Raw genomic sequence first — 57,671 nt, 5'->3', positions numbered from 1 at the left:
TTCCCCGGCATAATCCGTATCGCCGATACGCACGGGCGCGGATATCACCGACGTGTCGTACCCTCTCCCTTTCCAGTTGCTTTGCCGGTCAAACACCGTTCCTTTTCTGATGATATCCGGCACCGCAGCGAACGCGGCCGACTTTTCCCTACCTATACCGTGCCCCATCGAATCTTTGACGCCTTCAAGGTCAAGGATCACGTCTCCAAGCTCCGGGCTTCGCACCGCCCCTCGGAACATCTCGTCATACCATGCCGGAACTTTTTCCGTCAGCGGCACTCCATCCTTCTGAAATTCTTTTCCGGTCAACGTCACTACCGGTCTCCCGGATACGGCTTCATGATAGGCTTTTGCAGCAGGCCAGTTTCCAAACCAGGCCTTGAAAAACGGGCTTTCCGTGCCCATATCGCGGTACAGCTCCCCGGCCGCTTCAACTATCTCAGGATTATCCGCCCATCCTTTGGGTAAATCATTGTAGTCGAGGCTGTCGGCAAACTTTCCGAGCAGTCCCATGAACTTCTGGGGTATCTTCGCCATCACACACTCTCCAGCGTCGTGCGGAAGGCACGGTTGTCCGGGTCGTTCAGAAATTTCCGCATGGCCTCCGGGTCGTTCAGAATATCAAGCCCCTGCGCGGCCGCGATATCCACCACCGCCACGGGGATGGAGGCCACGCGCCGGAAGGTGGGCGCTTTCTGAAAGCCGCATTTCTGCGCGTTCTGCGCTTCTTTGTTCTGCCTTATGATTTCCGTCACATCCTGAAGGCGGGAAAGAACGCCCTCCTCCGTCACATAATCCCACACGCCGCCCGCACCGCCCAGGCACGCGCCGCGCACCCCCTGCGAAAGTTCAAGCATCACTTCACCTCTTTTTTCCCCGAGTCTAGCAGGGCAAGGGCCCGCGGCACAGGAAGGGCGTCTCCGGGCGTCTTTGCCGCATCCCTTCCGGCCGCAGACCACGCTGCACGACGAAGCCCTCAGCCCGCGCGGCACCTGCCGCAGGAGCCGGCCGGGATAAAAACACATGCTCTCTTCCCTGTCCCTGCGGCCGAGGCAGTCGCGGCCCGCGTTTTCGCCGCCCCCCTCCGGCAAGGGAACCTTCCTCAAGGCTCCGTTTACAAAGGTACATGGCGAGGGAACGCCCCTCCGCCCGGAGCGTCTTCCCTTTTCGGGCCCGCCGACGACGGGAACAGCCCTCAAAAAACTCCGGCGAAAACAAAAACGCCGGGCAGAACGCCCGGCGCACATGCTCCGCAGAAAAAACGCCCGCCGGGCCGCCTGCGCTTTCCCCGGGAAAAACACGTCCCGCCTGCACAGCGCATCCCCTTGGAAAACACGTCCATATCGGAAAGACGAAAATCACGAAAACAATCATGAGAAAGGCCGTCAGCCGGAAGGCACCGCCGCCAAAGAGCATCGGAACGGCTTCCGCAGCCCCGCCTTCCAGAAACGCCATTCTCTTTTCCAGATCCGTTTCAGGAACAGGAAGGCCGAAAAAGTCCGATATCGTCTTTCCCGGATCGGAAAGGCCCGGCGTCGCCCCGCGGCCCAGGCCCTCAAGCACGTTGCGCGTGCCGAGACCGAGGCCGCGCGTTATCTCATCCATGACGTTCCGCCACGGTGCACCGTCACCGGATTCACCCTTCTGCGCCGCCTGCGCCTCGCCCGGGGCAAGCGCCGCAGCCCCGGCCCCGCCCGCAAAAAGCGGCGGCAGGCCCTTGCGGAGCGCGTCCATTGCGGGTATATTGGAGTCATCAGAAACGCCGTCAGCAGAGAACGCTCGCTGCGTGGCCCCTCCCTCAGGGGAGTGTGAGGTATCAGGATGGAAGGCGGAACCATCCGGCGTTTCCCAGGCACGGCTCTTCATGTTGAGGAGCCGTTTGTTACTTAATGGGTTCACCTGATGCAGATAGGTAAACTCTTCAGAAGGTCGTAAAGCACCTCTTCCCCCTGTGCTACTCCCTAAAACGCCAACACTTTCAGCATAGGGTTTATTGGCACGCACATAAAATCTGTTCTGTCCTGTAGTCAGAGACTCTACCAGATCTTCTATTTCTTCATTGGACATATGCCCATGTCGGACATTCCAGTAATGCTGGATATCATTTCTATCAGCAGCTAACTTGCGAGTATGGAACGCTCCATTATCTTCCCTTGCTGCCTTGAACATGTCTTTCGGCAATCGTTCCTGAAACTCGAACACCGGCTCCGTCATCGGCAGGGCCCCCTTTGACGCCTTATCGAGAAGATTCAGCAGGAGCCGACCATCTTTGGAATAGACCGCCGCTTCCGCCTCGTCCGGCGTTACGGCTGCCGCTCCGGTCATAAGTCCCAGAATCCCGCCAGGCTTCTTCACATCCATCCTTACACACTCTCCGGCCTCGCGCGGAAGGCGCGGTTGTCCGGGTCATTCAGGAATTTCCGCATGGCCTCCGGGGCGTTCAGAATATCAAGCCCCTGCGCGGCCGCGATATCCGCCACCGCCACGGGGATGGAGGCCACGCGCCGGAAGGTGGACGCTTTCTGAAAACCGCATTTCTGCGCGTTCTGCGCTTCTTTGTTCTGCCTTATGATTTCCGTCACATCCTGAAGAGGGAGCTTTTGCGCGACACGATGCCGGAACTTGACGAAGCCCCCGTTCTGCCGCACAATTCTCGCTGAGGCCCGGGGTGCGCTTCCTTCAGTGGGAGTCTTGAACGCATCTTCGGGCTTCTTTTTTTGCCCGGACAACGTGCCCGGAACGGCTCTGCCCGGCCCCATGAGGGCCTTCCCACGACTTTTCCTGAGCCCCGCCCCCTGCCGGGCAGAAGAGCGACGTTCTTTTTAGCCCCTGCCCGCACGGCAACAGATGTCACGGCTCTCCGGGAGGCGTTACGGTGCCGCTCCGATCGGCCCCCAAAAGCCCGACAGGCCTCTTCACGTCCAGCAGCACACGCTCTCCGGCGTCGTGCGGAAGGCACGCTGTCCACACGTCCAGCATCTCCGGCCCTGCGCGGCGGCAAAGTTCCCCGCCCTGCGTTTTCTCTGCCGAAGGAGACGCTTCGGAAGAAGCGGCATCCCTCACGCCCCGCACGGAAAAAAACGGCCTTACAGTCCGGCTGCCGCTTCCGCAAAAAGTTCGCGGAAGCAGCGCAGGGCCGGACCTTCTTCGCGGTTTCGGTGATGCACGCAGAGAATATCCGCCCCCTTCTCCGCCATGGGCACGGCAATTTCCACAAGCGAGCCCTGCGCAATATCCCGCTCCACGGTAAAACGCGGCAGAAACGAAACGCCCATGCCTTCCGCCACGCAGCGCCGTATGGATTCGATGTTCCAGATTTCCACGGTGCTCGACAGCCGTATGTCCCGCACGCGCAGGTATGCTTCCATCCGTTCCCGGAACACGCTGCGCGGTTCGTTGATGATGAAGGCCACGTCTTTTTCCTGATGGAACGAGGTAAAGTCCCTGAGACTGTCCGGCATGGAAGGAGCGGCCACCAGCGCCCCTTCCGCCCGGCCCAGTCTTTCCAGAGAAAGGCTGCTCGTATGCCCGCCCACATCGTAGTACAGCCCCATGTCGTACTCGCCGGAAAGCACGCCGTTGCGTATGTCGTGGCAGTTGGCGCAATGCAGTTCCAGCCGCACACGGGGCGCCTTCTGCGTGAAACGGCCCAGCATACGGGGTATCAGGCAGGAAAGCAGCGATTCCGCCACGCCTATGCGCGCCTGCCCCGCAGGTTCCACGCCTTCGCCGCCGTACTGCAATATGTTCCGCATCCCCGAAAGCACGGCCTCCAGATGCGGCAGAATATCCTTCCCTGCACGGCTGAGCACCATGCGCCTGCCCACACGCTCGAAAAGCCGCAGGGAAAGCTCGTTTTCCAGCCGCCGCACCTGAAAGGTCACGGTGGACTGCGAACAGTGAAGGCGCTGCGCGGCCTTCTGATAGCTTCCCTCGGCAAGAATGGCCTGCACCACGCTGAGACTCCGTATATCCATGCGCCGTCTCCTTATTCCCCAACATCCGGGACGCCCGGTATCCGGCACCATCCAGTCCGCCCGGACGCAACATGCTCCGTCATGCTCCGACAGGACCGATGCCTGTTCCGCCGGGGAAAGGCGGAAATCCCCGTGCCCCGCAGAACGTTCTTCCCGCAGGGAACATCCCCACAGAACCCGCATTTCCCGAATGCCCGGCAAGGCCGCCTTCATGTTCCGCCCCCGGATGCGGCAGGAAGATCCTCAATGCCGCACGGATGCGCCGCCCTCACGGCCTGCCCGGAACCTTTCCGCACCGTCCCCTGTCGGCGGACACGGTTCTCCCCGGGACTTCCGGGAATCTGTTCTCCGGCGCCTGTTGCGCTCCCTGAATGCGGCCCCGGCAGGCCTTCCACCGCGTCCCGCAAAAAACAGAAGCCGCCGACACGGCCCTTTTCCGGGAACCTGTCGAATCACGCACGCCTCTGTACCGGAGGCGCTTCCGCACAAACGCGCTCCCCTGTTGCCGTCTGCGTCAGCCTTTTCATCGATAACATAAAACTTCATTATCTATATTATTCGCTTTTCCGATATCAGTTTTTACCCTATGGTCGGAACTGCGGCAAGACCCGTCCGTGTTCCGGCGGCCCCGCCTGTGGAAAAGCAGCGAAGGGAATTTCCGGCAGCACGAAAAAACGTCCGTCGGCACGGGTCTTTCCACGCTTTACGCCTGTCTTCGTGCTCCCCGTCTTCAAGGAGAAGTGTCATGTCCCTGCTGCCCGCATTCCTGGCCTTTACCTTCATCACCGCCTTCACCCCCGGCCCCAACAACATTCTTGCCCTGAGCACGGGCGTGCGGCGCGGCTTCCGGGGGGCCCTGCCGGTCGTTTTCGGCATCTGTGCCGGATTCTTGAGCGTGATGTTCCTGTGCGGCCTGCTGGTTTTCTCGCTCTCTTCCCTCTCGGCAACCTTCATGACGGCCATGAAGTACGCCGGGTGCCTCTATATTCTGTGGCTGGCATGGCATATCGCCGTCTCCAAGGACGACGGAACAGAAAACGCCAGACCCGGGGCAGACTTCATGACCGGCTTCATCCTGCAGTTCGTCAATGTTAAAATCATGATTTACGGCATGACCGCCTATTCGGGCTTCATCTTCCCCTGGAATCACTCCTTGGTATCTCTGCTGGTCGGCATGGGCGTGCTCACCTTCATCGGGGCCGCGGGCGTCGTCGCCTGGGCGCTTGCCGGAGCCGTGCTGCAGCGCTTCTTCCGCGACCATGCAACCCTCATGAACGCCGTCATGGCCCTTCTGCTCCTTGCCTGCCTCATTCCCATGCTGGGCTGAACGCCCCCCTGCACACGCCGGAACCCCGAAGGACAGGCGCCGGGTACTGAACCCGCACGACCCGGGCCATCCGCAACGCAGAACCATGCCGTCCCTATCCTGTGAGAAGGCCCCGGCATGAAGCAGAAAAGAGGAGCCCTCATTTCTCCCCGGGCTCAAAGTCGCCCAGTCCCGACGCGGCAAAGGAAACAGCCTCCGCTCTGTGCGCCTTTCTCTGTTCGCCGGGGTCTGTGCCCTGGGCGAAAAGCTCCCGGTCCTGGTCTCCGGCCTGCCGGGCAAGCTTCAGGGAAACATCCGGGTACACGCCGAGGGCAAGGGTTTTCTGCTTTCCGGCAAAGCGACAGGAGAACCGCCAGTATTTCCCGCCTTGCAGGTTCAGCCCGCCGCCGTCGGCTTCCTTGCCAACCTTCTCCCCTTTCCGGGCGCGACCGTACAGCGCTTTTACCTTGGAATCTGTCAACGGCATGGAAACTTCCTGTTGGTATCTCGACTTTTCATCCCCGGCAGACGGGAACAGATACCAACAAAAGTACCAACAAAAAATGGCGTCGTCCATGTACTACCGCGATTCACGCCAGTTCATGACAGACGAACAAAAAAGAAAAAAGAAAGTCCCCGCAGACGTTTACAGACTACGGGGAACTTTTATGGATTTTTTTCTGGCGGAGGGAGAGGGATTTGCCCCCCGGAGGGCCTCAACGGTTTTCAAGCCCGCCGCAATCAGCCGCTCTGCCATCCTTCCTAAAAATGTGTTTCGTGGTGCTCCGTCCCGTCTGCGCAGGACACGCTGTACGGGCGCGGAACCTGCACGACTCGGGCCTTGCCTGCGGCGGAAATGAATTCCGCCTGCGCGGCCCTCGCGGCCCGGCCGCCTGATGGCTGGCCGGGGGCCCCCGCGCGTTGAACGACCTCTCCGTTGCCATCCCGGAGCATGTCGTCCCGTCTGCGCAGGACACGCTGTGCGGGCGCGGAACCTGCACGACCCGGGCCTTGCGGCCCCGGAATCAGGTTCCTGCGCCGTGCCTCTCAGGCAAGAGGCGCACGACAGCGGCAGACAGCATACGGCCAAAGAAACGGAGCTGTCAAGGTGCGCCGCGCTACAGGTAGGCGGGCATATGGAACGTGCCGTCCTTCTCGGGAGAAAGTTCGGCGTAGCTTTCGGAAGTACCGGCCACAATGGGCATACGCTGCCCCTTGAGCTTGTTGTACTCGGCCGCAAGTTCGCGCATTCTGGCAAATTCCGGCATGTTCACCACGCCGTGTTCCAGAGCCGTGCCCACGCAGGAAACAAGCAGCATACCCGCGGACCCGCTCTTCACCTCCAGACGGATGCCGGAAATGACGTTGGCGCCCATTTCCAGAGCCTGCATCTTGGCCACGTTGATGGCGCGCTGTTCGGCCATGCGTATTTTCTTGAGATATTCCTCGGATTCGCCGCCGAAGAAGTCGGAAAGCACGTTGGAAATACCCGTGAACGCCCCCACGCCGATGACCGCGTAGCCGGAAACCACGCCCTTCACGCCGCTCGTCCAGGTTTCGGGGTGCGGGGTGGTGAATACCTCTATCTCCTTGAGGATCTGTTCCTGATACTGACCGAGTTCCGCCTTGAGGTCGCCCAGGCGTTCTTCGCGCGCAAGGGAAAGTTCCTTTACCTTGTCCATGGCGCAGGACATGCACATATCATGCGCGTCAATATCAAACCGGGCAAAATCGGCGATGCTCTCCGCGCACAGGTGACGGATGCCGCCCCGTTTGCTGAATTTCCTGCCGCAGATACGGCAATCCAGTGCATTCTGCATAGTGTTACCCGCCTTTACGTTTGTCCCGCAGCCTCCGGGCGACGCTTCGGGAACGTGCAAAAGAAAAAACAGAACAGGCGAAAGAAAAGTATAAGTGCGGAACGGCACTTAGGCAAGAGCCGCGCTCCGGCCCCTCCCGGAGGGCAGCTTCGGCCCTTTTGACAAATGAAAAAAATAACATAGCTTTTTTTTCCCGGCGCAAAACCGGCCTTCCGGCGCGTTTTTTTTCTTCGCGTTCAGGAAAGCTTCATATATTCTCCACGGTTATGCAGGGAAAAGTTTCTCCCGCCCCATAACGGGGGCCCCCGGGGCATGTACAGGGAGTGAAACGAAAGGCGTTTTCACCGTTGCAAGACGCCTCTTTTTAAACTAATATAACAAAGTTCACTGGAACCGCCGCAATAATGGCATGGAATTTCAGGTGGTTCCGACATGCCTCCCTTCCGGCCCGGCCGGAGGATGCGCACTGTCTTTTTTATCACCTCAACCAGCACGAGGCATCGGGATGGAGGAGAGGAACAACACAACCACACCGGCGAATGCGGCGAAGAAATGCTGCTGCGGCTGGGGCGCGTTTGTCGTGGGGCTGGTCGTGGCCCTTATTCTGGGATGGTGGGTTCTGCCCAACCTTATGAAGGAAACCAAAAGGCAGCCCATCGCCTTCAGCCACGTCGAACATGTACAGAATCAGGGCATGACCTGTGAGCAGTGCCATTTTGTACGCGCCGACGGCACATTCAGCGGAACGCCCACCACCGCCCAGTGCGCCGAATGTCATTCGACGATTCTGGGGTCCGACCCCGAGGAAGCGCGTTTCGTCCGCGAGTACGTCCAGACCGGCCGGGAGATCAAGTCCGAATGGCTGATCTACCAGAAGCAGCCCGACAACGTGTTCTTCAGCCACGCTCTGCACTTCGGTCCTCTGGCCGAACTGAAGGGGCCGAAGGAAATCGCCGGGTTCTGCTCGCGCTGCCACCTGAACGTGGCCGAAACGGACGTTCCCCCCGTTTACCGGGAAAACAGGCTTTCGGGCTATTCCGAAAACACCATGCTGATGTGGGGGTGCGAACGCTGCCATGCCGAACATATGGCCATGGGCAACACCAACGCCAGCAACGCCTGCTTCACCTGCCACAAGTAAGGCAAAAGCGAGGAAATCATGGACAGACGAGGATTTCTTAAATTTGCCGCCGGCGGGACCGTGGGCCTCGTGGCGTCTCCCATCATCTGGAACACTCTTTACGACGCCGTGTACTGGACGCAGAACTGGGGCTGGCTTCCGCGCCTGAAGAAGGGCGCGAGCGAGTACCTGCCCACGGCGAGCAAGCTCTGCCCTTCCGGCACGGGCTTTCTGGTCCGCACCGTGGCGGGCACGCCCGTGCGTACCATCGGCGATAAGAACAACCCCGTGACCCACGGGGCCATCACGGCGCTGGCCGCCGCCGAAGCCGAGCTTCGCGTCAGCCCCGCGCGCCTCAGAACCCCGCTGCGCCGCTCCGCCGACGGCGCGTACATCGCCGTCACCTGGGCCGAGGCCGAACGCCTCATCAAGGAAAAGATGCAGGGCGCGGGTTCCTCCGTGGCCGCCGTTTCCGGCGACCCGACCTCCAGCATCAACGAAGTGCTCTCCTCGATTCTGAATCAGAAGGGTTCTTCCGACTTCTACTTCATGCCCGGCGATGAACAGCCCGCCGCTCTGGCCTGGGAGGCCATGGGCGGTCAGGGACGCCTCGGCTACGACATGGAAGGCAGCGACTGCATCCTTGCCGTGGGCGCTCCCGTGCTGGAAAGCTGGGGCGTGGTGGCCGCCAACCGCAGCCTGTTCAACCGCACGCACCCCGTGGCCGGAGAAGCCACGCAGAAATTCCTGTATGCGGGCGCGGTGCAGAACAACACCGCTGCGGGCGCGGATCTGTGGCTGCCCATGAAGAGCGGCACCGACATGGCGCTCATGCTGGGCCTTGCCCACCTGCTCATCAAGGCGGGCAAAAAGGGCTTTGCCGCCGGGCTTTCCAACTTCGCGGCCTTTGCCGAAGCCTACACGCCCGAAAAGGTTGCCTCCATCACCGGCGTGCCCGTGGCTCGCCTTGAGGAAGCGGCCAGGATGCTCGCCGCCGCCAAACGCCCGCTGGTCATCGCGGGTTCCGCTCTCGGTTCCGGCGGCGCCGCAGGCCCCGTCATGGCGGCCGTTGCCCTGAACATGCTGCTCGGCAGCGTGAACAGACAGGGCGGCATGGTGGACATGCCCTTCCCCGTTTCCGTGGTGGACAACGCCACCGAATACCGCGCCACCCTCAAGAAGAGCTTCGTGGACTACACGCAGGCCGTGGCCTCCGGCAAGACCAAGGCTCCCGCCGTGCTGCTCGTGTATGCGGCGAACCCCGTCTACGCCCTGCCCTCCGACGCAGGCGTGAAGGAAACGCTGTCCAAGGCCGGCTTCACCGTGGCCGTGGCGAGCTTCATGAGCGAAACCTGCGCGCAGTGCGACCTGGTGCTGCCCGCCGCCCTGGGCATGGAAGCCTTCGACGACGTGCAGACGCCCTACGGTTCCGGCCGCGTGACCTATGCGCTGGCGCGCCCCGTGGCCAAGCCCTTCGAGAACGCGCGCGGCGCGGGTGAATTCTTCATCGCCCTTGCGCAGGAACTGGGCCTGGAACTCGGCGTGAAGGACATGCCCGAACTTCTTTACAAACATGCCTATGCTCTGGGCGCCCCCTTCCGTTCCATGCTGGAGGAAGGCAAGGTGCATGTGGCCGGCTTCGAGCTGCCCGCCTCCCCGCTGTTCTACAACTGGGAAGCCATCCGCAAGGCGGCCTCGGCCCCCGGCGCGGAAGGCGATCTTCAGGTCGCCCCGGTGGTGGTGCTCGCCATGGGCACGCCGCAGACGGCCATTCCGCCCTTTGCCACCAAGGTGGTCACCGACTACCAGCTCAAGGGCAAATACAGCGTGGCGCAGATGAACGGCGCAACGGCTGCGAAGCTGAAGGTAAAAGCCGGCGACCTTGTCAGGCTGGTTGCCGGAAACAATGTGGAAATCACCGTGGTTGCCGCCATTTTTGAAGGCATCCTGCCCGACACCGTCTCGCTTGCGGCCGGACTCGGCCATACGGCGTTCGACGAGTTCAGCAAGGGCAAGGGCGCGAATGTTCTGGCGCTGACCAGCGTTTGCAGAGAACCCGGCACCGGTCTGCCGGTCTGGGGCCTTGCGGGCGTAAAGGCCGCAAGAGCATAGGGGGGTTCTGATGTCTTCTGAAGTCAAGGAATTCAAGATAAAGTGGGGCATGGTCATCGACATCGACAAATGCACGGGCTGCGGCGCGTGCATGGTGGCCTGCCAGGCGGAAAACAACGTCGCCCCTGCGGTGGACGGCAGCAACAAGCTGCGTTCGCTCAACTGGCTCACGGTGTTCCGTCTCTCCAACCGCAAGCCCTTCCCCGATCATGAAGTGGCCTATCTGCCCCGGCCCTGCATGCAGTGCGGCAAGCCCTCCTGCGTGTCGGTGTGCCCCGTGGTGGCCACGGACAAGCGCGAGGAAGGCGGCATCGTCAGCCAGATTCCGCCCCGCTGCATCGGCTGCCGGTACTGCATGGCCTCGTGTCCTTACCATGCCCGTTACTTCAACTGGTACGACCCGAAGTGGCCCGGCGATCTGGCCCAGGCCCTCACGCCCGACGTGTCCGTGCGTATGCGCGGCGTGGTGGAAAAGTGCTCCTTCTGCCATCACCGTTTCATGAAGGCGCAGGAAGCGGCCGTGGCCGCCGGACGCGACCCCATGGATCTGCCCGACGGCGCGTACATCACCGCCTGCACGGAAGCCTGCCCCAACGGGGCCATCACCTTCGGCGACCTGAACAACCCGGCCCACAAGGTGCATGAGCTCATCAAGAGCCCCTACGCCTTCCGTCTGCTGGAACGCCTGGGCACCGACCCGCAGGTGTACTACATCAGCAGGCGCGAATGGGTGCGCCGCGAAGGCGACAACTATCTCGAACACGAAAAGACCGGCGAAGCCAGCAAGCAGGGGTAGGTTATGGATTACAGCAAACCTGTTGACGCGGAGCTCTTCCCGGAAGGGTGCGAGCGCTGCTCTCTGACCAAATTCACGGGATGGATGGCCATCCTCGGCGTGGTCTTCCTCTGGGGGCTTTACGCCGCCGTGCGCATCCTGGGCTTCGGCCTGGGGGAAACCGGCATGGACGACTACTTCGGCTTCGGCCTCTGGATCACCTTCGACCTTGCCGTCATCGCCCTGGGCGCCGGCGCGTTCTTCACGGGCGCGCTCCGCTACATCCTCAACATCGACGAGCTCAAGAACATCGTGAACCTCGCCGCGGTGATAGGCTTTCTGTGCTACACCGGCGCCATGATGATTCTGGTGCTGGATATCGGTCAGCCCATCCGCTGCTGGTTCGGCTACTGGTACCCCAACGTGCACTCCATGCTCACGGAAGTTATCTTCTGCATCACCTGCTACTGCATCGTGCTCATTCTTGAGTTCGTGCCGCTGGTGCTGGAAAACCGTCAGCTCATGAAGAAGCCCTTCATCCATGCGCTGGCCCACAACTTCCATGTGTACATGCCCATCTTCGCGGGCATAGGCGCGTTCCTTTCCACCTTCCACCAGGGCTCCCTGGGCGGCATGTACGGCGTGCTCTTCGGCCGCCCCTACCTGTTCCGCGAGGGCTTCTTCATCTGGCCCTGGACGTTCTTCCTCTTCGTGCTTTCCGCCGTGGCCTCCGGCCCCATGTTCACCGTGCTCGTGTGCACGCTCATGGAAAAGATGTCCGGCCGCAAGCTGGTGAGCTGGGAAGTGAAGCAGCTCATGGGCAAGGTGGGCGGCACCATGCTCATCGTGTATACCGTGTTCAAGTGCCTGGACAGCTGGTACTGGGCCACCGACCTTCTGGCCACGCAGGGCCTGACCTTCGATGAGATGTTCCACGGCTGGATTTACGGCAAGTGGCTGTTCTGGCTGGAACATGCGCTCATCATCATTCCCATGGTCGTGCTGCTCATCAAGCCTCTGCGCGAAAAGCCGTGGATCTTCTACCTGATGCTGTTCGCCACCTGCACGAGCATCACCATCAACCGCTATGTGCTCACCGTGCAGGGCCTGGCTCAGCCCGTCATGCCCTTCGACGCATGGTATGCCTACGCGCCCAACTGGGCGGAATGGGCGAGCTGCTTCCTGGTGTTCGCCTACGCGGCCATGGTGCTGTCCCTGGCGTACCGCTATACGCCCATGTTCCCGCAGGAAGCGGAACTGAATAAGAAGTAAGGGGTTCTCCCCTTCTCAGGCGGCCTTCTGCAGAAGGCCGCCTTTTTTGTTTAACCGTACGGGAAACGAAAGTCCGGCCCATGATGCCGCGCTTCGTCTTCGCTCCTGTCCAGAAGGTCGCGGGGCGGAGGAAAAGCGGAGGGAGGAACGGCACGGGAACCGCCGGAACCGGCAGAACGCATCCCCTGCGATTTCCCGCACGCCCCTTTTATGGGTGGGAAACGCCCTGCCGCGCGCTCCGACACGCCGCAGCATACGGCAAGACATGCGGGCCAGCCTGCAACATGACGGCAAGGGGCCCCGCTGCGGAACAAAGGCTTTGTGTCGCGCTTTCTCCGCAAGGCCCTGCGGCAAGTTCCGCAGCACATCCATGGCTCTGCCCCCCCCTGTCCCAAATCTTCCGCCCCAAAACGCAGGCCCGAAAGAGGCCTGTGCAGACGGGCCAAAACGCCCTTCCCGGCCCCCGGGCCGTCTCTCTCCGGGGAAGAGCGTCGGCCATGCACGCCGGATTCCGGGGCAAAAGGCCGACAAAGCCCTTTCCCGAGACGCAGCGATGCCCTTTCCCCGGACAACCTGCCGAAACCTCCATGACGAAGCACCCGGAAGGGGCCGGAACGGGGCATAGATTTCTTGCCCCGGGTTGTGCACAGGCCGAAGCCCGCCCCCCCCGGAGGGAGAGACGCGGGCATACGCCGGAACGGATGTTCTCCCGGAAAAGGCCGTGCGTATTGTGCGGAAAAATCCCCCTCCTGCCGGACGACGGGGAAAACTCCGCCCCGCAGGCGTTCCGCCAGAAAAAACACGGGCGGGGAGCTTCGGCCGCTATCCGTGCCGGAAAGGCGGTCGCACCGCAGGGATGCGCAGGCGCAGAGGCGAAAGCCCCGCCCCTTTCCTGCGGGCCTGAAAGCAACTCAGCCCGGCACGCGCAGAACACGGCAGGTCTCTGCGACGGGGCAGGCGACCGCCTGCGTCCTGCGGAAAAAAAGACCGAGGCATGGCGGGAAGTTTCCCCGAACTCTGCGGGAGTATGGCGTTTTGCCTGTTCCGGCAGGCTCCTCATGAGACGGAAATCCGCGCCTGAGGGAAGAATCCTGCCCTGCTTGTGCAGCGCGCCCAAGGCATTCCCTGCGTCTGAAAAACATGTTGGGAAAGAACGGCCGAGGAAAAACTCTCTCACCGTGGCCCGAGCGGGAGCGACGGCACGCCCTTCTCTCTCGGAAACGTTCACCTCCCCCCCTGAATACGTCGCCTGGGAGAAAAGAAACCGGCGCAAAAAAGTCCTCGCTCGGCTATGGAGTCGTAAAAGAAGCACCGGGGAAGACAGCGAAAGGCGTATTGCCGCGCCCGCACGGGGCAACAACCCTCTCCTGCGGAAGGCCTCCCCGTGCTTTCCGCCGCAGGCTTTGCAAGGGACGAAAGCTGCCGCACGGCATTCCCGCAGGCGTTCCGCCAGAAAAAACACGGGCGGGGAGCTTCGGCCGCTATCCGTGCCGGGAAGGCGTTCGCACCGCGGGGATGCGCTGGCGCAAAGGCCGAAAGCCCCGCGTCTTTCCTGCGTGCCTGAAAGCAACTCAGCCCAAAATACCGAACTCTTCGGCAAACGTCACCCTGCCTGCAAAGCTCCCTTTCCCGAGGAGCAGCGCCATGAAATTCCTCTCGGGCATACCTGCCGGCGCCTCTATGCCGAAGCGCACGGAAGGCTCAAAGCCGAAACGGGGATAATACGTTTCACTTCCCAGCACCAGCACACAGCCGAAAGAAAGGCGCCGCGCCAGAGAAAGCCCTTCCCTCACCAGCGCGCTCCCCACGCCCCGACGCTGAAAACGGGGCCGTACGGAAAGCGGAGCCAGCACCAGCGCTTCCGCCCCGCCCACCCGGGCACGGGTGAACAATATGTGCCCGGCAAGTTCGCCCTCCGCTTCCGCCACAAGGGAAAGTTCCGGCACAAAGGAGCAGCCCTTCCGCAGGGCTTCCACAAGGTCCTGTTCCGTGCCGTCGCTGTGTTCCGCGCCGTCAAAGGCTTCTTTGACCAGCGCATACACGGCCGTGCGGTCTTCCGGCTGCTCCTGCCGTATGCGTATGGTGTTCTTCGATTCCCTGTTCATGAAACGTCTCCCTGCCGGACGGCGTGTATCCATGGTGCGGCAAACGAAGCCGCAGAAAGCGCCTCGCCGCCCTTTCCGCGCCGAACAGGCATGGCCGGAAAACGGACGCGCCGCCCCCGCAGCGGCCTGCAAAGACTGCATGGCCCTGCGGACGCCCGTCCCTGCAAAGCGCACAATCGGCGCAGGCCGGGCAAATCCGCCACGGAAGAGGGCTCAACCGGCATCCGCGTGGGCCGAAGGGCCTCCGGTACAGCGGAAGGCGGAAGTTCCCCGCCTTCTGGCTGCCGCTTTCTCCGACGCTGCGGACGGCGTACCCGTTGATACACACCGCGGGGTGCTTCTGTTCCTGTCCCCGCAGGCGACATAGGCGCATCCCTGCTCCGCACGCCTTGCGGAGCCTTTTTCTGCACGCCGTCCCCGGCCCCTGACGGTGAAAGAGCTTCCGCCCATACAGGCCGTAAGTTCACCGCTGCCGTCCTGCTCCGCACGCCTTGCCGGGGCGAAACCGCAGAAGCCCGCAACCGTTCCCTCCGGCCCGGCCGCAGAAAACATTCCGTCCGAACGGGAAGCCCGCCCGGGGAAAATTTCGTGCTTCCGATACGCCGTCTTCCTCTTTCCGTTTTCCTTCTTCCGCATCATGCTTCATGAAGCCGTTTACAGGTCCGGCTCTCTATAATGAACGGCGGAGTTGTCCCAATAGGTTGTGTAGCCCCGGCTTTCCCTGCCGTCAAGATTAAGCTGATATAGCCGGAAGGTAACCAGAATGTTTTTCGGTTGCCATTGTTCCTCATAGGAATACCGGTACGTCATGCCCACATTCCGCATCACCCCACCGCTTCGGGGATTATTTCTGTCATGCGTGGCCGTGATATAAGGCAGGCCATCTTTTCTTGCCTGCTCTATGACCGCCTTGCCCGCTTCCGTAGCCATTCCCTGATGCCAGAATGGCCTGCGAAGTGCATACCCGAAATCATGAGGCTCTTCCCCGTCCACTTTGATATAGCCGATGGGGAAATTATCCTCCTTCCGACAGACGGCGTAGGCGTACGCCTGCGGCAGGGCATAGGCGGAAGCGTATCTTTCCCTATAAAAACGCACTGTTTCTTCCATGCTTGTCACGGGATACCAAGGCAAAAACGTATTGGCTTCCTCATCGCCCAGTATAAGGAACAGCGCTTCCCCATCCTGTTCCGTGAATTTTCTTAATATCAAACGCTTCGTCTCCAGGTCGGGCGTATTCATCCGCGTTCTCTCACTTTCATGTATGTTCTCAAGAGTTCCGAGGCATGTTCACCATGCCCTCGCGAATACCTCGCGGCGCGACTGCGCGGCCGCGCTTTTTTCGGGACGCCGGGAGGCCATGACGCCGGTGACGAAAAAAGGCTTCCGTTTCCCGCCGTTCCTGGGCGCGTCCCCGCCTCTGGGGACGGACCGCCATACCCGCTTCCTGAGAACCATGAATGTTCCTTTTACGGGCCGTATGCCGCCGCGTATCCTTTCCGCAGCGCGGAAACGGGACCTTTTCCTGCGGGGAGCCTGCTCCTGCGGCAAAAGGCCGCACGCAGGCCGCGCCCATGGCGTAAGGCCGTTCCCCCGTGCCGCGGGACGCGCGCAGGCCCCGGCGGCACGACAAGGCAGCCTTCCCCAGAAGAGCCGCAAAGCTTGCCGTGCCTTCCGTTCACGGGCGATGCCGAGGCCGCCCCCCTTCCCTCATCGGGGACGCGGTCAGGCCGGAAACGCCCCCGGGCCTCCCCCCGTATCCTGCCGGGAAGGGATGCGCGAGACCGGGCCGCGGTTCTTCCGCCCTTCCGGGGATACGGCGCGCCATGCGCCGCGCTCACGGCAGCCTTGCCCGACGGGCCGCAGGCCCGCGCTACAGCGGATGCCGGGCAAGATTTTCCCGGATGAGCTTTTCCAAAAGCGTACACAGGGCGGAAAAATCGATGGGCTTGGAAACGTGGGCGCTCATGCCCGCGCGGGCGGTTTCCGCCACGTCTTCGGCAAAGGCGTTGGCCGTAACGGCGATGACGGGCACAAGGGCGGCGTCGGGCCTCGGCAGGGCGCGTATGCGGCTGCACGCTTCGCAGCCGTTCATTTCCGGCATCTGCATATCCATGAGCACGGCGTCGAAGTGGAAGGGGGCCGATTCGCGGAAAATGTCCAGCGCCTCGCGTCCGTTCCAGGCTTTTTCCACCACAAGGCCGTTCATGGTGAGGATTTCTTCCGCCACTTCCATGTTGATTTCGTTGTCTTCCACCAGCAGCAGGCGTTTTCCTTCAAGAAAACCGCCCTGCTTCTCATGTTTTTCCTCTGCCGGAGCCGGAGCTTTCTCTTCCTCCTTCACCATGAGGAAGGGAAGAATGACGGTGAAGGCCGTGCCCTGCCCCAGCGTGCTGGCCACCACGATGCTGCCGTTCAGAAGTTCCACGATGCTCTTCACGATGGGCATACCCAGCCCCGTGCCGCTCACTCTGCGGAAGGCCTGGGTTTCGCGGGAATAGGGTTCGAATATCTTGTTCAGATACTCTTCCGACATGCCTATGCCGGTATCGGATACCACGATTTTATACTGCACATACTCGTTCTGCCCGACCTGGGAGATGTTCACCATGACGGAATCGCCCTTTTCGGTGAACTTGAGCGCGTTGGAAAGCAGGTTGTTCATGATCTGGGTGATGCGGAACGGGTCGCCCATCACGAGGGAATGGCTGATGTTCCAGTCCACACGGAAATCCTTCCCCTCGCTTTCGGCCTGAATTCTGAAGGGGCTGAGGCATTCTTCCAGACATTTGCGGATATCCATGCGCTGATTGTTCAGCTCTATCTTCCCCTGCGTCAGCTTGGAGATTTCGAGAATATCGTTGACGAGCTGTATGAGGTGACGGCTGGAACCTTCTATCTTTTTCAGGTACTGCGTCACCTTCGCGGCATCCTTCACGGATGTTTTCGCAATGCCGGCAAGGTTGATGATGGCGTTCAGGGGCGTACGCATTTCGTGCGACATGTTGCTGAAGAACACCTGCTTGGCCTTGTCGCTCTGCACGGCCTTGTTCAGGGAGTTCACGAGCAGGGTGTGTTCCTCAAGCTGCTTCTGCTTTTCCCTGTCTATTTCCCGGAAGCAGAGAATGACCTCCCGGTTGTTGACGGTTTCATCGAAAAGCACGCGGATGTTCATCCAGCGGCTGGCATCGCCGAAGCGCTGCCGGAAATCGCCGCCGAAATCGCGGATATGGTGCTTCACGAGGCTGCGGATGCTGGAAATGGAAAAGCTGTCCAGGTAGCCCTTGAGGTATTCCGTTTCCAGATTGCCGCATATGGCTCGCATGAGCTCCGCATAGGAACCCGTGGCCGGAAGATGGCTCCGCATGAAATCCGCTTCGCGTATGATTTCATAGCTTTCCTGGCTGTAGTCGATGCGGTACACGGCGTCGTAGCTGTTGCCGAGCACCTGCACGGCCTCGCGGGTGCGTTCGAACCTGCGCTGGCTGGAAAAATTCCTCCATGCAAACAGCGCCGAACCTGCGAACAGCAGAAACACCAGCGAATAGAACAGCGTGCTGAAGAAATTCAGATCCTTCAAAATAACGCGGAAGGGAATGGTGAGAATGGAAAGCCAGCCGTTGGGCATTTCATAGTAATACACGCCGCGGCGATGCCCCTCCATGTCTCTGATGCTGGCGGAATAGTCGTCCAGTTCGCCCTTCTTCACGCGTTCGAACAGCTTCCGCGCATAGTGCTGGAGCACCTCGTAGGACAGGTCGTTCCCCGTCTGGGCATAGAGCAGCGTGCCCTGCTTGTCGCACAGAAGGAAGGAACTCTTCTGTTCGCTGTCCAGCATGAGATTGGCGAAGCGGAAGTTCTCCGGAAAAATGTCGAAGGCCAGCACGCCGCCGGAGGCGCATTTGCCCGCAATGGTGATGACGGGCTTTTTGGAGATGGCGTCGGTATAGGTATCGGTGAAAATCACCTTGCCGGGGTTTTCCTCGGCCTGGCGGTACCATACGGCGCTCTGGAAATCGTAGCTGTCGTCGCCTTCCCAGGGATTGAGGGCGATGATGTCGCCGTCCCGCACAAGGTAGGGGTCCACCGTGCCCTCTCCCAGCAGATTCTGCACATGCTGGAAGAAGTGCATCATCTTTTCCGTCACTTCCTCCTGCCCGCTGCTGCTATCCACAATGTTCACCCCGAAGGCCAGCAGCACGGAATAAAATTCCAGATTGCTCTGCTGCTCCAGAGAATAGATGCGGGAAAGATGATCGCCGAGATTCTGCGCGTTCTTCAGCAGATTTATCTTCATTATCTGATAGCCGACAAAGGAAAAAAGCAGCATGGTCATGAAGACGGCAATGCTGAACTTCATTCTTTTCAGCAAATACGACAGGCTGTTATATATGGATTTCATATCACCTCCATATGAACGGCAGGAAGCATGACTGCCGTCGATATGGGCATGTGCGCCCTTCGGAATGCCGCCCGCAACGGCCTCCGAATGCTGCATATTCTTTCCCGCCCGCTAGTGTTGCAGACTTCACCAGTCAAATCAACACATTTATCAGAAAAACACCGTCCCGGGCCGGGAAAAGCGCCCGCAGCCCGGCAGGGCCGCCCCTGCGGAACGGGAACATCCTGCCCTCCCACGGCCTGCGCGCAAAAACGCAGAAAAAGGCTGCGCCGGCATGCCCGCGGCCTCAGCCGCGCCTCACGCACAACGCCCCGGGCAACAGGGCAGTGATTCCCCATGCCGGGCAGCCCCGAAGAAAACGCGCTCTTTTCCAAGGCGCGCCGTTCAGGAGGAAGCCCTGCCCTTCCGGCCACGGCTGCTCCGCCTCCCGCGCAGGCCGCCTTAAACGCAAGCGCCTCCCCGGAAAAACCGGGAAGGCGCTTGCGTCACATCAAAAGCCGCTTATGCTCCGGCCGTGCGGGCCATGGCTTCCTTCACGCTTTCCTCACAGGAACGCATGGCGGCAAGGGTACGTTCGAAAAGTTCATCCAGCGTCCAGCCCAGGCGTTCGGCCCCGGTGCGGATGACATCGCGCGAGCAGCCCGCGGCGAAGCGCTTGTCCTTGAACTTCTTCTTCAGGCTGGAAACTTCCATGTCCATCACGCTGCCGGAGGGGCGCATACGCGCGGCCGCGCCGATGAGCCCGGTGAGTTCGTCGGCGGCAAAGAGAATCTTCTCCATTTCATGTTCCGGCTCCACGTCGCAGCACAGGCCGTAACCGTGGCTGCACACGGCATGTATCATGTCTTCCCCCACGCCGCCTTCCCGCAGAAGTTCCGGGGCCTTGCGGCAATGTTCCTCGGGGTAGCGCTCAAAATCAATATCGTGCAGCAGGCCGGCCATGGCCCAGAAGTCCTCTTCTTCGGCAAAGCCGCGCTCGCGGGCGAAATGGCGCATCACGCCTTCCACCGTAAGGGCATGCAGAAGGTGGAAGGGTTCGCTGTTGTAGGTTTTCAAAAGCGCAAGGGCCTGTTCCCTGCTGATGGAGCACTCTCTCATGAACACTTCCTTTATGGTTTGTCCCCGAAGGGACGGAGGCCTTTCCCAAAAAAGGGGGAAAAGGCGGAAACGGAACGCAAAACATCCGGCCGCGCCGGAAGGCGAAAGGCCGAAGGCGCGCGGCAGCCTGCCCGGAGCGTTCCGCCGGAAAAGGCGGGCGCAAACGGCCGGGGGCACGTATCCTGCAGGCATACGCCGGAAAAGAGCTTTCCGGCGAAAGGCGGCTCTCCGCCTTGAAAAACGGAAAAAGCCCGAAACAGAGCCTAGCAAACGCTCCGCACGGTAAGCATGTCGATATATTCCTCAAGAGCCACGATGCCGGAAGCGGTGATGGCGCGGCGGCAGTCGGCATAGTCGAGAATCTTGCTCACGTTCTTGTTGACGAGCTCGGCTTCGGGATGCACGCGCTTGGCCAGATATTCCAGCGAGGAACGGAAGGCCTGGGAAAACTTCTGGAGCCTGCGCCATTCCTCCATCTGCTCCGCCACGCTCACGCGGATCTTCTCCGGCATGAGGGCGGCCTCACGCATGGCCTCGCAGAGCCGCCAGTCGATATACTGGCCGAACTCCACCTCGAACACGGTAAGATTGTCGCGGTCTATCATGCGCCGCCACACCTCCGCGCCCTTGGCCATGAGGGGAATCACGTCCACCTGCGTGCCTTCCGGCACATGCTGCGCCACGGTATCGCGCACTTCCGTCACGATTTCCGTCACGGATTCCTTTTCCACGTCGATGACGTCGGCCTTGTTCAGAATGACGAGCACGGGCACGCCGCCGCGCTCCTTCGCCACGCGGCCCATGTCATGAAGCAGGGCCTCCTCATCGCGCGTGTGCAGCTGCGCCATGTCCAGCACCAGAAAAATATGGCTGAGAGGCAGCCTTTCCAGCGCAAAGTAGGTTTCTCCCCGGTGTTCGCCGTATTTGCTGGTATTGGGACCGGGCGTATCGTAGAACACGATGGGGCGCTTCTTTTCCAGATGCGGCAGGCGAAGATGAATGTCCGCCGGCACGTTCTCCTTCATGGAACCGTTGTAGGAGGCCAGCCGCTCCAGCGTGAGCGGATGCCACGCTTCGCTTTCCGAGGGATTGCGGCACACGTTTTCCGTACAGAACGGGTCGTGCAGAATACGGAATATCTGGGCCGTGGTGGCCCTGTTCCCCGCAGGGAAGGAGCCCCGCCCGAGCAGGGCGTTGAGCACCGTGGATTTGCCGGAGCTCATGCAGCCCAGCATAAGAATATGAAGCCCGGTATCGGGCACGCGAAACTCGCCCATGTCACAACTCCTGTCCCTTGTTCTCGGTTCCGGCGGTCTTCCGAAGATACCCTATTGCCCGCTCAAGGCAAGCCCCGCGAAAACGCGGACAATCCCGCCGGAAAGGAGGCCTGCCCGGCCTTTCTTTCCGCCCGGAAAAGGCCGGGGAAACGTCCGCCCGCCCTTCCGGGAAAACGCGCCCGCCGGACCCGCCCTTCCGGGAAAACGCGCCCGCCGGACTGCCCGCCCCGCGTACGCTGCCGCAGCGCGCACGCCCGCAGGGCGGCGCGTGAAGGGAAGAGACAAAAATTTTCTCCGTGATTTTCATATCGTGTATGATAAAAAATGGAAAATCTTCGCATATTATGCTTATAGAAAAAATTCACATGATATTTTTCCTGCAACTTCATGAGATTCTTTCCCTGACACATCCATTTTCACACAATGCTGTTCAGCTTTTTCATGACGTTATTTTTTTTCACATTGCCTTTTCACAGATTACTTCATACAGGAGAAAAAAGTTGTTCCACAGGTACAACAGCGTAATATAAATAAAAAAATTTTCTCAAAAATCGGTTGTTTTTAACAGATTCGCCTGCTATGTTCTAAAAAAAACATGGACGGCGTCTGTTATAAGACAAGGCGTGCTATAGCATTCCCGCCGTTCCATGATGTGCGATGACGTTTGTCTTGTACACAATTAAGGAGGATAGTATGGAACTCGGATCTCTGGTACTGAGCATTTGTGCCGTTCTTATGGCTGTTGTCGTGTGCCTCGGCATCTTTGCCTCTCGGGTCTACAAGTAAAACATCCGGCCCTCACAGGCTTTATATCGCACCCGGAAGCGGGAACTTCTCAGGAAGTTCCCGCTTTTTTTCACAAAACATCACGGCACAGAAGGGCGCAGGCCGTATGTGCGTCCCCCCGCAGCGGGAACGCACGGCACGCGGCACGCACGATGCGCGGGCCGGATGCATCCCCTGCCCCGCGTCTTTCCCCGCCGCGCACGGGGAACATGAAGAGTACGCCCGGACGGCTTCCCCCGGGCGGCCGCCCGTCCGCCTTCCCGCCACGTCCGCCCCTCCCGCGCCCGACACGAAGGGAAGGCATGAAGGCGTTTTTTCGCCTGCCCCGTTCATGACGAAAAAAAGCAGGCGCAGCCCCGGCCAGGGCGGCGCAGAAAAGACGTATTTCCCCGGCTCCGCGGGCCGCCTTCTGCCGGATGCGGCGGCACGGAGCCGCTCCCCCCCCGCCTGCCGGATACGGGCATGACCCTCTGCATCCGCACGGTACGCGGCACGCTCGATGCGCTGGCCGGATGCATCCCCTGCCCCGCGTCTTTCCCCCGCCGCGCACGGGGAACATGAAGAGTACGCCCGGACGGCTTCCCCCGGGCGCGCCTGCCGGATGCGGCGGCGCGCCCGCCTGATAAGCATGGGGGCCGCCTCCCGCCTTTGCCCACGTTCCGCCACGGCGCGGCCCCCTGCGGCGGCGCGGCCTTCCGAACCCTTTACCCGCAAGATATTCCGGGCAGGAATCATGAACATACTCCATACTTCCGACTGGCATCTCGGTCATCAGCTTTACGGCAAGCGACGCAGCGAGGAATTTCAGGCCTTTCTCGCCTGGCTCGGGCAGCTTGTGCACGAAAGGCGCGTGGAAGCGCTGCTTATTGCCGGAGACGTGTTCGACAGCGCGCTCCCCGGCACGCGCGCGCAGGAAATGTATTACCGCTTTCTGGGCGAGGTGCTCGCCCCTTCCAGCCCCTGCCGCCATGTGGTGGTGGTGGCGGGCAATCACGATTCCCCCGCGTTTCTGGATGCGCCGAACACGCTGCTTTCCGTCATGGGCATTCACGTCACGGGCCGGGCAAAGGAAGCGGAGGACGAGGTCCTTGTGCTGAACGGGCCCGACGGCGAACCGGAACTCATTGTCTGCGCCGTACCCTTTCTGCTGGAAAGAGACCTGTACCGCGCAAGGGAAGGCGAAGGCCGGGACGAGCGCGACAGGCTCATGGCCGAAGGCATGAGGGAACATTACCGCAAAGCCGCCCTGCAGGCGGAAAGGCTGCGCGCGGGGCGCGACATTCCCGTGGTGGCCATGGGGCACCTTTTTGCGGCCGGATGCGCGCTCAGCGAAGGGGTGCGTGATCTGCGCGTGGGCTCGCTCGGGCAGGTGGACGCGGGCATTTTCCCGGAAAGTTTCGACTATGTGGCCCTCGGGCATCTGCACCTGCCGCAGAAGGCGGGGGGCAGGGAGAACATACGCTATTCGGGTTCGCCCCTGCCCATGAGCTTCGGCGAGGCGCGGCGGCCCAAGGAAGTGCGCCTGCTGGAAAGCCGGGGCGCGCAGGTGATGTCGGAAGGCGTGCCCGTGCCCGTGTTCCGGCGTCTGGAAAGCGTGGAAGGCGACCTTGACGCCATTGAACAGCGCCTTGCGGAGCTTTCCGCACGGAAGGAAAGCATATGGGCGGAAGTGACGTACACGGGCACGGAGCGCGTCGCCGACCTGCGGGACAGGGTGGAGGCGCATACCGGGGGAGGACTGGAGGTGCTGCGCATACGCAACTTCCGCCTGCTGCCCGAAGGCATGGAGGCCGACCCTCAGCAGGAAACGCTGGAAGACATGGGCGTGGAGGACGTGTTTGAGAGGAGGCTGAAGGAGGCCTTCCCCGACGCCGACCCCGCCGACCCGAAACTGGAAGAACTGCGCGCCCTGTACAAAGAGGTGCTCGCCATGCCCGAAAACGGAGAGGAAGGCCCATGCGCATCCTGAGCATACATATACGCAACCTCAATTCCCTTACCGGCAACTGGAACGTGCGCCTGGACGGCCCGGAATACGAGGGCGGCATTTTCGCCATCACGGGGCCCACGGGCGCGGGCAAGAGCACCATACTGGACGCCGTATGCCTTGCGCTCTACGGTTCCACGCCGCGGCTGGCCAAAATCACCAAAAGCGGCAACGAAATCATGTCGCGCCATACGGCGGACTGCGCGGCGGAAGTCACCTTCCGCACCAGGGCGGGCACGTTCACCTGTTCCTGGAGCCAGGCAAGGGCGGGAAAAAAGGTTTCCGGCAATCTTCAGCAGCCGCGCCACCGCCTGTACGACGCCGGGGGCGTGTGCCTTGCGGAAAAAACCACGGATGTGGCGGAACAGGTGCAGCGCATCACGGGCATGGATTTCGGGCGCTTCACGCAGTCCATGCTGCTGGCGCAGGGGCAGTTCGCCTCCTTCCTGCTGGCGGACGGCGACCGGCGCGCGCCGCTGCTGGAACAGATAACGGGCACGGAAATCTACAGCGACATTTCCCGACGCGTGTTTCTCCGCAACAAGCAGGAAGCGCAGAAGCTTGCGGAGCTGGATGCGGAACTGAACGGAAAGAACCTGCTGCCCCACGAGGAGGAAAAGGAACTTTCCCTGCGCGCGGCGGCGCTGAAGAAGGCGGGCGAAACGCTCGCCCGCAGGGAGAACGAGCTTCGGGAATACCTGACGCGCCATGAACAGGCTGATGTTCTGGCACGCGCGGAAGCGGCGCTTGCCGCGGAAAAGGAACGCTTCCAGCAGGAAAGGGAGGCCTTTGCGCCGGAAAAGGCCCGTCTGGAAAGGGCGCGGCGGGCCCGTTCGCTTGCGGGCAGGCTGGAGGCCGCCTCCATACGGCGCGAGGAACAGGCGAAGGATACGGCGCAGCAGCTTTTCTGCCGAAACGAAAGCCCGAAGCTCGACGCGCGCAGAAAGGAGGCGGAAAAGGCCCTTGCCGCATGTCGGAAAAGCCTTGCCGAACAGCGGGAGGCCACGGCCGCCCTGCGGGAAACCTGCGCCCGCGTGCGCGCCATGGACGATGACCTCGCCGCCCGGGGACGGGATATCGCCGCCCTTTCCCTTGAGCTGGAAAACAGAAAAAACGCCCTCGCCCTGAGGGAAAAGGAACGCGACGCGCTCCAGAGCCGCCGCGCGCGGCAGGAAAGCGCCCTGCGGGAAATGGAAGAAAGGCGCAGGGCCTGCGCCGCAGACGCCGCGCTTCAGGAAGCGCTCGGCGCGCTCCGCCAGCGGCTTGTCCGGCTGAAGGAGCGGGAAGCGGAACACGCAGCCGCCCTAGCCTCTCTGGAAGAAAAAAAGAAGGCGCAGGCGCAGCACCTTGCCGCGCTGGAGGAGAAAAGGCGCGCCGCCCTGCTGCTGGAAGAGGAATCCGCCCGCAGGGAAGAGGAGCGGCGCACGGCCTGCGAAAAGAAGCAGGCCCTTCTTGCCGGGCGGGACATGGACTTTCACCGCGCGCGGAAGGAGGAGCTCTTTTCCCGCCTTGCGCATATCGACACGGCGCGGGAATGCGCCCGCCGCATCCTTGAACGCCGGGCAAGGGAAACGGAGCTTGCCGGCAGGGAAAAGGAACTTGCCCTCGCCCTTGAGCGCGAACGGCAGGAACTCGCCTCCGGCCGCGCCACGCTGGCGGCCCTGCGCGAAGCCCTTTTTCTGCGGGCCAGAATCAAAAATTACGAAAAGGAGCGGCAGCGCCTCCGGGAAGGGGAAGCCTGCCCCCTGTGCGGGAGCCTGCATCATCCCTTCGCCCAGGGCCTGCCCCCTGCGGAACCGGGCGGAGAAGACGAGGCCGCGCGGCTGGAACAGCGGCTGGAAGCGCTTACCGCCGCCCTTGCCGCCCATGAAAGGGACGTGGTGCACGCCGAAAACGCCCGGCAGGAGCTTGGGGCGGAGCTTCACGACCTTGCCGGACGCCTCGGCGGGGAAATGCGGGCGCTTTTTCCGCTGAACGGTTCCTTCGGCACGGCCGAAGAGGAAGAAGCGTTGCAAAAGGACATCGTCGGCGCGCTGGCCGTTGCGGAAAACGCCGCCGCGCTGCCGCCGCTTCTGGATACGCTGCGCACCGGCACGGCAGGCGCATGGGCCGCCGTCTCCCGCCTGCTGACGGAAGCGCAGAAGCGGGAAGAAGAGGAAAAACACGCCCGGGAAGCGCGGGAAGCGCTGGAGAAAAGGCGCGGGGAGGCCCTCGGCGCATCCCTTGCGCTGGAAAAGGAGCTGCTCCGCCTGGAAACGGAGGCGCGCAGTCTGGAAAGCGCCCGGGCCCGGAGCGAAGAACTCTGCCGCGAAGGCCGCGAGGCTCTCTGCCGCGATCTGGCACCCTTCGGAGCGCAGGCCTCCGCCACGAAAGACATGGAAAGCGCCCTGCGCGCTCTGGAAGCGCGGCGCGACGCCTACCTTGCCCTGGGCAGGGAGGAGGAAGAGGCGCGCCGAAAAAGGGACGAGATGACCTCCGCCCTGGCCTCGCTCGCGGAAACGCTGGCCGCCGCCTCCGCCGCGTATGAGGAAGGCAGAAACACCCTTGCCCTCAGGCAGGAGGAATGCCGCGCCCTTGCCGGGACCCGGCGCGAACTTTTCGGCCTGCGCCATCCCGCGCAGGAGGAGGAAAAGGCCCGGCTTCTGCTGCGCGCCCGGGAGGAAGAGGAGGCGCGCCTTCTGCGCGAGGCGGAAAGCGCGAAAAGCGCCCATGAACAGGCGGAAAACACCCTTGCCGTGCTGGAGGAGCGCCTTGCCCGCCGGGCGGAAACGCTCCTTCTCATGGAAGCGGATCTGGCCCGCGGCCTTGCCGAAGCGGGCTTTGCCGACGAAAACGCCCTGCGCGCCGCCCTCATGCCCGCCGACGCCCTGCTCCGGCTGGAAGAGCAGGAAAAGGCCCTTGAGGCGCGCGGGGTGGAAATTGCGGCCCGCAGCCGCGAGCTTTCCGCCCGCAGGGAAGGCATGGAGCTTCCGCCTGTCGCCGCAGAGGAATGCGCCCGGCAACTGGAGGAAACGTGCCGCCAAAGGGAGGAAGCGCTTGCAAAACTCGGCGGCATACGGGAAATCCTGCGCGCCGACGCCGTGGGGAAAAAGGAGCAGCGGGCCCTGCGCGAACGCCGCGAGGCGCAGGCGGCCCTGTGCCGCCGCTGGAAGGCGCTGGACGACCTCATCGGTTCCGCCGACGGCAAGAAATTCCGCAACTACGCGCAGGAACTCACCTTCCGCGCGCTTCTCAGGCTGGCCAACCGCCAGCTTGCCCTGATGACCGACCGTTACGAACTGACCCACAGCACCGAAGAGGCGCTCACCCTCAACGTCATCGACCGCTATCAGGCCGATACGGTGCGTTCCTCGCGCAACCTTTCCGGCGGGGAGAGCTTTCTCGTCAGTCTGGCGCTCGCGCTGGCGCTGGCGCAGATGGCGGGGCGCAACGTGCGCGTGGATTCCGTGTTCCTCGACGAAGGCTTCGGCACGCTGGACGAAGAGGCCCTGAACACCGCGCTGGACATGCTCTCCGCCCTGCATGAGAAGGGCAAGGTGATAGGCATCATCTCCCACGTGCAGGCCGTGCGCGACAGAGTGCCGGTGCAGATAGCCGTGGAACCGGCGGGCAACGGCAGAAGCCGTCTTTCCGGTCCCGGCGTGAGCGGGGGCAGGAAAGCGGAAAAACCGTGAGTACGGGGCCGGGTGCCGCCCCCGGCCTTTCCGTGCGCTCCGCGGCCCGGAGCAGAAAGAAAAGACGCCGGACTCCCTTGCGGCCCTGCGCCCTCATGCGTATGATGGGAAAAAATCAGACTCTTTTCCGACGCCTTTCTATATGCACGGCCTTTCCGTTATAAGGATGCTCCATGAATACGCCTGCTCCCGAAAAAAACGCCCGTTCCGGGCAGACGCTGTTTACCCGGAATTTCTCCCTCATCTGCCTCGCCAACCTCTGCACCTGCATGGCGGGCTATTCCATCATGCCGGTGCTTCCCCTCTACCTCATGGATGACATGCACTGTCCCAAAAGCATCATGGGCGCGGCGCTCGCCGTGTTCCCGCTGGTGGCCCTGCTCTTCCGCCCCTTCTCCGGCCTCATTGCCGACAGATTCAACAGGCGGCATGTGCTCATCTTCTCCACGCTGTGCTGCGCGGCGCTCTTCCCCCTCTGCCTTGCGGCGGCCGGGGTGGTGCTCTTCATGTTCATACGCCTGCTGCACGGCATGGCCTTTTCCTGCATGACCACTTCGCAGGCCACCCTTGCCGTGGATTTCATGCCCGAAGGCAGAATAGGAACGGGCATAGGCATCTTCAGCAGCACGGTGTCGCTCGGCATGATATTCGGCCCCATGCTGGGGCTTTTTGCGGCGGAAACCTTCTCCTACGCCGCCGCGTTCCTGGTGCCCTCCCTCTTTGCTCTGGCCGGAGCCGTGTTCCAGTTCATGCTGCAGCCCGGCAGGCAGCTCATGCCCGAACGCAAAAAGCTCACGCCCGACATGTTCTTCATGAAAAGCGGCCTGTACGCGCTCATCGCCCTGCTCATCGTGGCCTTCATGCAGGGCATGATCGTCAACTTCCTTTCCGTGCTGGCCCGGGAACACGGCCTCGACGACCATGCGGGCCTCTATTTCCTCTTCATGGGGCTGGGGCTCATGGCCAGCCGCCTCTTTTCCGGCTATATTTCCGATCACGGCTTCATGGTGCATCTGGTCTGTACTGCGGAAGTCGTCACCATGGCCGGCGTGCTGCTGCTCACCTCCACCACCTCCCCCGCGGTCTTCGTATCCTGCGGCGCGCTGCTCGGCATCTCCATGGGCGCGCTCACCCCGAGCTTTCAGACCATTCTCGTGCAGCTTGCGGAAAAGAACAGGCGCGGCGTGGCCAATTCCATGTACTTCACCGGCATGGACGGCGGCATTTTCCTCGCCCTCGTCAGCGGCGGCATCATCGCCGACTTTCTGGGCATGGCCGCCGCCTACCGCGTGGGCGCGCTGGGCCAGATTGTCTCCCTCGCCATCTTTTTAATATTCGTGGCTCCCGGCCTGCGCCGCAGAAAAAGCGCCGAAAACGCCTGACCCGGCCCGCGGAAAAAGGCCCGGCTCCCCATTGCCCCAGGGCTCGGCTCCGCGGCATGACGACCCGGCCAGGGGCCGGCCTGCGGCAGAGGGGCTTCCGCCGTGCCGTTTCCTCCGGCCCTGCGCCGGNTTCGAGTCGAGACAACTGGTTATCTCACAAAGGAACCCCTTTTTTAACTTATGTAAAGGCTTCGCCTTTTTGGAACTCCCCGCATAGCGGGGAGTTTTCAGTCTTAAAGTCAGGACCACCCGTAAAACGGGTGGCTTGACCAGCCCTGTAAGGGCTTGTTACTTACTCGCGCCTTAAGGGCGCCGGCTTGAACTTCTCTGGTCGGCGCCCTGCCTTTTTTTCAACAGTTCAAGCCCCCATGTACTTTGACTCGTAGCCTGCTCCTAAAGGAGCTTTCCCTGCTTTGGACTGAACGGATCCGTATATTCCCTGCACGTCCTCTTATCAAGCATGATATCTTCTCTATCCTGATCCCGTATATATTTCCTGATCGTTGCTTCGTTCAAACCTACTGTGCTGACGTAATATCCCACGCTCCAGAATCTCCGATTGCCATACCGGTATTTCAGCTGGGAAAATTTATCAAAAATCATCAGTGAACTTTTACCCTTTATATACCCCATAACCGACGATATCGCATACTTTGGCGGTATCATGACAAGCATATGCACATGGTCTATCATCATATGTCCCTCAATATTTTCGATTCCCTTGTAATTACAAAGCTGTCGTATTATTTTTCCTATTTCTTCACGGTATTGCCCGTAAATCACTTTTCTCCTATACTTCGGAGTGAAGACAATATGGTACCTACACAGCCATTTCGTATGTGCCAGATTTTGTTCTTTCGCCATAAAAAAACACCTTTTCGATGTGGACGGGAGCCTGAACAACTCCGTCTTATCGAAAAGGTGTTTTTTTAGGTATAACCATTTTGTGGTCCACCCGCTAAGCGGGTGGTTTTCTGTTTCGGTCGCTTCCGCTCCCTCAACTGCCTAAAGGCCTTAAAAAAAGCCCGGCACGGGAAAACCGCGTTTTCCCATACCGGGCAGAAAGGCCTTTCTCCTGCCCGTCGCGCAGGCCATGCCCAAAAGCTACGCTTTTTCTTCCAGCAGGGCGGGCAGTTCCATGGGCGCATCGATGAAGCGCACGGCTCCGGCCTCTTCCAGAACATCCCTGTCGCGGAAGCCCCAGGTGACGGAAAGGCAGTCCACGCCGGCGTTTTTCGCCGTCATCACGTCCACTTCCGAATCGCCCACATAAAGCGTGCCTTCCCTTGTGCCGCCCAGCTCCTCCATGGCGCGGAGCAGGCTGTCGGGCGCGGGCTTGCGGCGCACGCCCTCCTTCTCGCCCATGGCCGCGCCGAACATGCCGCCGAAGTATTCCCCGTTCATGTCCTTGACCTGGGCGTCGGGCTTGTTGGACACAATGCCCATCTTCAGCCCGCGGGCCTTCAGTTCCCGCAGCATGTCCATAATCTGCGGGTAGGGGCGGGTATGGTCGCGGCAATGCACGGCGTAATGCGCGCGAAAATCGGCCATGGCTTCTTCAAACTGCGGGTTCCGCTCCCCGCCGGGCAGGGAAAGCACCATGAGCCTGCGCACGCCGTTGCCCACGAAGCCGCGCACCTCCTGAAGGCTGCGCCGCACCTCCGTCCGGCCGGAAAGCGCGTGATTCACGCTCAGCATCAGATCTTCCAGCGTGTCGAGGAGCGTGCCGTCGAGATCGAATATCACCGTATCATAGCTTTTCATGCTCGTGCATCCTTGGGAAATGAATTCTGGGAAAGCGCCGGAACACGTTTCCGCAGCGCCCTGCCCTTCCCCCGGAGGGGGCGGCAGGGCCCGGCCCATGGCGCGCTCTGCCGCATCTCTGCGGCACGCTGCCGGGCCGCGCGGAGCATCCGAAAACAACGCGGTGCGGCCGAAGCTCCCCGCCTTTGCCAAAGTTCCGCAACAAGGCGGCTCCGCGCCCTTTTCCTTCCCTGAGGAAGGTGCCGTGAAACCGGCGCAGGGCCGCGCCTTTTCCGCGCCCTTTTCCACGACAAAGGGGGAGACAACGCTCCCCCTCTGTGTTTCATGTCATCGTATCCCGCAGCTCTGCGGGTTCACACCGCTAGAAAGCCTGGCCCATGGAGAACTCGAAGCGGCCGCTGTTGCGGCGGGTGCCGTCGGCGTTCTCGGAGAGCGGGTAGCCGTAGGCGAAGCGCAGGTCGCCCATGGGCGAACGCCAGCGCACTTCGAGGCCTGCGGAGGAATACACCTTGTCGAACACGCTGGAGCACTGGGCGCTGTCGGCGTTGAAGCCGATGTCGTAGAAGGGCACGAAGGCAAGGCCGATTTCCGGCTTGACCACCCAGATGTATTCGATGTTGGCATAGCCCATGCGGTCGGAACCGATGGTTTCGCCGGTTTCCGGGTCACGCGGGGAGATGTCGTCGTAGGAGAAGCCGCGGATGCTGCGGATGCCGCCTATCCAGAAGCGTTCGAACACGGGCACGGTCTTGTCGCCGTCGGCCTTGTACACCGCGCCGACTCTGCCGCGCACATGGAAGATGTTGGTATCGTTCAGGCCGTAGTAGAAGCCGGCTTCGAAAATGGGCTTGAAGAAGCTGTCGTCGCCGCCGGTCCAGGGGCCGCCGTACTGCACGTTGAACGACACGCGCGTGCCTTCCGTGGGGAAGGAGGCCTTGTTCGTGGTATCGCGCGTCACGCCCATGGACACGGTGCTCGCCCAGTGCTCGCCCTTGTAGGCGCGGATGATTCTGGAGGCGTTGTCCGCCATGTGGTAGAGGTTGTAACGCTCGAACTTGTAGCCGAAGTTCACGTTGGTGTATTCACCGATGGGATGGAACAGGCCGAGGCGCACGCCCACGGAACGCTTGTAGAAGTACGACCATTCTTCGTCGATGCCGTAGGGGCTCACGGAGAAGCCCCAGTAGGTGTCGAACACGCGGGGGTTCACGAAGGAGGCTTCCAGGTACTGCTCCGAAGAGGATGTGTAGCCGGAAAGGCCCAAGGTGTAGCCGCGGCCGAAGAGGTTGTTTTCCGTAATGGAGGCCATGACGCCGAACTTGTCGTAGGTGGAGTAGCCGAAGCCCACGCTCACCACGCCGGTTTCGGTTTCCTTCACGCCCATCTTGAGGTCCACTTCGCCGGGCACGCCGGTGGGCACCACGGTGGGGTTCACCTCGCTGAAGTAGCGGGTCTTTTCCAGGCGCTGGGCGGAACGGCGCATCTTCGCGCCGCTGAACTGCTGGCCGTCGGCAAGGCGCATTTCACGCAGAATGACGTTGTCGCGCGTGCGGTTGTTGCCTTCCACCTCCACGCGGCGGATGTACTGCCTCTCGCCGGGCTTCACGGTATAGACCACGTCCACCACGCCCGCGTCGGCGCGGGGCTGGGGCCGCACGTCGATATCGGCAAAGGCGTAGCCGTAATCGCTGTAGAAGTCGGTAAGGGCCTTCACGTCGTTCTGCAGCACTTCCACGTCGAAGTAGTCTCCGGCAGCCTGATGCCTGACCATGGAGATTTCCTGCAGAATGCGTTCCCGCGTGTCGATGAGGTCGCCCTGAAGAATGACCTCGCCCACCTTGTAGTGCACGCCTTCGCGCACGCGGAACACCACGCGGATGCCGTCTTCCTCATACTGCACTTCCGGGGCGGCCACCTGGCCGTCCACATAGCCGTGCTTCATGAAATAGCTGCGGATGGCCTGGGAATCGCGTTCCAGAAGGTCGTCCTTCAGCACGCCCGAACCCGTGAACCAGGAGAACATGCCCCTTTCCTTGAGGGACAGGAAGTCCTTGATTTCGTCGGGAGAAATTTCCTTGAGGCCCTCGATGGCCACTTCCTTGATGTAGAGCTTGTTGCCTTCCTTGACGTGCAGCACCAGCACCGCGGCGGAACCGTCGCTTCTCGGCTGCACCTCGTAGGTGACTTCCGCAAGGTAGAAGCCCTGCTTGTGGTAGAGGTCCGTCACCTTCTGAAGGTCGTCGGAAAGCACCTTTTCGTTGAGCACGGAATCGGTGTGCGTGGACATGGCCTCGGTAATGTCGCCGATGCTCACGGCCTCGGAACCTTCCACGCGCACTTCCGCAATGCGCGGCTTTTCCACCACGGTGAACACCAGCGTCTGCCCGGCCGGGCCGGGAACCACATCGGCGCTCACGTCGTTGAAGTAGCCCAGATCCCAGATGCTGCGCACGTCGTTGTCCACGGTGTCCACATTCAGCGGCTCGCCCGTGCGGGAGGATACGCGCACCAGCACTCTGTCCTTGTCGATGAACTTGAGGCCCTTCACGTCGATGTCGGCAATGCCGCCGCGCGAAACCTTTGCCGCCGAGCGCACGGGGGAGGCCTCTTCCAGAGAAGCCACCACCTGGCCCACAAGGCCGTTCACCACGGGCTGAAGCTCAAGCAGGTTCGCCCCTTCCATGTGGAAGGCCTGCGCCCTGCCGCCGGAAGCGGCCACGAGCTGCATGTCGAGGCTGAAGTTCTCGCCGAGCTGGTTCAGCGTGCCGAATACGGCATACTGCGCCCTGGCCGAACGGGCGCGGGAACGGGCGGAGGATGCGTCCTGCGCCGAAGACTTGCCCGTGGACGTGGGAATGGCCTTCACGCCGTAGTTTTCAAGCCCCTGCCGCACCAGCGTGGGGATATCCCGCGCAAGCTGCTGCTGTGCCGAGGGCGCATTCACGGCAAAGGGCAGTACCAGCACGCGGGTTTCGGCCGCCTGCGCCTGCGCGCCCCACACAAGGAGGGTCACGGCCAGACAGACCAGACTAGAAAGAATCTTGCGCATAGAGCTCTCCCGATCTCAATTCAAGGCTGCGGTCCATATCTTCCGCAAGTTCCCGGTTATGCGTCACTATGATGAGGGTCATGCCCGTGTCGCGGTTCAGCTTTCTGAGCACGTCCACCACGCGGGCGCCCGTTTTTTCATCCAGGTTGCCGGTGGGTTCGTCCGCAAGCAGCACCTTGGGGCACAAAAGCGTGGCGCGCGCTATGGCCGCGCGCTGCCGCTCCCCGCCGGAAAGGGTGGTCACATGGTGGTTCAGCCTCTCGCCGAGCCCCACCTTTTCCAGCGCCTCGGCCGCAAGGGCGAGGGCTCTTGCGCGGGGCATACCGGCAATGACGGCCTGCATGGCCACGTTCTCCACCGTGGTGAACTCCGGCAGAAGATGATGGAACTGGAACACGAACCCCAGGGAGCGGTTGCGGAAAAGCGCCGCCTCCCTTGCCGACAGGGCGGAAAGATCGCGCCCCTCGAAAAGCACGCGGCCGCCGGAAGCGCGGTCGAGCGTGCCCAGAATATGCAGCAGCGTGGACTTGCCGCAGCCGGAGGAACCCACGATGGCGAGAGCCTCCCCGGCGCGTACCTCAAAGTTCACGTCGCGCAGTATGGTCAGTTCCCCTGCGGGGCTTTCCACCGATTTTCTTGCATGCTCCACAAGGTACAGCGGAGCCTTGCCGGAGGAAACATCCATGTCGTTACTCATAGCGAAGGGCCTCGGCAGGCACAAGGCGCGCGGCCTGCCTGGCGGGATAGATGGTGGCCACAAAACACATCAGCATGGACACCGCTCCGATGAGGAAAAGATCCAGCGGCTCGATGATGACCGGAAGCGTGTCCATCATGTACACGCCGGGGGGAAGCTCGATGAACTGGTACTTCTTCAGAAGCAGCGCCAGTGCGATTCCTAGCACATAACCTATGGATGTGCCAACAGCCCCGATGATGGCCCCCTGCAGCATGAAAATGCGCCTTATGCCTGCGGCCGTGGCTCCCATGGACATCAATATGGCGATATCCTTGGTTTTTTCCATGACCAGCATGACAAGGGAGGTAATGATGGAAAAAGAGCCCACCAGAATGACCATGAGAAGAACGATGAACATGCCGAACCTTTCGAGCTGAAGCGCGGCGAAGAGGTTGGCGTTCATGTCTATCCAGTTGCGGGCATAGTAGGGAGGGCCGAGCCTTTCGGCCACGGCGTCGGCTATCTTCGCCGCGTCGTAGGGTTCCTTCACGAACACTTCCAGGCCGGAAACATGCCCTTCGGGGTAGCCCATGAGCTCCTGCGCGGCGGAAAGGGAAACATAGGCGAGGCGGCTGTCGAAATCCGACATGCCGGATTTGAAAATGCCCTCCACGCGGAAGGAACGCAGCTTGGGCACAAAGCCCGCCGTGGTTCTCTGCCCCGCCGGGGACATGAGGTTCACGCGGCTGCCCACATGCAGGCGGAAGCGCCGCGCAAGGTCCTGCCCCACGATCATGCCTGCGGGGCCGCCTTCGCGGGAAAGGTTTTCCACGCTTCCGCTTTCCAGATGATGCAGCAGGGGCATGGCCTCCCCGGCCTGTTCGGGGGCGATGCCGCGCACCACAAGGCCCGTGGCCCCCTGCGGGGTGGAAAGCAGCACTTCGGCGTAGAGGAAGGGCGTGGCGGAAACCACGCCCGGCGTTTCCCGTACCGTGTCGAGCGCGCCCTTTTCCCCGGTGAACATGCCCGGCTTCGTGGCCATGACCATGACGTGCGGGCTTGCGCCGAGGATTTTCTCGCGCATCTCGGAGGTGACGCCGTTGTACACGCTCATCACGATGACGAGCGCGGCCACGCCGATGGCCACGCCCAGCACGGACATGAGCGAAATGATGGAAATGAACGTGCGCTTGCTCCTCGAAGTGAGGTAACGCGACGCGATGAACAGCGGGTAGGACATGCTTTTCCCCTTGGCCGGGCGGCCCTTGCGGCCGCCCGTGAAAGAAAGGCTACGCTTCGGGCCTGAGCAGCGGGAAGAGCAGCACCTCGCGGATGGAAGGCTCGTCGGTAAGCAGCATGGTCAGGCGGTCGATGCCGATGCCTTCGCCCGCGGTGGGCGGCATGGCGTATTCCAGCGCGCGCAGATAGTCGTTGTCCAGGGGGCAGGCCTCGTCGTCGCCGGCGGCCTTGGCTTCCACCTGGGCCTCGAAGCGCAGGCGCTGATCCACCGGGTCGTTGAGTTCGGAAAAGGCGTTGCCGTACTCACAGCCGCAGATGAAGATTTCAAAGCGGTCGGTGATGTCGGGGTTGGCGTCGTTTCTGCGGGCAAGGGGCGAAATTTCGGCGGGATAGGCGTAAATGAAGGTGGGCTGCACGAGCTTCGCCTCCACATCCAGGTCGAACAGGCGCGACTGAAGCTTGCCTATGCCTTCGCTTTCCATGAACTTTTCCCCGCGGGAACGCAGGTAGGCGCGCACGGCTTCCATGTCGGTGTAGAATTCCGGCTTGTGGCCGCCCACTTCCTCAAGGGCCTGATGGTAGCTCATGCGCTTCCATCTGCCGGGGGTGAGGTCGATCTGCTGCCCCTGATAGGTGATCACCGTGCTCTGGCACACCTTCATGGCGATATGGGCAAAAAGCCGTTCCGTGAAGTCCATGAGGTCTTCGTAGGTGGCGTAGGACCAGTAGAATTCGCAGGAGGTGAATTCGGGGTTGTGGCGCGTGTCGATGCCTTCGTTGCGGAAGCAGCGGTTGATTTCAAACACCCGTTCCATGCCGCCCACGATGAGGCGCTTCAGGTAGAGTTCGGGCGCGATGCGCAGATAAAGGTCGATGTCCAGCGCGTTGTGATGCGTCACGAAGGGCTTGGCCGCCGCGCCGCCCGCCAGGGCGTGCAGCATGGGCGTTTCCACTTCCATGAAGCCGCTGTCTTCCATGAAGCGGCGGAATTCCCGCACGATGAGCGACCGCTTGCGGAAGATTTCCCGGGCGCGGGGGTTCATCACAAGGTCGACATAGCGCTGACGGTAGCGCGATTCCACGTCGGTGAGACCGCTGTGCTTGTCGGGCAGGGCGCGGAAGGACTTGCTCAGAAGGCGCACGCTTTCGCAGCGCAGGGTGAGTTCGCCGGTCCTGGTACGGAAAAGGCGGCCCTTCACGCCCACGATGTCGCCCACGTCCAGCTTCTTGAAGGCCGCGAAGGCATCGTCGCCGAGCAGGCTCTTTTCCGCATAGCACTGCAGGCGGCCGGTGCGGTCCATGACGTGGAAGAAAATGACCTTGCCGAAGGAGCGGGAAGACATCATGCGCCCGGCAAGCTCGAACACCGTATCCAGCGCTTCAAGCTCCTCTTCTCCCAGAGCCTCGTATTCCGCGTGCACGGGCCCGGCCTCGTGCTTTCTCCTGAAGTCGTTGGGATACAGGGGCAGGCCCGCATCCAGAAGATCGCAGGCCTTGCCCACGCAGTTCTTCACAACTTCATTGAGTTCGCCGTGCTCGGCGAAATTCTCCAGCATGGGCATGAAATAGGCCGCATGTTCCGACTTCGTGGCAAGCTTGATGGGCTTGCGGGCTTTCTTCTGTGCTTCCAAAAGATACTCCGTTATTTAAAGGCTGTGGCTCGGCCTTCTCTGAAACGCCGCCCGGAAACTCACTCCGGCAGGGCGCGACGAAAGACACGCATCCTTCGCGCCGTAAAAAAATTTGCGTAGGACAAATAAGCCCACTCGTCAAGTCTGAGCGGTCCGCCCCGGGCGCGGAAAAAAGCTGTTTTTCCCCGCGCTGCGCTTTGGCGGAAAACGGACATGCGGCCCCGGCCTTTCGCCCTTCCCCGTGCGGCCGCCCGCGCCTTCCTTAAAAGAAGACTTGCGGAAAAGGCCCCCGCAGCCCGCGCGCTCCCTGCCTGCGCCCCTGCCGCGCCCTTCCCTGCCGGAACGGAAAAAAAACAGCCGTGATGCCCGCCGTGCCGGATACCGGCCGCTTCCGCGCCGCGATAAGGCCCTTCCGGCAGCAACCGCCCGCTTTCCGCTCGGGCCGGAGGCTGACTTTCGGGCGGCTCCCCAAACTTCTGCCGTGCGCCCGGGAAAACGCCGGTTCTGTGCGGGCGGAATGCGCTCCTGTTCCGACGCGCCCCGCCGCGCCGGAAAACGCCTGCCCTCCGGGGAAGCGCGCCTCTCCCACCATTGCCCATGAAGAAGGATTTCCCTGACGCGCCCCCCTCCCGCTCAAGAGGGGATAAAGGAAGATGATACGGGAGGCCCCCGCCACACACCGGAGGCTTCCCCGATGTATGTGAGACGGGCCTCATCCCGCCGGGGAAACGCTTCCGCCGGAAGGAACAGGGAAACGGCACGCCCCTCCCCGTGCCCGCCCTGTGCGGAACGACCATTCCCCGCGTTGCGGTGAAAACAAAGGCGTTTCGTTTTCCCTTCCGTGCGAAGCCCCCTGTACGGCGAAGGGCGAAGGAGCGACCGGCCCTGCCCCGCCGTACAAACCTGCGGAAGGCATGGCCGCCAGAGGCGCGTCGCAGGGGATGGGCAGGCAGCCCTCGCCGCACGGAGGCGGAATTTCCCGGCGCGCTCCCCTCCCCCGGAAAACACACGGCAGCAAAGCGCGGCCGGGCCTTTGCGTCGGCTCAAAAGGTTTTTCGTCGACACAAAAGTTTTTGCGTCAACGGAAGCTGCCGAAAGGTCCTTCCCTGCCGGACGGCGGCAGGTTCCGGGGACATTGTGCATGGTTTCCCTTGCTCATCGCCGGGGAAGGGCATACAACGAAGGCATGAAACGCATCCGTTGTCTCCTTCTGACGGCGCTTTTCGCGCTTCTTTCCGTCGCCGCTCCGCTGCGCGCTTCCGAGCCGGACCCCGTCCCCACGCTCCCGGGACAGGATATCGCCTGGCTTTCTCTGGAAGAGGGGCTGGACATGGCGCTGCTCTCCTTTACGGAAAACAACGGAGAGGATTTCTGCCGCCGTATCGTCATACGCGCCCTGCGCTTCGACACGGAACGCTTCGACGTGGGGCTGTACAGCTCCCGCTGGGAGGGGCCGGGCGTGCCCACTCTGCGCGAATGGGCGGAGAAAAAGGACCTTGTGGCCGCCATCAACGCCTGCATGTATCTGAAGGACGGCCAGACCTCCACAGGCTACATGCGCGGGGGCGAGAACATCAACAACGGGCGCATCGTTTCACGCTACGGGGCCTTCTTCGTGGCTTCTCCCCGCGTGCCCGACCTGCCGCGCGCCGCCGTGCTCGACCGCAATGTGGACGACTGGAAGGCGCTGCTCCCGCAGTACGACATCGTGGTGCAGAACTTCCGCCTCATGGGGCCGGACGGCGGACAGGTATGGCCGGAAAACGGCCCGGAACACGCCGTGGCCTCCATTGCCGAGGACATGAACGGCCGCATTCTCTTCCTGCTCAGCGCCGATCCCTGCTCCGTGCACGACTTCGTCAAGGCGCTGAACGCCCACAAGGGCCTCAACCTCAATTCCGCCATGTATGTGGAAGGCGGAAGCGAGGCCTCCATGCTGCTGCGCCTCTGCGGCAAAATCCGGCTGTGGAACGGCATGAGCCCCGCAACCTACATGTTCTCTTCACGCGGGGACGATATTCCCCTGCCCAACATTCTGGGCATCCGCCGCCGCTGATTCCCCACCTTCCCCGCAGAGCAGCATGTCGCGCAGGCGTCTTGCCGCCAGGCTGAGGGTGTGCCCCTCGTATTCCAGCAGGCTGATGCGCCGCGGCGGCAAAGGTTCCGCCAGCTTCAGGGCAAAAAGCTCCCCCGATTCCAGCGCCGGGGCCGCCGTCTGCCCCGGCACGAAGCCCACGCCCAGGCCGTGCCGCGCAAGGTCGAGCACGATGTCGGAGGTTTCCGGCTCCATGGCCGGTTCCAGCTCCAGCCCGTGCGCCTTGAAAATGGTCTCCAGAAAATCGAAGGTGAGCGAATCGCGCCTGTGGCAGATCACCGCCTCGCGGGAAAGCTCCTCCAGCGTCACGGGCCTGTCCCGGAGATGCCCGTAGCACGGGGCGGCCACGAACACATCCCGAAAAGGCGCGAGCGGCGTTTCCCTGAGGTAACGGAAGCTCCCCCCCGCCACGGCGGCCACGGCAAAGTCGATGACGCCGGACTTCACATCCTCCATGGCCCGGCGCGACGTGCCGCCGTACAGCCGTATCCGCACCCCCGGATACCGGGCATGGAACATATCGAGCCTGGCCAGAAGCCAGCCGCGCAGCGCGGTTTCGCTGGTGCCCAGGGCAATGCTGCCCGATTGCAGGCCCACCGCTTCTTCCACCGCCTCCCTGCCCCGGCGGAGATTCTCGCACCCCGCCTCCACATGAGCATAGAAAAGGCGCCCCTCCGGCGTAAGTTCCACCCCGCGCCGGTTGCGTATGAACAGGCGGCACCCCAGTTCCCTTTCCAGCGCGGCCATGGCCCGCGATACGGCAGGCTGACTGGTGAAAAGTATTTCCGCCGCCCGGCTGAAATTGCCGCAGCGCGCCACATGGTAGAACATGCGGCAGAGTTCCCAGTTGAGTTCCATATACGCTCCTTGAAAAAGGCCGGTCGCGGCCCGTAAAACGGCCTGCCGCGCCCTCCCGCCCGGCGCGCGGGGGCGTGTATAGGAGCGGCCCGTAAAACGGCCTGCCGCGCCCTCCCGCCCGGCGCGCGGGGGCCGCCGCCTTCTGTTGCGCCTTCTCCTTCCGGGGAGAACCGGGCCGCCCGGAAGGCCGGGCAAGCATGTGATGCGTGCCCCAGCGCAGGAAACGCCCCCGCCCCGGAAAAATGTCTTCCCTGCGAACGCCGCCCGGAGCGGACGCCGCTTCTAGGAAATTCCGCCGCGCCCGCGTGTCCGTGCCGCACGGCAGACATCCCCCCACACAAAAAAAGCGGCCATTCCCGAGGGGGAGCGCATATCTTCAAAGCGTGCTCTCCGCCGTGCTTCCGCCTCCCGGCACGCGGGGGCCGCCGCCTTCTTCCGCGTCAGAAGCCGGAACCCGCGCCCTGCGGCAAAGGCGGAACAGACTCCTTTTTCCGCGCGTCGCCCGGCGTTCGCCCGGAAAAGCGCTCTTGCCTTCCGGCCATTCCCTCCCGGCAGCGCATTCCGCCCCTGCGCCTTGCCCGGCACGGCGGTCTTCTTCGGCAGGCAGCCTCCGCGAAAACGCTCCCGCCCGGAAAGCGTCGCCCGCCGCTTTGGGTCAGTCATACTTATTTGATATACCAGCCATATCAAAAGAGCATTTTACCGTATCATGCGCCTCTGCTATAGGCAAGAGTGCGCCCTTTCGGCGCGCCGACGCTCTTTTTGCGGGAACATCTCATGAATCGCGGATATATCTTCATTTTTCTCGCCACCGTTTTCTTCAGCTCCATGGAAGTGGCGCTCAAAACCGTGGCGAACGACTTCAACCCCATGCAGCTCAACTGCACCCGCTTTCTCATAGGCGGGATTCTGCTCATTCCCTTCGCGCTGCGCGGTCTCCGGCAGCACGGCGCCACGCTCACGGCCGCCTCGTGGAAGGGCTTTTCGGCCCTGGGCTTTCTGGGCCTTGTGGTCAGCATGATGTTCTACCAGGTTTCCATTCTCTACGCGCCCGCCTCGGTGGTGAGCGTGCTCTTCAGCTGCAACCCGGTGCTCGTGCTGGCCTTCGCCTTCCTCATCCTGCGCGCCGACATCAGGCCCCAGCACATTGCGGCGCTGGCGCTGGAAGTCATAGCCGCCCTCGTCATCATCGATCCGCTGCATACCAGCCTCGACCCCGCGGGCATCACGCTGGTGCTCCTTTCCGCCGCCACCTTCGCGCTCTACGCCGTGCTCGGCAAGAAAATGTGCGCCCGCTACTCCGGCGTGGCCGTCACCTCGTTCAGCTGCCTTGCCGCCAGCGCGCAGATGATCGTGCTCATGCTCATAAGCCACATCGGCCCCGTGGCCGACCTGCTCGGCGAAACCGCGCCCATGTTCGCCAACATCCCCTTCTTCAGCGGCTACCGGCCGGACAACATCCTGAACGTGCTCTATATCTGCGTGTTCGTCACCGCCGGCGGCTATGCCTGCTACTTCATGGGCATGGAGGCCACCTCCGCCATGCAGGGTTCGCTCGTGTTCTTCTTCAAGCCCGTGCTCGCCCCCATCCTCGCCATGATCGTTCTCGGTGAAAACATTCCCTGGAACATGTGGGCGGGCATTCTCCTCATGCTCGTCGCTTCCGTCATTTCCATGATCCCCACATGGGAAGCTCTCATGGCCGCAAGGCCGCTTATCGTCCGCCACCTCCTGCATAAAGGACGCTGACGAGAGCTTCCCGCCCGCAAGGCGCATCCGCGCTTCCCCCCGTGCGGGCCGCACGCCCGTTTCTCCACACCCCTGCGGAGAAACGGGCGTTTCGTTTAACAGCATTCCGCCGCAGAACGCGGATGAACGAAAAGCATGCAGGGGATTGCGCGATATGCACGGAAAACTTCAAGTGCCTCTGTTACGACGTCGACTATCAGATAGTCTATGAGCGTTCTTCTGCCAAACTTCCATACCCAACTTTCAGAAGTTCCCTCGCCCCGGAGCCGACAGACGCGCGGATATTCCGGCATAAAAAAAAAAGGGACGCCGCAGCGCATCCCGTCCCGATAAAAAAGATGTATGCCCTTAAGTCAGAGGCTTGACGCCGCCCTTGCGGCCGAGGCCGAAGCCCACCCGGTACAGGTCGGGCATGTTGAAGCGCCCGTCGCTCAGGGTAAGGCAGAAACCGAGGCCTTCCAGCTGCCTGCGCACCTCCGCCCAGCCGGCGCTTTCAAATTCCGGCGGCGTATGGGAAGGATGCATTCTGACCAGTGCAGAAGGCCCTTCGGCATACGCTTCCTGCCATCTGTCCTGCACGCTCTGGAAGGGGCAGGGAACATTCATACCCTTCAGTTTCTCCAAAAGTTTCGTAGCCCAGGGGTTGTCTTCCTGCATTTCGGCCACACGAATCTGAGAGGCGATCTGCACGCCGCTCTTGATGCTCTCATAATGGATGGGGTAAGCCGCTCCCGCATACTTCTTGTCGTGGGAATCCTGACAGGCCCTGGCTATGGCCGCCATGAAGGAACGGGGCGAAGTCTGCTGGCGCGCGTCGGCCAGGTGCCCCACCGTCCAGGTGTAGGGCATCCCCCGGCGTCTGTCCCTGCCCATGTAGGGTCCGGTCAGGCGATGGAACAGCGGCTTGAGGATCTCATCGGTGAGTTCCCCGGTATTTCTGAAAAACCACACGCCGCCCTGCTCTTCAAGACTGTTGGGAAGCTGTTCGGAAAAAAGTCCGCGCAGGCATTTTCCGGAATCCCCCCCTCCGTTGCACAGTCTCTTCCAGAGCATGCCGTACAGCTCCGCCCTTGTCCAGGAAAGTTCCACCTTGGAAGCAAGCAGCTTGGATGCGTCGGGAAAGGAAAAGGATATGCGGCTGCAATGATCTTCCCGCAGAAAAATCTTTGTCTTGATGTGCGAAAAGGTGGAAAACTGCAGCGCCGTACGCAAAAGACCGGTAGTCAGTTCGTCGATATCCTTCCACGAATAAGCTACACGGTCCAGCGCATCAAACACGATGAGCAGACTCATGCCCTGCCGGGCAAAGGCCCTGTCCGCGTCAAGAAATATCCTGTCCACGCGCTCCGGATTGTCCGCCACCCACGGCACCAGAGTCTTCCATTCCGCGCCGCTGTGCGGCATATCCGCTCCCTGCTCCAGCCCGGCTGCCGAAACGCAGGCTTTCAAAAGCACCGCGCGCCAGATGCTGACGGCATCATGCCCGGAGAGAAGACTCGCAAAGGTACTCGGAGAAGGGTACTCCTCACATTGTGTCGCGCCGTGACCGATGGTTACGTGTATCCCCCTGAGATCCGGAGCGGCCTGCCCGAGCAGCGCTCTCACGTCCGCCTTCTGCAGGGCCTGAGCCCAGAACGTCTTGCCCACGCCGCGCGCGCCGATCACAAGCGGAGTATGCAGGCGCAGGGCGCGGATATGGGAAGGAGGGGTAAAAAACGTGGCAAGCGTGGGCGCCTCATACTCCGCCGAGATGGGGATGGATTCCGTCACATTTCGCAGTGCTTTCTGAATCCCGGATACGGAACAGCTCATGCTTCTTCCTCAAAAAAGAACCTGTACAGATTGTCGATAAAAGGAAACACCGCCCTCATCAGCGCTTCATCCAGCGCATGGTTCAGCGCATAAAGCTGCTCCATCGCGCTCAGGCCCTGATTCCAGTGAACAATCCACGGATGATGCGGGGCCTCTTCGTCTTCAATATCGAAATTGAAGGGCTCGGGCAATTCCGCCTCCGGCTGTTCCGAAGCATCGCCGGGCGCGGGAACGTCGTCATAGAGACTTCTGGAAAACACGTTCCAGGCGTTTTCCCTCAGGTGACGTACATAGGCCTGTTTGTCCGGCACGGGGGGAAGCATGGCGGCAACCACCTGCAGGGATTCACGCACCGCTGCTGCCTGCCCCAGCCCATTCCAGTACCGGAAAAGTATGGAGTAGCCCTTCCAGGTCTGCACGCCTTCCACGGCGAAAAGCAGCACGAGTTCAGGCGCCAGACCCAGCACGCAGGCGGAGGCGATTTCATCAAGACCTGCCCGCGAGTCAATAAGGATACAGTCGGGACCATACTCCCTGTCAAGTTTTTCCAGAAGACCGCGCAATCTCTGCGGCCAGCTGACGCGAACATCGCCTTCCATCCGGGGCATCCATGCCCGACCCATCTTGGCAATGTATTCTCCGTCGTTCCTGCCGTGGGCGGGAACGACGAAAATCTCGCCCCCACCTTCCGCAAGAGGACTCGTGGCGACCATGTTGTGGATAACCGCATCGCCGTTGCCCACCGCATCTTCCACCAGCCAGTCCAGAAGGCCGTATTCGGGGCGTCGCTCTTCCGGGAGCAGGCTGCTGGAAAGGCCCGGCGATTCCAGGTCCATGTCCACGACCATGACCGTTTTTCCCTTTTTGGCCAGATACCAGGCCGCCGCGGCCAGCGCCGTGGAACGCCCCACGCCGCCCTTGATGGAAAAAAACACCGCCGTCTTCCAGGAAAGCTCATCCTCCTCCGCACGGGCTGCCCAAGAGCTTTCCGTCAGCACTCTGTCCACCACGGTGAAGGAAAAACGACCTTCATGGCGGAACACCACGGCTCCCTGCTGTTCCTCTGCAAAAGGCGCGGCACGGAAAAACAGCGCGCGGCCGTCGGGAAGAACATGAGGCGCAAGTGTTTCGGCGATATCTTCGCGCAGGGAGGAAAGAGCCTTCTCAAACCTCTCCCCTCCGAAGGTTTCTTCATCCATCACAAGGGAAATGCGGCCGAAAAGATCCCGATTGACGAAAAAAAATTCCGTCTTTGCACTAAGCTGAAGCTCATCGTCATGCCGGAGGAAAATCTCTTCAAGCTTCCCCATAAGGTCATCAAAAAGCGCCATCACAACACCCCGTCAAGTTCCGCCTGATTGATGATTTTTGCTATCGCCTTCACAGCAGTCCCGTGATTGCGCGCCGTCTGTTCGGTAACGTCGCCTGCATGGGCGTACCGCTGATCGACCTGCCATGTATCAAACGGATTGACGGCAGGAATAAGGTAAACTCTGCCCTTCTGCATGAAGGAGAGGTATTCATTCCAGAGCGTATTGATATGCCGCTTATAGGTTTTGTCTTTAATATCATGGTCGGCATCGGACGCGACGCCCTGCTTGATGAGAATCGCCTTCAGGCCGCACTCTGCACAAAGCCCGTACAAATGATCGGCATTGGCCCAGCGCCCGTTCTGAAGAAGCAGGTCAGCATCCTGATAATGCCGGTAAAAGGCGTTGTGAAAATTCTTCTGCATGACCGTACGCTCCGCATGAGAAAGAGAAAATTTTTATAGCAAAAAAGGCAGCTTCCAGCAAGACGGCATAGGGCTTCCCCTCGGAACACCTTTCCTGCTGCCGCCGAAAAATAAAAACTACAAGAAACTTCCCCCGATTCTCAATCCTCAGACACCGCGGAATTAAACGAAAAAAGGCCGTGCATCAAACACGGCCTCTTCGTTTCCATGGTGGGGCGTGCGCGATTCGAACGCGCGACTCTCTGCTTAAAAGGCAGGTACTCTACCGACTGAGTTAACGCCCCTCTGGCCGAAAAGAAGTAGCTCCTTCAGGGAGCGAAGTCAAGCGAAAATATCAGACTTCAATCCACTCTTTTCAGAGTAAGGGGAATGACGTGCAGCGCGCGGGAAACCTCGTCCGTGCTGCCGAGCTTCCATTCCCAGCTTCCGTCGGGCCAGCCGGCACGGCGGGCCAGTTCCGCCGTCACGCCCCTGATGTCGATGATGGGGTGGCGCAGAAACACCGCGGGCAGGCCGTGCGTAAGGTTGCAGGCAAGGCAGGCATCGCCGCGCTGATGCAGTTCGAAAAGAAAGTCCAGCTTCTTTTCCGAGGCGGACATGAGCGCCAGGCGTATATCGTAAGCTCCGTCCTCAGGATCACCGAACAGCGCTTCGAAAAACTGGTCGGTACGTTCGGGAGGGAAAACTTCGTTCAGGCATTCTCTGGTGAAGATTTCTTCGTAACTGGGCATCCGCCTCTCCTTTAAGAGGGTGAAAGGTTAATGAAGGCAATTCCGTGCAGGACACACTGTACGGGCACAGGGCTTGCACGACTCGGGCCTTGCTCACGGCGGAAGTGAATTCCGCCTGCGCGGCCCTCGCGGCCCGGCCGCCCGAAGGCGTCCGGGGGCCCCGGTGCGTTGACCCATGCCCTGTGCTCCGCAGGCAGGGTACCACGAAGGCAATTCCGTGCAGGACACGCCGTACGGGCACAGGGCTTGCACGACTCGGGCCTTGCTTACGGCGGAAGTGAATTCCGCCTGCGCGGCCCTCGCGGCCCGGCCGCCCTAAGGCGTCCGGGGGCCCCGGCGCGTTGACCCATGCCCTGTCCTCCGCAGGCAGGATACCACGAAGGCAATTCCGTGCAGGACACGCCGTACGGGCACGGGGCTTGCACGACTCGGGCCTTGCTCACGGCGGAAGTGAATTCCGCCTTCGGGCGGCCCTCGCGGCCCGGCCGCCCGAAGGCGTCCGGGGGCCCCGGTGCGTTGACCCATGCCCTGTCCTCCGCAGGCAGGGTACCACGAAGGCAATTCCGTGCAGGACACGCCGTACGGGCACGGGGCTTGCACGACTCGGGCCTTGCTTACGGCGGAAGTGAATTCCGCCTGCGCGGCCCTCCCGGCCCGGCCGCCCGAAGGCGTCCGGGGGCCCCGGTGCGTTGATGCCGCGGCCATTTCCGAAAAACGGAGCGCTTCCCGGCGATTGCGGCGGGCGCTTTCACGCCGCACCTTGCATCATTATAGCGGCGGCCGTCTCATCGGGCAAGGCGAAAAGCGCCTCACGGCGAAGGTTCGACAAACAGTCTTTCCAGATCGCCTTCCGTCATGCCGTCCACGCTTTCGAGGCGGTGACGCACACGGCCCGATTCCATCACCGCAAGGAAAGAGGCAAGGCGCAGGCTCTGCCCCAGGCTGTGGGAAACCATGAGCACGGGCAGGCTTTCCGCAAGGCCGAGAAGCAGCTCCTCCACACGGCGGGCGGCGCGCACGTCCAGCGAGGCGGTGGGTTCGTCCAGAAGCAGCATGTCCGGTTCAAGAGCCAGGGCGCGCGCCAGACAGAGTCTTTGCTGCTGGCCGCCGGAAAGCCGCTCCGCGCTCATGCCGAGGCGGCTTTCCACCTCGTTCCACAAATCGGCGCGCACGAGCGCCTCTCTCACGCGGTCCTCCAGTTCCGAACGCGGGCAGTCCCGCGCCACGGAAAGGGGCAGGGAAACATTGCGGAACACGCTTACGGGAAAGACCTGCGGCGTCTGAAACACCATGGCCACACGCCTGCGCAGCACGGAAAGGGGCAACGCCTCCTTCCCCTCCTCCGGGTACAGGCGCACGCTTCCGCCGGGGAGAAAAAGTTCCGCCTGGCCCGTGGTGCGGCAGCCGGGCACTTCCTCGTTGAGGCGGTTCAGCGCGCGCAGAAACGTGGTCTTGCCGGAACCGGAGCGCCCCACCAGCACGGCTATGCCGCTGCGCGGCACATCCATGTCCACCTCATGCACCACGGCATGACCGAAAAAGGAAACCGAAAGTCCGCGCGTGCGGAGCATGTATGCGGAAGCATCATTCTGTGCCATGGCTTACGCCCTCCCCTGCCATTTTCTGCGAAAACCGTTTTCCAGCGCCCTTGCCGCCAGAAGCAGCAGGCAGGATATGCCGAGAAGCAGCGCCGCCGCGCCGAAGCCGCGCAGAAGCTCCTGCTGATCCTGATACTGGGAGGAAATGTAGTAGATATCGAAGGAAAGCGCCTCGAACTTGCCGAAAAGCCCGGCGGGCATACCCGCATTGGCCACCACGCCGGTAAAGAGAATGACGGCCGTATCCTCGGCCGCGCGGCCCACGGCAAGCACCACGCCGCCGAGTATGCCCCGTGCCGCGGCAGGCAGGCAGAGGTGGAACATGGTCTGCGTGCGGGAAAGCCCGGCGGCCGCCGCCGCAAGGCGCAGCGACGCGGGCACGGCGGCCATGGCCTCGCGCGTGGAGGCCACGAGCACGGGCAGCACCAGAAGCGCAAGGCAGCCTGCGGCCAGCAGAAGCCCGGTATTGGCCTCGGGAAAAAACGTGTGGCGCAGAAAAAGAATGAGCATGAAGCCGAAAAGCCCCATGACGATGGAAGGCATACCCGCGAGCATGTCCACGGCCGCGCCCATCACGCGCTTCTGCCCGGGCGTCGCCATTTCCGCCAGATACATGCCGCAGCCCACGCCCGGAAACACGGCGAGCGCCATGGTGAGCAGCACGAGGTGAAACGTGCCCGCGCAGGCGGGCCACAGGCCGTCCCACACCGGAACGCGGCCGAGCACGGCCTGCCACGGTTCCGCACGGCCGAAAAGAAGCTCCGTTCCCATGACGGGAAGCCCCCGCCAGAGCAGATAGCCCATGAGAGTGCAGACCATGGCGGGCACAAGGTATGCGGAAAGCATGGTGCACAGGCGGAACACACGGAAGAAAAAACGGTTCATGCCCTGCCCCCCATGCGCCGCAGGCAGAGGCTCACGGCCGCGTTGACGAGAAGAAGGATAAGCCCGGCCATGAACAGCGAATCGTACGCCGCGCCGCCCACCTCGTTGGAGGTGACGAGCGCCATGTGCGCGGTAAGGGTGCGCAGGCTGGAAAGCATGGAATCGGGCGGCACGGGCGCGTTGCCCGCCAGCATGAGCGGAAGCATGGTATCGCCCACGGCGCGGCCGAAGCCGAGCACCGCGGCGGAAAGCAGCGTGGCGCGGGAAGAGGGAAGCACCACATGCCAGAGCAGTTGCAGGCGGGTCAGCCCCATGGCGCGGCCGGGCAGTTCCACGGCCTGAAGCCTCGGGGCAAGCCCCGCCTGAAGCACCAGCACCACGGTGGGCAGGATGAGCAGACTCAGCATGACGGAGGCGGTGAGCCACGAGAAGCCGGAACCGCCGAGGCCCCGGCGTATGGCGGGCGCAAGCAGAAACACGGCGGCAAAGCCGTACACCACGGTGGGGATGGCCGTCATGACGCGCACCATGCCCCCCACCAGACGGCGGAACAGGCCGATACGGCTCCCCGTATCCGGGGAAAGCAGCCAGCAGCAGAGGCATACGCCCATGCACCAGCCCGGAACGGCGGCCGTAACGCCCATGGCGAGGGAACCCGCCGCCATGGGCAGAATGCCGAAACGCCCCTGCCCGGGCGACCACGTCCAGGAAAAGGGGCCTCCCCCCTCCCCGCCATGCAGAAACACGGGCATAGCGAAGGCGAAAATCATAAGAAAAAGCAGGACCATGCCGCCCATGGCCAGAAGCACGGAAAAACGCAGAAGAAGCGTTCCCCCGCGCCCCTCACGGCTGCAAGGTCCGAAACAGCGCATATCACTTTTCTCCGGCATGATGGAATACCGTAAGCGGCCGTGGCCCGCCGCGTAAAAACTGCCCGCGCTTTCCGCTTCGCTGCCGGAAGATTCCGGCCTGCGGAAAGACGCTGAGAACATTCGAAACGCCCGAAGAGCGCCGGGGAAAAGCCCCGGCGCTCACAAGGAACGGCCGTCTATCTCTTTCTTTCCAGCGGGATGTAGCCGGAATCGGAAATGAAGGCCTTGCCGTCTTCGGAATAGATGTAGCCGATGAACAGCGCGGTGAGGCCCGTGGGTTCACCCTTGGTGTTCATGTACAGCAGGCGGGTGATGTTGTAGGCGCCGCTCGCCGCGTTTTCCTGAGAAGGAACCATGCCGTCCACGGTGACGCCGCGGATGGAACTGTCGAGGTGGCCTATGCCCACATAGCCTATGGCGTTGGGGTCCTGGGCGATGGCGGTTTTCATGGCGCCGTTGGAGTTCACCACGTTGGCGCTCCGGGCGGACGTGCCCTTGTCCAGCGCGCGTTCCTCGAAGGTTTCGCGGGTGCCGCTGCCGTCTTCGCGCACATAGAGGGAAATGGCCGCGTCCTTGCCGCCGAGTTCCTTCCAGTTGGTGATTTTCCCTGCGAAGATGTCCTTCACCTGCGCCTTGCTCAGGCCGGTCACGGTATTTTCGGGATTCACGGCCACGGCCACGCCGTCAATGGCGAAGGGGAAGGAAACAAGGCCGTACTTGGTCACTTCGCTTTCCTTCAGGGCGCGGCCGGTATTGCCGATCTGCACGAGGCCCTCGCCCACCTTCTGCACGCCCACGCCGGAACCGCCGCCGGCCACGGTGATGCGGATATCGCCGTTGGCGGCCATGATGGCCTGGGCGGCCTTCTTCATCACCGGAATATGGGCGGTGCCGCCCGCAATGTCGATGCTGCCCTTCTGCCCCTTGAAGGAATCCAGAGGAGCGGCCACGGCCAGAGAGGCGCCGAGAAGAACCAGCGCCAGAGCGGAAAGAATACGATTCATGCACACCTCTCGTTACGAGGCGGCACTTTTCGGGAACGACGGAAGAATCGCAGAGCGGCACAAGCCGCCAGATGCAGGAAGCCGGCAAGACAGACCTTGTCTCTGCGGATGGTCTCGTCAGGTGTTCCTGAAAAACATGCCGGCCTCTTGTGGAATGGATGGTTGCCGCGCAACAACGCGCGGATTTTCCTTTTTCTGCCCCACGGGGTGGGGAAAGTCAAGGCGCAGCGCCGGCAAAGACCCGCAGAAGGCGCGGCGCACAGGGCTTTTCCGGTCCCTGCGGAAAGAAGACAAAAAAAGAGGGGGGCCTCCCCCTCCCTGTCGCCTGCCGGACCTCCTCCGCCCAAAGGACGAAAAAACGTCTAGCCCTGTGCCAGCAGGCCGCGCACGGCATGTGCCGCGTCCTTCGCCGCGAAAAGGCGCGTGGAACCGGACGGCATGTCCGGGAACGCCGCGGCGATGAAGCCTTCCTTTTCCACGCGCTCCACATCAAGGCCCAGTTTGCGGGCTGCGGCCTCCCCCTTGCCGGTAAGCACCAGCACGGCGGCCGCAAGGCGCGCGTTCACGCCGAAGAGCACGTCCTCCACCTTGTCGCCCACCATGGCGCAGCGCTCCGCGCAAAGGCCGTGCGCATCCCGCAGGCTTTCCCACATGCCCGGGGCGGGCTTGCGGCATAAGCACGCTTCTTCCGGCGCATGGGGGCAGAAGCGCGCGTCGTCGAAGCCCGCGCCGAAGGCGGCAAGCAGCTCCTGAAGCCTGGCATGGCACTCATGCCAGCCCGATTCGGGAAAATACCCCCGCCCTATGCCCGACTGATTGCTCACGAGATAGGAAGCCACGCCCCTTTCCCTGAGAAGCCCCAGCGCCTGCCCCGCGCCGGGAATAAGCTCCACCCCCTCGGCGCTGCCGAGATAGTGGCGGTCCACAATCACCGTTCCGTCACGGTCGAAAAGCACGGCGGAAAGTTCCATGGCAATCCCTCATCCTTGTGATGACATGTTCCGCCCGCGCCATGTCCGCGCGGGCCATGGCCTGTTATGGAAAAGGCCGCGCGCTGTTGTCAAGGCGGAGCTGCGCGGAAAGCGGCGCGCCGTGCGGCCCGCTTCCCCGGCCGGAAAAGCCTCCGCCGTGCCGCCTGCCTTCTCCCCAACGTGCCCCACCCGGCCGCCGCACCCGCACGGCGGCCGGACCTTTTCGGCATTCCGCAGGTCCTTGCCTGCGCAACCTGCCGGAACTCAAGGAAAATACCGCTCCCCCGCACCACTGGCCCCTCCGCTTTTCTCTTCCGCAGGTACTGGTATCGGGAAGCTTTTCTCTTCATGTCGAAAGGGCGGGGAAGGCGGCACTTCTCCTCCCCCGCCTTCGCCTTTCAGATAGGGAAAGAAAAAAAGAACAGGAATTCCGGCATGTTCAAAAATTGAAAATGACTTTCTCTTTATAGAGAACGCCTTCTCTCCCGTTTTATCCGTTACTTTTTTCACATAGCATGCACACGCGCTTCCTCCCTATGGAAAATCATGAAAAAAAACGCTCTGTTAAGATACCGTTCCCCTGTTTTTCCATGCACATGCATTCACGATTCCTGAAAAACGACTCTTTTTAAATACCTTTTCGACATAAAACCTGCTTTAAGGCATAAATCACCGTAAGACAAGCCTCTTGTATTCTCCGTAAAAGATACGTTTTGTACCGGTATTGTAATATAAAAAAAATTATTACTGTGGAAGAAAAATTTTTCTGAAAAACCATAAATTTTAATGGTAGCCACGGCAAAATGAAGAATCCGGCAAAAACCATGTTTCTTTCATGTCGGATATTCTGCAAGGCTGGTACACCTCTGTCATTCACCGGTAAAACACGGATGAAATCTGAGTATTTCATCCTTTTTAAAGGAAGAAATCATGCAGACGAAAGGCTCCATAGGAAATCTTATCAATCGTTACAAAACGGTGCTGAACAAGTGCCGACTCATGAACACCTTCGGCTCTCTTGCTACAGCGGCCATGTTCACGCTGGGCGGAGCCGGAGCCGCCCTGGCGACGGACGCCTATCAGGAACCGCCCGCCTCGTTCCACACCACCATAGATGAACCGAACCACCGCTGGTATTACGACGTCGCCGGGGAGCAGAATGTCCTTGTCAGCGGCAAAAACGCCGCCACGGAGGCGGAAAGCCCCATGGCCGTGACCGGCAGCGCCGGCATCACGCGGTTCAACTACGGCAACATCTGGGTCATGGACGGCTACGCCCAGGGCATGGGGGGAACCCCCGGCGAAAATCACACCATCCTGAACCAGGGCAACATTTATGTCGGTGAAACCATGCCCGGCGCAGGCAAGGGCATGGGCGTCGATTCCGGCGGCACGGCTCTGAACGTCGGCATCATTGCGGTACGCAGAGGCAGCGGCATGGCGGACAACTCCGGTTCCGCGGACAAGACCATGGTGAATTCCGGCGTCATCACCGCAGAAGGTGCGGACAGCGTCGGTATGCATTACCGCAGGCAGGCCGTCGGCGGCGAGGTTTCGAACACCGGCACCATCGAGGCGGACAGAAACAGCACCGCCGTGCTCGTCACGGGTACCGACGGCGCCACCGTGAAGCTGGCGGACGAAAGCCGCGTCGACGGACTCATCCGCCTTCAGGGGACGAACAACCGGCTTTCCGTTGTCGGCGTGGGCGCGGAAGGCAGGGAAAACCTGCAGGTGCAGGGCGCATTCTCCGGCTCCGTCGAGGGCAGCCGCGTGGCCTTCACCGACGATTCCGACATCCGGCTGGACAACGGCTTCATCATCGACAAAGAATCCGAGGTTTCCCTGTCCGGCGTTCGCCTTGTCCGCGGCCCGCGGAAAAACGCCGAAGGCTCCATTGTGCTCGACAAGGGCAATCTGACCCTGAACGGCGGCCTTGCCGAAGGTTCGGGTTCCCTCGGCAGCCTGAGCGCGGACAAGGGCCGTATCGTCATCGACAGGGCCGAGCTTTCCGGCAACCGCTCTCAGGCCGACCCGAAGAGCCCCGTTGCGGGCGCGATTGCGGCCGTCATGGAAGAAGGCCGGAGCCTTGCCGTCAGAAATTCCACCTTCGACGACAACCGGACGGAGGCGGACGTCTCCTCCGGTCACGGCGGCGGCGCGCTTTCCGTCACGGGCAGGGGCGGTCCCGTGCGCGTGGAAGAAAGCGTCTTCAAAGGCAACGCGGGCGTCTTCGGCGGCGCGCTGTACAACGGCGGCAGCGACGTCACCATCCAGAACAGCACCTTTGCGGACAATACGGCCGCCGCGGCAGGCGGCGCGCTGTACAATGCGGAAGGCGGAACCCTCACCTTCTCCGGTACCAACGTGTTCACCGGCAACCTTGCAGCAGGCACGGCCGGCGACATTCACAACAGGGGCACGATGGTGGTGGCGGAGGGCAGAACCCTCCTGAACGGCGGCTACACGCAGGAAGGCGCTTCCTCCGGCCTCAGCGTACGGCGCGGCGCGGCGCTTTCCATCGCCATGCCCGACGCGGGCGGCGTATCGGCCGGAGCGGGCACGGCCCTGCTCGCGCTGGGCGCTCCGCTGGAGCTTGGCTCCGGCACGCTCACCGTGGGCACGGTAACGGCCCGGAACAACGCGGCCGCGGCCTTCGGTTCCGATTCCGTGCTGGTGCTGAACGGCCGGGCCGCTTCCGAAAGCGCCATGATCCGTTCCGCCGACGGCGGTTCCCTCGCCGTGGAAAAGGGCGCGGCCCTGTACATCACCGACGCGCAGACGGGCAAAACCTACACCGTTACCGAAGGCCTCAGCGCCGCGGAAGGGGAATACTGGGCAGGCGCCGACCTTCTCGGCAGCCGCCTCACCCGGGCGGACATCCGCCGCGACGGCGAAAAAATCACGGTCGTTGCCGAAATGAAGGATGCCGCCCAGGCCCTGCCCGGCGTCATTCCGGCAAGGGCCATGAACGCCATGATATCCGGCAACCGGAACGACACGGAAGCTTCCTCCATGGGCATACGCTTTTTAAGCCGCGCCACGGAACCCGGATTTCTGGCTTCCGACAGCCTTGCCGTGGCCACGGTGAACGAGGTTTCCCGCGCGGCGGTGACGGCGGGCGTGCAGAACACGGCCCTGCGCCTTGCCGGGGCGGGCGCGGAACAGATTGCACGGCAGCTTTCCCTGAGCTTTTCCCCCGGGGACAACAGCATGACGCAGGACGGGCTGAACGTCTGGGCCGCGCCCATGTACGGCAACACCCGCACCCACGGCATGGCCGTTTCCGGCGCATCCGTGCACGGCGGCGGAGGCAAGTCCGACACCCGGGGCACGGCCACGAGTACGACCAACAGCTACAACTTCGGCGGCGTGAGCCTCTATGCGGGCTGGAACATCGACAACCTGAACATTGTGGGAAGCGCGGGCTACGCCGCCGCCGACCACGACGTGAAGATGAACCTGCCCGCCTCTCTGGGCATGGGCCGCGCCGACGCCAACGTGAACACCGACGCCTTCCTTGCCGAGCTGCGGGCCGAATACCTGATTTCCACGCCCGTGGCGGACATTCTGCCCCACGCGGGCGTGCGCTACACCGCCCTCTATACGGAAAGCCACAACGTGACCGTGGGCGGCAGGCTGCTGAACCGTGCCGGGGCCGACACGCAGCACATCGTGGAATTCCCCGTGGGCGTCACCGCGGCAAAGAGCTTCGACATCGCAGGCTGGAACATGAGGCCGCAGGCCGATGTTTCCGTCATTCCCGCCGCCGGAGACAGAAAGAATACGACGAAGGTGTCCTATGCGGGCATCAACGCCGTGGACGGCGTGAGCACCCGCATCATGGATTCCACGAGCTTTTCCGGCATGGTGGGGCTTCAGGCGGAAAAGGGCAGCCTCGCCCTCGGCCTGAACTACGGCGTGCAGGCTTCCCGCCACGAAACCGACCAGAGGGTCAACATGGGCGTAAGCTGGAAGTTCTAGCCCTTTCCTCCTCCCGTGCGGAGGGCCGCTGCAGGCGCGGCGCTCCCGCCGGAACCTGCCGGAGGCGGCAAGCACCCCCGCTCACGGCAGAGGCCCGTCATGACGACGGGCCTTTTTTCATGCCCTGCGCCGCGGCAGTCCGCGTTCTGCGGGGGATACGCCGCAACGGCCCGGCCTTTCCGCAAAAAAACTCACGGAAAGAAGGCTCACGGCGCGGCATGTAAGGCGGCCCCCGACCGAAGCACGGCGGGCTTTTCCGTCATCCTGCCCGGGGCAGGGAGCGTTCCGCCCGGCGCGGGCATGGGGCGGCGCATCCCTGCGCCGCGGCAGAAACTTTCCGCCCGGGACGGCGGAAAAAAGCGCCGGAGCGCGGCAGCCCCGCCCGGTATGCCGTCCGCGGCCGGGCCCCGCCCGTTTTTTCTTGACGCGGGCACTGCTTTTTTTCATGCTGCGTCCATGCTTTTATACATCCATGTTCCCTTCTGCCGCAGAAAATGCCGCTACTGCGCCTTTTATTCCGAGCCTGCGGCCCGGGACGATACCGCGCGCCTTGCGCTGTGGGCCGACGCCCTGTGCGGGGAAATGCGCCGCGAGGCGGAAGAGGCGGGGCATCCTGCCGTAAGCACGGTGTTTTTCGGCGGCGGCACGCCGAGCCTGCTTTCCCCTGCGCTCATGGGCCGCGTCATCGATACGGCCGCCTCGCTTTTTTCCCTTGATGCGGATGCGGAAATCAGCATGGAGGCCAACCCCGAATCCATGAATGAGGAAAAGGCCCGCGGCTTTCTCGCCGCCGGGGTGAACCGCGTTTCACTGGGCGTGCAGGCGCTGGACGACGCGCTTCTTGCCGTTCTCGGCCGCGTGCACGACAAAAAGACCGCTGTCGACGCCTTTTCCGCGCTGCGCCGCGCGGGCTGCGGCAACGTGGGGCTCGACCTCATGTGGGGCCTTCCCGGCCAGAGCGCGGAAAACTGGAAGGCCCAGCTTGCCGAAGTATGCGCCCTTTCCCCGGAGCATCTTTCCTGTTACGGCCTCATGCTGGAGGAAGGAACGCCCCTTTTCCGGGAACGCGGAAGCCTTGCGCTGCCGACGGAAGAGGAAGGCGCCCGCATGTATGAGGAAGGCGGCGCGCTTCTTGAGGCGGCGGGCTACGCGCAATATGAAATTTCCAACTATGCAAAGCCGGGTTTTGCCTGCCGCCACAACACGGGATACTGGACGGGGGAGGACTACCTCGGCCTCGGCCCTTCGGCGGTAAGCTGCATGGGAAACGAACGCCGGAGCAATACGGCGAATCTTGACCGCTGGCTTGCCGCCGTGCAGCGCAGAAAGCGCGCGGCGGAAGTGGAGAAGCTCGGCTTCACGGAAAAGGCGGAAGAACTCGTCATGCTCGGCCTGCGCACGGCGCGCGGGCTGGATATGGAAGCCTACCGCGCCCTTACCGGAAGAGATTTCGCCAGGGACAACGCCGCCTTCATGGAAGAGCTGTTCCGCCGCTCCCTGGCGGGCATGAAGGACGGGCGCTTCTTCCTCACGCGCAGAGGAATGCTTGTTTCCAGCGCCGTGATGGAACGCCTTTTCGAAAATATTCCCGAAACACCGGAGGGCGCGGCATGAACACCCCCGTCGGCCGTTTTGCGCCCAGCCCCACGGGGCTGCTGCATCTGGGCAACGCATGGTCGTTTCTTCTGGCATGGCTTGCGGCCAGAGCCGAGGGCGGGCGCATTCTCCGGCTCCGTCGAGGGCAGCCGCGTGGCCTTCACCGACGATTCCGACATCCGGCTGGACAACGGCTTCATCATCGACAAAGAATCCGAGGTTTCCCTGTCCGGCGTTCGCCTTGTCCGCGGCCCGCGGAAAAACGCCGAAGGCTCCATTGTGCTCGACAAGGGCAATCTGACCCTGAACGGCGGCCTTGCCGAAGG

42 protein-coding genes and 2 tRNA genes (1 of these 44 running past the window's edge) are annotated in these 57,671 nt (G+C 62.1%); 13 read left to right on the top strand and 31 right to left on the bottom strand.

What is annotated here, in order from left to right:
* The 5 genes from CZ345_RS11825 to CZ345_RS11805 form a co-directional block, all read right to left on the bottom strand.
* Nucleotides 1-537, bottom strand: the beginning of a protein-coding gene (locus tag CZ345_RS11825) for an LPD3 domain-containing protein (RefSeq protein ID WP_077073337.1). The gene continues 1,143 nt to the left of window position 1, outside the view; only the first 537 of its 1,680 coding nucleotides appear in the window; its start codon is at nucleotides 535-537; its stop codon lies off the left edge, out of view.
* Nucleotides 537-857, bottom strand: coding sequence for a hypothetical protein (locus CZ345_RS11820; RefSeq protein WP_077073336.1), 321 nt, complete (start codon nucleotides 855-857; stop codon nucleotides 537-539). The genes CZ345_RS11825 and CZ345_RS11820 overlap by 1 nt, the downstream gene beginning before the upstream one ends.
* Before the next feature lie 25 nt (nucleotides 858-882).
* Entirely contained in the window at nucleotides 883-2,361 is a 1,479-nt protein-coding gene (locus CZ345_RS11815; RefSeq protein WP_077073335.1) for a hypothetical protein, read from the bottom strand.
* A 2-nt stretch (nucleotides 2,362-2,363) separates the two neighbouring features.
* On the bottom strand, nucleotides 2,364-2,582 hold the full coding sequence (locus CZ345_RS11810; protein ID WP_144277343.1) for a hypothetical protein: 219 nt from the start codon (nucleotides 2,580-2,582) through the stop codon (nucleotides 2,364-2,366).
* 504 nt (nucleotides 2,583-3,086) lie between these two features.
* Entirely contained in the window at nucleotides 3,087-3,977 is an 891-nt protein-coding gene (locus CZ345_RS11805) for a LysR family transcriptional regulator (RefSeq protein WP_077073333.1), read from the bottom strand.
* Nucleotides 3,978-4,722: 745 nt separating this feature from the next.
* Here CZ345_RS11805 and CZ345_RS11800 point away from each other — a divergent pair.
* On the top strand, nucleotides 4,723-5,304 hold the full coding sequence (locus CZ345_RS11800; RefSeq protein ID WP_077073332.1) for a LysE family transporter: 582 nt from the start codon (nucleotides 4,723-4,725) through the stop codon (nucleotides 5,302-5,304).
* Between the two features lie 139 nt (nucleotides 5,305-5,443).
* On the opposite strand, the gene CZ345_RS11795 is transcribed toward CZ345_RS11800, so the two are convergent.
* The 3 genes from CZ345_RS11795 to CZ345_RS11785 all read right to left on the bottom strand — a co-directional run bounded on the left by CZ345_RS11795 (nucleotide 5,444) and on the right by CZ345_RS11785 (nucleotide 7,103).
* Nucleotides 5,444-5,770, bottom strand: coding sequence for an Arm DNA-binding domain-containing protein (locus tag CZ345_RS11795; protein WP_077073331.1), 327 nt, complete (start codon nucleotides 5,768-5,770; stop codon nucleotides 5,444-5,446).
* Between the two features lie 194 nt (nucleotides 5,771-5,964).
* Nucleotides 5,965-6,046: transfer RNA gene (locus CZ345_RS11790), tRNA-Ser, on the bottom strand.
* A 355-nt stretch (nucleotides 6,047-6,401) separates the two neighbouring features.
* On the bottom strand, nucleotides 6,402-7,103 hold the full coding sequence (locus tag CZ345_RS11785) for a heavy metal-binding domain-containing protein (RefSeq protein ID WP_077073330.1): 702 nt from the start codon (nucleotides 7,101-7,103) through the stop codon (nucleotides 6,402-6,404).
* Between the two features lie 505 nt (nucleotides 7,104-7,608).
* Between CZ345_RS11785 and qrcA the strand changes: the two genes are divergently transcribed.
* Genes qrcA through qrcD form a run of 4 tightly spaced genes read left to right on the top strand, consistent with a single transcriptional unit; the run spans nucleotide 7,609 to nucleotide 12,382 of the window.
* A complete protein-coding gene (gene qrcA, locus CZ345_RS11780) occupies nucleotides 7,609-8,244 on the top strand; it encodes a menaquinone reductase multiheme cytochrome c subunit QrcA (RefSeq protein ID WP_077073329.1) in 636 nt (211 codons plus the stop codon).
* An 18-nt stretch (nucleotides 8,245-8,262) separates the two neighbouring features.
* Nucleotides 8,263-10,335, top strand: coding sequence for a menaquinone reductase molybdopterin-binding-like subunit QrcB (gene qrcB / locus CZ345_RS11775; RefSeq protein ID WP_077073328.1), 2,073 nt, complete (start codon nucleotides 8,263-8,265; stop codon nucleotides 10,333-10,335).
* A 10-nt stretch (nucleotides 10,336-10,345) separates the two neighbouring features.
* On the top strand, nucleotides 10,346-11,131 hold the full coding sequence (gene qrcC, locus CZ345_RS11770) for a menaquinone reductase iron-sulfur cluster-binding subunit QrcC (protein WP_077073327.1): 786 nt from the start codon (nucleotides 10,346-10,348) through the stop codon (nucleotides 11,129-11,131).
* Between the two features lie 3 nt (nucleotides 11,132-11,134).
* Nucleotides 11,135-12,382, top strand: coding sequence for a menaquinone reductase integral membrane subunit QrcD (qrcD, locus tag CZ345_RS11765; protein WP_077073326.1), 1,248 nt, complete (start codon nucleotides 11,135-11,137; stop codon nucleotides 12,380-12,382).
* A 1,571-nt stretch (nucleotides 12,383-13,953) separates the two neighbouring features.
* Here the strand turns inward: qrcD and CZ345_RS11760 are convergent.
* From CZ345_RS11760 to CZ345_RS11735, 5 genes are all read right to left on the bottom strand, one after another.
* Nucleotides 13,954-14,487, bottom strand: coding sequence for a GNAT family N-acetyltransferase (locus CZ345_RS11760; RefSeq protein ID WP_239446684.1), 534 nt, complete (start codon nucleotides 14,485-14,487; stop codon nucleotides 13,954-13,956).
* A gap of 654 nt (nucleotides 14,488-15,141) precedes the next feature.
* Nucleotides 15,142-15,729 carry a GNAT family N-acetyltransferase gene (locus CZ345_RS11750; protein WP_077073324.1) on the bottom strand — a complete coding sequence of 196 codons (588 nt, stop codon included), beginning with the start codon at nucleotides 15,727-15,729 and terminating at the stop codon, nucleotides 15,142-15,144.
* Nucleotides 15,730-16,360: 631 nt separating this feature from the next.
* Nucleotides 16,361-18,889: a hybrid sensor histidine kinase/response regulator gene (locus tag CZ345_RS11745; RefSeq protein WP_162274972.1), complete on the bottom strand. Its 2,529-nt coding sequence runs from the start codon at nucleotides 18,887-18,889 to the stop codon at nucleotides 16,361-16,363.
* 501 nt (nucleotides 18,890-19,390) lie between these two features.
* Nucleotides 19,391-19,987 (bottom strand): hydrolase, encoded by a 597-nt coding sequence (locus CZ345_RS11740; RefSeq protein WP_077074082.1) that lies wholly within the window; start codon nucleotides 19,985-19,987, stop codon nucleotides 19,391-19,393.
* 263 nt (nucleotides 19,988-20,250) lie between these two features.
* Entirely contained in the window at nucleotides 20,251-21,264 is a 1,014-nt protein-coding gene (locus CZ345_RS11735; RefSeq protein ID WP_077073321.1) for a dynamin family protein, read from the bottom strand.
* A 1,519-nt stretch (nucleotides 21,265-22,783) separates the two neighbouring features.
* On the opposite strand from CZ345_RS11735, the gene CZ345_RS11715 reads away from it, so the two are divergent.
* The 3 genes from CZ345_RS11715 (at nucleotide 22,784) to CZ345_RS11705 (ending at nucleotide 29,093) form a co-directional block, all read left to right on the top strand.
* The gene (locus CZ345_RS11715; protein WP_077073316.1) at nucleotides 22,784-24,019 is read left to right on the top strand and encodes an exonuclease SbcCD subunit D C-terminal domain-containing protein; all 1,236 of its coding nucleotides are present in this window, start codon (nucleotides 22,784-22,786) and stop codon (nucleotides 24,017-24,019) included.
* On the top strand, nucleotides 24,007-27,711 hold the full coding sequence (locus CZ345_RS11710) for an SbcC/MukB-like Walker B domain-containing protein (RefSeq protein WP_077073315.1): 3,705 nt from the start codon (nucleotides 24,007-24,009) through the stop codon (nucleotides 27,709-27,711). Before CZ345_RS11715 ends, CZ345_RS11710 begins: the two co-directional genes overlap by 13 nt.
* Before the next feature lie 173 nt (nucleotides 27,712-27,884).
* Nucleotides 27,885-29,093: an MFS transporter gene (locus CZ345_RS11705; RefSeq protein WP_077073314.1), complete on the top strand. Its 1,209-nt coding sequence runs from the start codon at nucleotides 27,885-27,887 to the stop codon at nucleotides 29,091-29,093.
* 393 nt (nucleotides 29,094-29,486) lie between these two features.
* Here the strand turns inward: CZ345_RS11705 and tnpA are convergent, their stop codons facing one another.
* The 6 genes from tnpA to lysS all read right to left on the bottom strand — a co-directional run bounded on the left by tnpA (nucleotide 29,487) and on the right by lysS (nucleotide 37,380).
* Complete coding sequence (gene tnpA, locus CZ345_RS11700) at nucleotides 29,487-29,957, bottom strand: IS200/IS605 family transposase (RefSeq protein ID WP_077073313.1); 471 nt, start codon at nucleotides 29,955-29,957, stop codon at nucleotides 29,487-29,489.
* A 240-nt stretch (nucleotides 29,958-30,197) separates the two neighbouring features.
* Nucleotides 30,198-30,857 carry an HAD family hydrolase gene (locus CZ345_RS11695; protein ID WP_077074081.1) on the bottom strand — a complete coding sequence of 220 codons (660 nt, stop codon included), beginning with the start codon at nucleotides 30,855-30,857 and terminating at the stop codon, nucleotides 30,198-30,200.
* A gap of 361 nt (nucleotides 30,858-31,218) precedes the next feature.
* Nucleotides 31,219-33,906, bottom strand: a complete 2,688-nt coding sequence (bamA, locus tag CZ345_RS11690) for an outer membrane protein assembly factor BamA (protein WP_077073312.1) — start codon at nucleotides 33,904-33,906, stop codon at nucleotides 31,219-31,221.
* Complete coding sequence (locus CZ345_RS11685) at nucleotides 33,887-34,603, bottom strand: ABC transporter ATP-binding protein (protein WP_420538677.1); 717 nt, start codon at nucleotides 34,601-34,603, stop codon at nucleotides 33,887-33,889. Before CZ345_RS11685 ends, bamA begins: the two co-directional genes overlap by 20 nt.
* On the bottom strand, nucleotides 34,596-35,825 hold the full coding sequence (locus CZ345_RS11680) for a lipoprotein-releasing ABC transporter permease subunit (protein WP_077073311.1): 1,230 nt from the start codon (nucleotides 35,823-35,825) through the stop codon (nucleotides 34,596-34,598). The genes CZ345_RS11685 and CZ345_RS11680 overlap by 8 nt, the downstream gene beginning before the upstream one ends.
* Nucleotides 35,826-35,874: 49 nt before the next feature.
* Nucleotides 35,875-37,380, bottom strand: a complete 1,506-nt coding sequence (gene lysS, locus CZ345_RS11675) for a lysine--tRNA ligase (RefSeq protein ID WP_077074079.1) — start codon at nucleotides 37,378-37,380, stop codon at nucleotides 35,875-35,877.
* 1,261 nt (nucleotides 37,381-38,641) lie between these two features.
* Between lysS and CZ345_RS11665 the strand changes: the two genes are divergently transcribed.
* Nucleotides 38,642-39,511 carry a phosphodiester glycosidase family protein gene (locus CZ345_RS11665; RefSeq protein WP_162274971.1) on the top strand — a complete coding sequence of 290 codons (870 nt, stop codon included), beginning with the start codon at nucleotides 38,642-38,644 and terminating at the stop codon, nucleotides 39,509-39,511.
* On the opposite strand, the gene CZ345_RS11660 is transcribed toward CZ345_RS11665, so the two are convergent.
* A complete protein-coding gene (locus CZ345_RS11660) occupies nucleotides 39,458-40,408 on the bottom strand; it encodes a LysR family transcriptional regulator (protein WP_077073308.1) in 951 nt (316 codons plus the stop codon). The genes CZ345_RS11665 and CZ345_RS11660 overlap by 54 nt on opposite strands.
* Nucleotides 40,409-41,185: 777 nt before the next feature.
* Between CZ345_RS11660 and CZ345_RS11650 the strand changes: the two genes are divergently transcribed.
* Entirely contained in the window at nucleotides 41,186-42,157 is a 972-nt protein-coding gene (locus CZ345_RS11650) for a DMT family transporter (RefSeq protein WP_077073306.1), read from the top strand.
* Between the two features lie 348 nt (nucleotides 42,158-42,505).
* On the opposite strand, the gene CZ345_RS11645 is transcribed toward CZ345_RS11650, so the two are convergent.
* From CZ345_RS11645 to CZ345_RS16705, 11 genes are all read right to left on the bottom strand, one after another.
* Entirely contained in the window at nucleotides 42,506-43,969 is a 1,464-nt protein-coding gene (locus CZ345_RS11645; protein ID WP_077073305.1) for a P-loop NTPase family protein, read from the bottom strand.
* Complete coding sequence (locus tag CZ345_RS11640; RefSeq protein WP_077073304.1) at nucleotides 43,966-45,300, bottom strand: MinD/ParA family ATP-binding protein; 1,335 nt, start codon at nucleotides 45,298-45,300, stop codon at nucleotides 43,966-43,968. Before CZ345_RS11640 ends, CZ345_RS11645 begins: the two co-directional genes overlap by 4 nt.
* The gene (locus CZ345_RS11635; RefSeq protein WP_077073303.1) at nucleotides 45,300-45,704 is read right to left on the bottom strand and encodes a hypothetical protein; all 405 of its coding nucleotides are present in this window, start codon (nucleotides 45,702-45,704) and stop codon (nucleotides 45,300-45,302) included. Before CZ345_RS11635 ends, CZ345_RS11640 begins: the two co-directional genes overlap by 1 nt.
* A 208-nt stretch (nucleotides 45,705-45,912) precedes the next feature.
* Nucleotides 45,913-45,988 (bottom strand) — tRNA-Lys (locus CZ345_RS11630).
* A gap of 57 nt (nucleotides 45,989-46,045) precedes the next feature.
* Nucleotides 46,046-46,435: a hypothetical protein gene (locus tag CZ345_RS11625; protein ID WP_077073302.1), complete on the bottom strand. Its 390-nt coding sequence runs from the start codon at nucleotides 46,433-46,435 to the stop codon at nucleotides 46,046-46,048.
* 809 nt (nucleotides 46,436-47,244) lie between these two features.
* Complete coding sequence (locus tag CZ345_RS11620; protein ID WP_239446683.1) at nucleotides 47,245-48,033, bottom strand: phosphate ABC transporter ATP-binding protein; 789 nt, start codon at nucleotides 48,031-48,033, stop codon at nucleotides 47,245-47,247.
* Nucleotides 48,034-48,036: 3 nt separating this feature from the next.
* Nucleotides 48,037-48,918, bottom strand: a complete 882-nt coding sequence (locus CZ345_RS11615; RefSeq protein WP_077073301.1) for an ABC transporter permease subunit — start codon at nucleotides 48,916-48,918, stop codon at nucleotides 48,037-48,039.
* The gene (locus tag CZ345_RS11610) at nucleotides 48,915-49,790 is read right to left on the bottom strand and encodes a PstC family ABC transporter permease (protein ID WP_077074077.1); all 876 of its coding nucleotides are present in this window, start codon (nucleotides 49,788-49,790) and stop codon (nucleotides 48,915-48,917) included. The genes CZ345_RS11615 and CZ345_RS11610 overlap by 4 nt, the downstream gene beginning before the upstream one ends.
* 176 nt (nucleotides 49,791-49,966) lie before the next feature.
* The gene (locus CZ345_RS11605; protein ID WP_077073300.1) at nucleotides 49,967-50,794 is read right to left on the bottom strand and encodes a phosphate ABC transporter substrate-binding protein; all 828 of its coding nucleotides are present in this window, start codon (nucleotides 50,792-50,794) and stop codon (nucleotides 49,967-49,969) included.
* 362 nt (nucleotides 50,795-51,156) lie between these two features.
* Nucleotides 51,157-51,765, bottom strand: coding sequence for a D-glycero-alpha-D-manno-heptose-1,7-bisphosphate 7-phosphatase (locus CZ345_RS11600; protein WP_077073299.1), 609 nt, complete (start codon nucleotides 51,763-51,765; stop codon nucleotides 51,157-51,159).
* 264 nt (nucleotides 51,766-52,029) lie between these two features.
* A complete protein-coding gene (locus CZ345_RS16705; RefSeq protein WP_144277342.1) occupies nucleotides 52,030-52,275 on the bottom strand; it encodes a hypothetical protein in 246 nt (81 codons plus the stop codon).
* A gap of 420 nt (nucleotides 52,276-52,695) precedes the next feature.
* Here CZ345_RS16705 and CZ345_RS11590 point away from each other — a divergent pair, with 420 nt between their 5' ends.
* The 3 genes from CZ345_RS11590 to CZ345_RS17735 form a co-directional block, all read left to right on the top strand.
* Complete coding sequence (locus CZ345_RS11590; RefSeq protein ID WP_077073297.1) at nucleotides 52,696-55,749, top strand: autotransporter outer membrane beta-barrel domain-containing protein; 3,054 nt, start codon at nucleotides 52,696-52,698, stop codon at nucleotides 55,747-55,749.
* Nucleotides 55,750-56,205: 456 nt separating this feature from the next.
* A complete protein-coding gene (hemW, locus tag CZ345_RS11580; protein ID WP_077073295.1) occupies nucleotides 56,206-57,363 on the top strand; it encodes a radical SAM family heme chaperone HemW in 1,158 nt (385 codons plus the stop codon).
* The coding region (locus CZ345_RS17735; protein ID WP_420843774.1) for a glutamate--tRNA ligase family protein at nucleotides 57,360-57,671 on the top strand (312 nt) is incomplete at its 3' end. The genes hemW and CZ345_RS17735, both read left to right, overlap by 4 nt.

The sequence above is a fragment of the Mailhella massiliensis genome, assembly GCF_900155525.1.
Taxonomy (GTDB): Bacteria; Desulfobacterota; Desulfovibrionia; order Desulfovibrionales; family Desulfovibrionaceae; genus Mailhella; species Mailhella massiliensis.
The sequence above is the reverse complement of the archived record's forward strand: the minus strand, read 5'-3'. Positions and strand labels throughout refer to the sequence as shown.

Coding starts and splice junctions, on each gene's coding strand:
- CZ345_RS11680 (WP_077073311.1), bottom strand. CDS start 35,825: ATGTCCTACCCGCTGTTCATCGCGTCGCGTTACCTCACTTCGAGGAGC.
- CZ345_RS11750 (WP_077073324.1), bottom strand. CDS start 15,729: ATGAATACGCCCGACCTGGAGACGAAGCGTTTGATATTAAGAAAATTC.
- qrcC (WP_077073327.1), top strand. CDS start 10,346: ATGTCTTCTGAAGTCAAGGAATTCAAGATAAAGTGGGGCATGGTCATC.
- CZ345_RS11605 (WP_077073300.1), bottom strand. CDS start 50,794: ATGAATCGTATTCTTTCCGCTCTGGCGCTGGTTCTTCTCGGCGCCTCT.
- CZ345_RS11785 (WP_077073330.1), bottom strand. CDS start 7,103: ATGCAGAATGCACTGGATTGCCGTATCTGCGGCAGGAAATTCAGCAAA.
- CZ345_RS11740 (WP_077074082.1), bottom strand. CDS start 19,987: ATGAGAGAGTGCTCCATCAGCAGGGAACAGGCCCTTGCGCTTTTGAAA.
- CZ345_RS11815 (WP_077073335.1), bottom strand. CDS start 2,361: ATGGATGTGAAGAAGCCTGGCGGGATTCTGGGACTTATGACCGGAGCG.
- CZ345_RS11665 (WP_162274971.1), top strand. CDS start 38,642: ATGAAACGCATCCGTTGTCTCCTTCTGACGGCGCTTTTCGCGCTTCTT.
- CZ345_RS11650 (WP_077073306.1), top strand. CDS start 41,186: ATGAATCGCGGATATATCTTCATTTTTCTCGCCACCGTTTTCTTCAGC.
- CZ345_RS11620 (WP_239446683.1), bottom strand. CDS start 48,033: ATGGCACAGAATGATGCTTCCGCATACATGCTCCGCACGCGCGGACTT.
- CZ345_RS11660 (WP_077073308.1), bottom strand. CDS start 40,408: ATGGAACTCAACTGGGAACTCTGCCGCATGTTCTACCATGTGGCGCGC.
- CZ345_RS11745 (WP_162274972.1), bottom strand. CDS start 18,889: ATGAAATCCATATATAACAGCCTGTCGTATTTGCTGAAAAGAATGAAG.
- lysS (WP_077074079.1), bottom strand. CDS start 37,380: ATGCTGGAGAATTTCGCCGAGCACGGCGAACTCAATGAAGTTGTGAAG.
- CZ345_RS11705 (WP_077073314.1), top strand. CDS start 27,885: ATGAATACGCCTGCTCCCGAAAAAAACGCCCGTTCCGGGCAGACGCTG.
- CZ345_RS11715 (WP_077073316.1), top strand. CDS start 22,784: ATGAACATACTCCATACTTCCGACTGGCATCTCGGTCATCAGCTTTAC.
- CZ345_RS11800 (WP_077073332.1), top strand. CDS start 4,723: ATGTCCCTGCTGCCCGCATTCCTGGCCTTTACCTTCATCACCGCCTTC.
- qrcD (WP_077073326.1), top strand. CDS start 11,135: ATGGATTACAGCAAACCTGTTGACGCGGAGCTCTTCCCGGAAGGGTGC.
- hemW (WP_077073295.1), top strand. CDS start 56,206: ATGCTTTTATACATCCATGTTCCCTTCTGCCGCAGAAAATGCCGCTAC.
- CZ345_RS11795 (WP_077073331.1), bottom strand. CDS start 5,770: ATGCCGTTGACAGATTCCAAGGTAAAAGCGCTGTACGGTCGCGCCCGG.
- tnpA (WP_077073313.1), bottom strand. CDS start 29,957: ATGGCGAAAGAACAAAATCTGGCACATACGAAATGGCTGTGTAGGTAC.
- qrcB (WP_077073328.1), top strand. CDS start 8,263: ATGGACAGACGAGGATTTCTTAAATTTGCCGCCGGCGGGACCGTGGGC.
- CZ345_RS11805 (WP_077073333.1), bottom strand. CDS start 3,977: ATGGATATACGGAGTCTCAGCGTGGTGCAGGCCATTCTTGCCGAGGGA.
- CZ345_RS11645 (WP_077073305.1), bottom strand. CDS start 43,969: ATGAGCTGTTCCGTATCCGGGATTCAGAAAGCACTGCGAAATGTGACG.
- CZ345_RS11735 (WP_077073321.1), bottom strand. CDS start 21,264: ATGGGCGAGTTTCGCGTGCCCGATACCGGGCTTCATATTCTTATGCTG.
- CZ345_RS11625 (WP_077073302.1), bottom strand. CDS start 46,435: ATGCCCAGTTACGAAGAAATCTTCACCAGAGAATGCCTGAACGAAGTT.
- CZ345_RS11695 (WP_077074081.1), bottom strand. CDS start 30,857: ATGAAAAGCTATGATACGGTGATATTCGATCTCGACGGCACGCTCCTC.
- CZ345_RS11760 (WP_239446684.1), bottom strand. CDS start 14,487: ATGAACAGGGAATCGAAGAACACCATACGCATACGGCAGGAGCAGCCG.
- CZ345_RS11685 (WP_420538677.1), bottom strand. CDS start 34,603: ATGAGTAACGACATGGATGTTTCCTCCGGCAAGGCTCCGCTGTACCTT.
- CZ345_RS11600 (WP_077073299.1), bottom strand. CDS start 51,765: ATGGAACTTTCCGCCGTGCTTTTCGACCGTGACGGAACGGTGATTGTG.
- CZ345_RS11610 (WP_077074077.1), bottom strand. CDS start 49,790: ATGCGCTGTTTCGGACCTTGCAGCCGTGAGGGGCGCGGGGGAACGCTT.
- CZ345_RS11615 (WP_077073301.1), bottom strand. CDS start 48,918: ATGAACCGTTTTTTCTTCCGTGTGTTCCGCCTGTGCACCATGCTTTCC.
- CZ345_RS11590 (WP_077073297.1), top strand. CDS start 52,696: ATGCAGACGAAAGGCTCCATAGGAAATCTTATCAATCGTTACAAAACG.
- qrcA (WP_077073329.1), top strand. CDS start 7,609: ATGGAGGAGAGGAACAACACAACCACACCGGCGAATGCGGCGAAGAAA.
- bamA (WP_077073312.1), bottom strand. CDS start 33,906: ATGCGCAAGATTCTTTCTAGTCTGGTCTGTCTGGCCGTGACCCTCCTT.
- CZ345_RS11710 (WP_077073315.1), top strand. CDS start 24,007: ATGCGCATCCTGAGCATACATATACGCAACCTCAATTCCCTTACCGGC.
- CZ345_RS11635 (WP_077073303.1), bottom strand. CDS start 45,704: ATGCAGAAGAATTTTCACAACGCCTTTTACCGGCATTATCAGGATGCT.
- CZ345_RS11640 (WP_077073304.1), bottom strand. CDS start 45,300: ATGGCGCTTTTTGATGACCTTATGGGGAAGCTTGAAGAGATTTTCCTC.
- CZ345_RS11820 (WP_077073336.1), bottom strand. CDS start 857: ATGCTTGAACTTTCGCAGGGGGTGCGCGGCGCGTGCCTGGGCGGTGCG.